Consider the following 55,851-nt stretch of genomic DNA (forward strand, 5'->3'; position numbering starts at 1 on the left):
AGTCCCACTGACGTGGGAAACGTTCGAGATCATCCTGCCCTATGCGGTCATCCTCGCGGCCATCGGGCTGATCGAGTCGTTGCTGACGCTCAACCTCGTCGGAGAGATGACGGGACAGCGCGGCGGCGCCTCCCAGGAATGCGTGGCGCAGGGGGCGGCCAACGTGCTGACCGGGTTCTTTGGCGGCATGGGCGGATGCGCCATGATCGGGCAGTCGATGATCAACGTGAAATCCGGCGGTCGGACACGGGTGGCGGGGATCGCGGCGGCGCTGCTGCTGCTGTGCTTCATCCTCTTCGCCTCGCCCCTGATCGAACAGATCCCGCTGGCGGCGCTGGTCGGGGTCATGTTCATGGTGGTGATCGGAACCTTCGCGTGGAATTCGCTGAAGATCCTCGCCAAGGTGCCGCTGACGGATGCCTTCGTGATCGTGCTGGTGACGGTGGTGACGGTCTATTCCGATCTCGCCGTCGCTGTTGTCGTAGGGGTCATCGTGTCGGCCCTCGCCTACGCCTGGAACAACGCGCGGCGCATCCACGCCACCACCTATCGCACGCCCGAGGGCGCCAAGGTCTACCGGGTGAACGGTCCGCTGTTCTTCGGCTCATCCGACGGGTTTGTGGAGATGTTCGACGTGAAAGGCGACCCCTCTCTCGTCATCGTGGATTTCGAGGGCAGCCGGGTGGTCGACCAGTCGGCCTTGCAGGCCATCGAGAACGTCGCGGGGAAATACGAGGCGGCGGGCAAGAAAATCCAGCTGCGCCACCTGTCGCGCGACTGTCACCGGCTGCTGAAAAAGGCCGGGCATCTGATGGTCGACAGCGCGGACGACCCGGATTACGCGCTGGCGGTGGATTACAACGTGCGGACGGGGATCCTGGGCGGGCACTGAGGCGGCAGACCCGGGAGCCGGTGCGACTTCGATTGCAGCGGCTCCTCGCAGCCCTTCACGCCGTTGCCGCGACCTCTCCGGTCTCCGCCAGATAGGCGTCGTACCAGCCCGTGTCCTGTTCGTAGCCGAGATCGACGACGATATCGTGCAGGGCCGGGAACCGGGTGAACTGATCGACGATGCGCGCCCGATGATGCGGCGCGCGCCATTTCTGCGGGCGTGCGATGTCCGGGCCGGTCGGAGCCATCAGGTCGTGGCCGTAGGATTCCAGTTCCCTCGGGTGGAAGTTGCCGAAATCGCCGTGGAACTCCAGCTCGAGGCAATCCGCGAGCAGGTTCTGAACCCGACGCGGCTCTGCCACCAGATGTTCGTACTTGAGGAATATCACCCCCTGCGGCAGGTGCTCTGACCGGCTGGCGCGGGCGATCTGTTCGTGGGTCTGGAGGATTCCCGGCAGGATCTGCTGCGGCGCGCCCTGGGCGGCGACGAAGTAGCTCTGATCGGCGGCGCAGACATAATCGTCCGGCAGGCGCGGGTCATAGGCGGTCAGGATATCGCGCGGGTCGCGCAGGGTGACGATCAGGTCCAGCCGCTTGCGCCCCTCGGCTGCCGCGACGATGCGGTCGAAATCAAAGATGTCATAGGCGCGACGGGAACAGGTGTTGCCCGGCATGTGCAGGACGGCGCGGGCGGGGAATTCCGGCCCAGGGATATTGAAGCCCGTCAGGGTCCTCTGCAACATGCTGTAAAACAGCGAACTTCCAGCACGGCTGTGCCCGGTTACCAAGATATGCCTGCTCATTCCCGCCACCCGTTTCTACGGTTATTGGGACTGAGATGGGGTTTTCAGGGTTTAAGCCGCGTTAAGGAATGGACGGAACCGTATGTCGTGCCGCCTCACGGGTCAGTCGTCGGGACGGGCCAGCGAAAACACCTCGCGCACCACCGAATAGTCGCGGTAGCCAAGCCGGGTCAGCGGGTTGAACTTCGTCACGTCGAAGATGCCGTCGACCAGACAGTCGTCGCGCATGTGCACGCCGACGACCTCTCCGATCACCAGACGGTTCTCCTTGCCGGCAAGCTGAACGATCTGCGTCACCCGGCATTCCAGCGATGCGGGCGCGTTGGCCACGCGGGAACAGGGGATGACTGTGCATTCGGCTCGCTCGATACCGGCCTTGGCAAATTCGTCGACCTCGGCCGGATAGGTGCCGGATGACACGTTCATCACGTCCCGCGCCGCGTATTCCACGATGTTCACGCAGAAAACGCCGGTGTCGCGGATGTTCGTGGCGCTGTCCTTGCCGAAGTCCCGGTCGTCCTTGGCGGAGGTGGAGGCGAACATGACCTGCGGCGGCACATAGGCCACCGCGTTGAAAAAGCTGTAGGGGGCGAGGTTCTCGCTCCCGTCCTTGCCGCGGGTCGAAATCCAGCCGATCGGGCGGGGGGTTACGATGGCGTTGAACGGGTTGTGGGGCAGACCATGGCCGTCTTTGGGTTCGTAGAACATGCGCACTCCTTCGGTTTGCCCTGCTGATAGCGTCATGATAACCGGGCCGAAAGCCCGAATGCGCAGAGGAGACCGCCGGCTTGTTCACCCTGACGGAGGAATCCCCCGCCGACTGGTGGGAGGTCGAGGCGCTGTACGACCTCTGTTTCGCGCCGGGGCGGGAGGCGCTTTCGTCCTACCGGCTGCGCGACGGCGTGGACAAGGTGGCGGAGCTGAGCCTTGTCGCACGCGACAGTGACGGCACCGTGGGCGGGGCGATCCGCTACTGGCCGGTGCGGATTTCAGGCCATCGCGCGCTGCTGCTTGGCCCCGTCGCGGTGCATCCGACGCATCAGGGTGAAGGGCTGGGCGCCCTGCTGATCGCAGAGTCGCTGAACAAGGCACAGGGCTCGGGATGGGACCGGGTGATGCTGGTCGGCGATCCGCCGTATTACAGCCGCTTCGGGTTCTGGAAGCTGGAGGGGGTGGAGATGCCGCCCCCCACCAACCCCGACCGGGTTCAGGGACTGGAACTGACCGAGGGCGCGTGGGACGGGATCACCGGCGCGGTTACGCGGGATATCGACGGCTGACCTTGATCTTGGTGCGTTGCGGCCAAATCTATTCTGCATGACCCGTGGAGAGCCCGCATGACCAAGCGCAAGGCCATTGCCGACAGCCAGATACTGGACGATGGCCCGACAGAGCCGATAGATGTTGGAGCCGAACTCGACGCGCTTGCAAAAAGGTATAGACGGGCCGGAGGGCTGGGTCTTCAGGTGCTCAACCTCGTCGGCGACAGCGCGGAAGGCCTGTTGAAGCGTCTCCCCTCCCCCGTGCGCGACCGGCTGGATTCGGTGACGGAGGCCGCGCTGACCACGGCCATGCGCACGGCTCAGGGGTCCCGCCGCATCGTCGGCGACCAGCCCGACTGGCTGAACCGCGTCGTGACGACGACCATGGGCGCAGCGGGCGGCTTTGGCGGGTTACCAAGCGCGCTGGCCGAACTGCCGGTGACCACCACTGTGTTGCTGCGCGCGATCCAGGGGGTTGCGGCGGAATACGGGTTCGATCCGGAAAGCGAAAGCGTGCAGTTCGACTGCATCCGCATCTTCGCCGCTGCCGGCCCGCTGGAGGAGGATGACGGTACGGACCTGTCCTTCTTCACCTCCCGCATGGCGATTTCCGGGGCGACAGTGCAGAGCCTGATCTCGCGCGTTGCGCCCCGGCTGGCTACTGTTCTGGGCCAGAAGCTTGCCGCGCAGACGGTTCCCGTTCTTGGCGCCGTGGCTGGGGCGGCCACGAACTTTGCCTATACGAGCTACTATCAGGAGATGGCGCATGTGCATTTCCGCCTGCGCCAACTGGCGGTGGAGGCTGACGTCCCGCACCGGGAGCTGGTGGCGGGACTGCAGGAGCGTGTGGCGAAGCCGAAGATCCGGAAGGTGTGAGGCTGTCGTTCAGGCGCCCGAAACCGAGATCCTCCGGTCAAGCCGGAGGATGACGGCGCTCCGAAGGATGACGGGTGCGAAAGGGCCGGCCTGCGACAAGGTCTCTGCGTCATCCTCGGACTTGATCCGAGGATCTCTCCCCATCCCCTCGCCGCCTCAGCCCCCCTTCAGCACCGCCCCCGGGTTCAGGATCCCCGCCGGGTCCAGCGCCGCCTTGACCGCCCGCATCATCTCCAGCTTCACCGGCTGGGCGTAGCGCTCCAGATCGTCGGTCTTGAGCCGTCCGATCCCGTGCTCCGCGCTGACGGAGCCCTCCATCTCGTGTACCAAGTCGTGCAGCGCCTGCTTGACCGCCTTCGTGTGCCCACGCCATTCCGCGACCGGCGCGCCCTTGGGCGGGAAGACGTTGAAATGCAGGTTGCCGTCGCCGAGATGACCGAAGCAGTTGATGCGGAACGGTCCCATGTCCGCGATCACCTCCGACGCCCGGGAGATGTAGTCCGGCACGTTGGACAGCGGCAGGCTGATATCGTGGCTGGAGACCGACCCGATCAGCCGGTTCGCCTCGGGGATCTGTTCGCGGACCTCCCAGAATTCGGCCGCCTGCGCGGTGTTCTGGGCGATCAGGGCATCGCTGACGAGATCACGCTCGAAAGTCTGTTCGAAAATCGCCTCGAAGGCGGCGGAGGGGTCAAGCCCGGACGGCAGGCCAAGGTCGATCAGCACCAGCCAGTCCGGGGCGGGATCGAAGGGGCGGCGGATCTGCGGCAGGGTTTCCTCGAGAAACCGCAGCCCCTCGCCTGACATCAGCTCAAAAGCCGACACGGCCTCGCCCACATGGTCCCGCGCCAGCGACAAAAGGTCCAGCGCCGCGCGCGGCGACGGAACCACCGCCAGCGCCGTCCCCTGCCCCGCAGGGATCGGGAACAGCTTCAGCGCGGCGGCGGTGATGACACCAAGCGTGCCTTCAGACCCGATCATCAGATTGCGTAGGTCGTAGCCGGTATTGTCCTTCCTGAGCCGCGTCAGCCCGTTCCAGATGCGCCCGTCCGCCAGCACGACCTCCAGACCGAGACAAAGGTCGCGCGCGTTGCCATAGCGCAGCACATTCACCCCGCCGGCGTTGGTCGCGAGATTGCCGCCGATACGCGCGGAACCCTTCGCGGCCAGTGACAGCGGGAACAGCCGGTGCGCGGCCTCCGCGGCGCGATGGATGTCCTCGAGTATGACGCCCGCCTCCACAACCGCCACGTTCTCTGCCGGGTCCACCCTGCGGACCGCGGTCATGCGTTCCAGCGAAAGAAGCAACGGGGCGGGACCGTCGGGCATGATCTGCCCGCCGACCAGCCCGGTGCCGCCGCCATAGGGCACGATTCCGACGCGGGCGGCATTGGCAGCCTGCATCACGGCCGACACCTCGGTCACATCCGCGGGTGCCACCACCGCCCCGGCAACACCGGACCATGTGCCGCGCGGCTCTTCCAGATAGCGCGGCGCGACCTCGCGAAAGGCACGCGGTCCGATCAGGCCGTGCAGATGGTCGATGAAGGCGGTGTCACAGGGATTGAGCGTCATGAACCGAGTGCTATCACCCCGCGCGGGCCGCGCCCAGATCAATCCTCGCGCAGGTACTCGGGCTGAAGCACTATCACCGTACGCCTCTGGGGCAGGTCGCGCAGCGACAGGGTCATTTCGCTTTCACGGCGGATGTCGATGTCGAACTCTCCCTCGACACCTTCCAGAAACCACTGCAGGGACGCGCCGGAGAACCAGTGCATCGGCAGGACGATGGAGGATTTCAGCCGCTCCACCACCCGCACCATGGAGGCGGTGTCCAGTGTCATCCCGCCGTCCACCGGTACCATCACCATGTCCAGCCGGCCGATGGCAGCATACTGTTCCTCGTTCGGTTCGTGGTGCAGGTGGCCGAGATGCCCGATACACAGCCCCTCCATCTCGAAGATGAAAATCGAATTTCCGTTGGTCTCCACCCCGCCCATGGAGCGGATGTCGGTGGAGACGTTGCGGATCAGCACCTCCTCCAGTTCCAGATGATGCGTGACGGCCTCGCCGAAGGTGTCTGACCAGCCGCGCAGGACATGCGGGATCGCCGGATCGGGGGCGCCGGTGAAATGGCTGGAATGGGCGTGGTTCATGGTGACGACATCGGGGACGAAGTCGACGTTGCCGTGAAATCCCGCATAGTCGGTGATGGCCGAAATCCCGCCCGCCCCCTGGATCAGGTAGGAACTGTGGGTGATATAGGAAATCCGCACCGAATAATCCGGCACCGGGTCGCGGAAAGACGCCTTCCGGATAAACTCGACGCCGGGGGCCGCATCCGCGATGGCGATGCAATGGCTCATCCGCTGCGCGGCGGCGGGGACCGGCAGGGCCAGCAGAATGGTCAGGATCACGGGTTTCATGGCGGCCTCCTCGGCAGAGCCTAGCACGGGTGCGTGACAGGCGGAGGATCACATTGCCGTAGGGTCGCCGGAACGTCACCGAACGCCCAAGACCGCGGCACCGACCTCCCCTCAGGCACCCGGGGCACCGGCCCCGGGACAGGACGACGCAGGACAACCGAGCCTGGCCACTCCCGGCTTTCATCTTGCCAGAAATATCCCCGCCGGAGGCATCCGCCCCAGACACGGGCGCGGCGGCTTATCCCGCGTCCGTCCGCCCCCGGCGATCCATTCTGAGCGCGGCATAAAGCACATGGGTCCGCCAGCGCCCGTCGATCTGCAGGTAGCTCTGCGCCACGCCTTCGTACTTGAACCCGCAGGTTTCCAGCAGCGCGCGGGAGGGCGTGTTTTCGGGCAGGCAGGCGGCCTCGATCCGGCTCAGGTCCATGCGGTGGAAGGCGTAATGCACCAGCGCATTGATCGCCTCGCGCATGTAGCCGTGGCGGGCATAGCGTTCGCCGGTCCAGTAGCCGATGGTGCCCGCCTGCGCAGGGCCGCGGCGGATGTTGTCCAGCGTGATCGCACCGACCAGCATCTCATCCTCGCGCCGCATCAGGAACAGCGGCACCGCCGATCCGTTGGCAATCGACCGCTGCGCCCAGTAGACGCGGTTGGTGAAGGAACGGCGGGTCAGGTGGTCGCTGGCCCAGGCCGGTTCCCATCTTGTCAGGTAGCCTTCGCTTTCCTTGCGAAGATCGGACCAGGCGCGGTGATCCCCGTGAACGGGCGGGCGGAGCGTCAGGCGCTCCGTCTCGATCTTCACCTTGCGCCGGCTCAGGATCATCAGGCCGCGCGTGCCAGGGACAGGGCGGCGTGGTCTGGCGCGTCCTTGACCGGACCGTAAAGCGCCAGGGCCATCGGCGCCCTTTCCGCCATCACCTCCGCATAGCGTCGGAGATCTGCGCGGGTCACCGCCTCGATCTTCTCGACCACCTGGTCGAGCGGCGGCACCTCTCCCCAGATCTGGATCATGCGGGCCATGCGTTCGGCGCGGGAGGACGGCCCCTCAAGCCCCATGAGCAGACCGGCCTTCATCTGGGCACGGGCGCGGGCGGTTTCCTCTTCGGTGAAATCATCGGCGGCGCGCTTCATCTCCTCGATCGTGATCCGGGCGAGGTCGGCGACCTGTTCCCCGGCGGTTCCGGCGTAGACCGTGGTCATACCGGTGTCGGTATAGGCCCCGGCCTGCGCGAAAATCGTGTAACACAGGCCCCGTTTCTCACGGATTTCCTGAAACAGTCGCGACGCCATGCCGCCGCCGAGGGCAGAGGCGTAGACCTGTGCGACGTAGGAATCCGGGTGCCGGTAGTCGGGACTTTCGAAGCCGAGCGCGATGTGGGCCTGTTCGAGTACCTTCTCGACCCGGCTTTCCCCGCCGACGAATTTGGCAACCCCCGCCACCTCTTGCGCGACGGGCTTCATGTCACCGAACAGCGTTTCGGCCAGCATGACGATCGCCTCGTGGTCCACATCCCCGGCGGCCGAAAGGATCATCTGGCCGGGGCCGTAGTTTTCCCGGACGAAACGGGCAAGATCGGCGCGCTGGAAGTTCTGGATCCGTTCGGCGGGGCCGAGGATCGTGCGGCCGAGCGGCTGTTCGGGGTAGGCCTTTTCCTGCAACCAGTCGAAGATAATGTCGTCCGGCGTGTCGAGCGCCTGACCGATTTCCGACAATATGACCCCTCGCTCGACCTCGAGCTCCCGCTCGTCGAGGGTGGAGTTGCGAAGGATGTCGGCGATCACCTCCATCGCCAGCGGCACATCGGCCCCCAGCACCCGCGCGTAATAAGCGGTCACCTCGCGCGAGGTATAGGCGTTCATGTAGCCGCCGACATCCTCGATCGCCTCCGCGATCTGGACCGGGGAGCGGGTCTTGGTGCCCTTGAAGGCCATATGCTCAAGGAAATGCGCGATGCCATTCTGCTCGGGGCGTTCGTCGCGGCCGCCAGCGGCAACCCAGACCCCGATGGAGGCGGACTGGAGGCCGGGCATGCGTTCGGTGACGACGCGGAATCCGTTGGAAAGGGTGTGCAGCTCAGGTTTCAATTCGTGATGTTTCCGCGAATGAATTGTTCGATTTCGGCGAGATCGTTTTCGACTCTGGTAACTCTTTCGTCCCGGTCGAAAAGGTCGGCCATGCGGGGCGGCAGCGCGGGGCGTATTCCGGTCGCGGCCTCGACCGCGTCGGGGAATTTCGCCGGATGCGCGGTCGCCAAGGTAATCATCGGCACGGCGGGATCAAGATGGTCTTCGGCCACCTTCGCGCCGACCGCCGAATGCGGGCAAAGCAGTTCGCCGGTCGTCTCGCGCAGGCGGGCGATCGTGGCGGAGGTCTCTTCTTCGGATGCGCGACCCGACAGGAAGAGCGCTTGCAAATGCTCCAGCGCGCCCTGCGAGACGGTGAAGCCGCCGCCCTTCAGTTCGTCCATCAGCTGCGAGACGGCGCTTCCGTCGCGCCCGTAGGCGTCGAAGAGGACACGTTCGAAATTCGACGACACCTGGATGTCCATCGACGGGCTGATCGAGGGGATGACCCCGTCGGGGATGTATCTGCCCGTGCTCAGGCAGCGGTGCAGGATGTCGTTCTGGTTGGTCGCCACGACCAGCTTGTCGATCGGCAAGCCCATCTTGCGCGCGATGTAGCCCGCGAAGATGTCCCCGAAGTTGCCGGTCGGGACGGTGAAGGACACCTTGCGATGCGGCGCGCCGAGCGCCACAGCGGATGTAAAGTAGTAGACGACCTGCGCCAGCACCCGCGCCCAGTTGATGGAGTTGACGCCGGCCAGCTTGACCTCGTCCCGGAAGGCGAAGTCGTTGAACATGTCCTTAACCTTGGCCTGGCAGTCGTCGAAGTGACCGGTCAGGGACAGGGCGTGGACATTGCCTTCGGACGGGGTTGTCATCTGGCGGCGCTGCACCTCGGACACCCGGCCATGGGGGAAGAGGATGAAGACATCGACGGCGTCGAGCCCTTTGAACGCCTCGATTGCCGCCGATCCGGTATCGCCGGATGTGGCGCCGACGATGGTGACCCGGTCGCCGGAGCGGGTGAGCGAGGTCTGGAACAGCTGACCGATCAGCTGCATGGCAAAGTCCTTGAAGGCCAGCGTGGGGCCGTGGAACAGTTCCAGCAGGAAGTGTCCGGCGCCAAGCTGGACCAGCGGCGCGCGGGCGGCATGGCCAAAACCAGCGTAGGCTTTCGCGATGATCTCGCGGAATTCGTCGTCGGTGAAGGTGTCGCCAAGGTAGGGGCGCATGATGCGGAAGGCGACTTCTTCGTAAGGCAGGTTGGCCAGCGCGGCGATCTCTCCGGTCGACATCGCAGGGACCTCGGACGGGACGTAGAGACCGCCGTCGCGGGCCAGCCCGGTCAGCATCGCCTGTTCGAAGGTCAGATCGGGGGCCACGCCCCTTGTCGAGATGTAGTTCACGCTGCGTCGCCCTTCTTCGGTCTTAGCGTGCGATAAATCAGATAGCCCGTCATGGCCAGCCAGATTGCCGCCAGAGAGAACCAGGTGCGCGCATAATTCAGGTGATCGTTTGGTATGCCGGCCGTCGTGACCGGCATCGGATCGACCGGCCCGGCGTCGTAAGACATTTCGCGCGCCACGACCAGCACGGGTTCGGTGCCAAGCGCGGCGGCCATGGCAGGCACGTCGCGGGCGAACCAGAGCCCGCCGGTGATGTCCGGCGCGGGGGTGAAGCCGTCGGTTTCGTCGGGCCAGGCGAGGTTGCCGGTGATGGTGACGTCACCTGTCGGCAACTGCGGTGCGTCTTCTCCGTCAGGCAGGAAACCACGGTCGACGAGGATGGACCGGTCGCCGGTTTCGAAGCGTCGGATCAGGCGGTGCCCGGCCCCGTCATTCTTGCGGCTCGTGAGAACGCGCAGACCGGTTTCCGCGAAGTGGCCGGTAACGGCGACGGGCATGTATTCATCCGTCTGTTCAAGCGGCACTTCGGGGAGGGCAAGCGGGGCGGCGGCGATGCGGGTCTCGATGGCGGAGAGCCTGCCCTCCTTCCAGTCCAGCCGCCTCAGCTGCCAGGCACCAAGCGACAGGAGGATGGCCGTGCCGCCGATCCCGAAGATCACGGGGCCGATCAGTTTCTTCAGCATCGTCATTCCTTGTACCGCCGGTCACGTCCCCCGGCGGGGTCCTTCAACACCGAAGGCGCGAAGCCCTGCCCCGCGCCTTCCCGTATCCCGTGGGCCGGGGCCTTGCCCCCGGCGTCCCCGCAGGGTGGGGTTTCACCCCACCACGCCTCAGCCGCCCCAGATGTAGACCGCGGCGAACAGGAAGAGCCACACGACGTCGACGAAGTGCCAGTACCAGGCGGCGGCCTCGAACCCGACATGGTTGGTCGGGGTGAAGTGGCCCGCGTAGACGCGCATCAGGCAGACGAAGAGGAAGATCGTCCCCACGAGAACGTGGAAGCCGTGGAATCCCGTCGCCATGAAGAAGGTCGCGCCGTAGATGTTGCCCGAGAAGCCGAAGGCCGCGTGGCTGTATTCGTAGATCTGGAACACCGTGAACAGCGCGCCGAGCAGGATGGAGATCAGCAGCCCGCTCTTCACGTCCTGGCGGTTGTTCTCGTGCACGAGCGCGTGGTGGGCCCAGGTACAGGCGGCACCGGAGCACAGCAGGATCAGCGTGTTGATCAGCGGCAGGTGCCAGGGGTCGAAGGTTTCGATCCCCTCGGGCGGCCAGACGCCGTCGCGCATCGGGGACATTTCCCCCATGGGGTACATGGCGTGTTTGAAGAAGGTCCAGAACCAGGCCGAGAAGAACATCACCTCGGACATGATGAACAGGATCACGCCGTAACGCAGGCCGATCAGCACGACGGGGGTGTGATCCCCGATCTTGTTTTCCTTGATGGTCTCTGCCCACCACCCGAACATGGTGTAAAGCACGGCGACAAAGCCGATCAGGAACATCCAGGGGCCGCTGTCGTGCATCCACTGGACCGCGCCGAACAGCATGATGAACGCCGCAACCGCCCCGATGAAGGGATACAGCGAAGGTGCTAGGATGTGATAGTCGTGGTTCTTTTCATGCGCCATCTTGGTGCCCTCGTTCCCTCGGCTGAGGTCTTCAGTTTATGTCTTTTGCTTCGCCGGTCGCAAGCTGCGCCTGCTTCTCGGGAAGCTCCGTCTGGTAGAACGTGTAGCCGAGCGTGATCGTCTCCACGTATTTGGCATCGCGGTCCTCGACCATCTCGGGGTCCACGTAGAAGGTGACCGGCATCTGCACGGTCTCACCGGGTTCAAGAACCTGTTCGGTGAAGCAGAAGCATTCGATCTTGGTGAAATAGTAGCCCGCTTCGTAGGGGAAGACGTTGTAGCTGGCGGTGCCGGCGACCGGCTTGTCGGTCGGATTGTGCGCCTCGTAAAAGGCGAGGCCGGTTTCGCCGATCTTCAGCGTCATTTCCTTCTGCACCGGCTTGAAGGTCCAGGGCATGCCGGGGTCCGTGGTCGCGTCGAAGCGGACCTTCACGGTGCGGTCGAGCACGGTGTCGGAACCTGCGTCGGCTTCCTGCGTCACCCCGCCAAAGCCGGTCACGCGGCAGAACAGATTGTAGAGCGGGGCGGAGGCAAAGCCGAGTGAGCCCATGAAGAGCACGACGCCCGCCGTCATCAGCACCGTCTTTTTCGGTCCGCTCATCGCCATCAGTTGCCCTCCGCCGTTCCGGCCTGCGGTGTCACAGTGATCGGGTTCTGCGACACCTTCACGATGGTCAGCCCGAAGACCAGCGACACGAAGATCGCCAGCACGAGGCCGAGCCCGAGGTTGCGGCCAAAACGCCGCTTGTGCAGTTCGTGAGGTTCGCGGAACGAGGTCATCACCATCCTCCCATGCCCCAGGGACGCAGGGCCGCTTCGGCCAGGATCGCGCCGAAGTGCAGGAACAGATAGAGCAGGGAGAAGGCAAAGAAACGCTTCTCCGTCCGGTATTTGTCGGCGCGGGCGTCGCCTTCGTCACGGTTGGCGATGATCCAGGCGCCGCGCAGGAACAGCGCGTTCGTGACCAGCGCCACCGCCAGGTAGACAGGGCCGCCGATGCCGGTGAAGGCAGCAGCCACCGCGAAGACGGCCAGCAGGACCGTGTAGCCAAGGATGTGGCGGCGGGTCGTCTTGCGGCCGTGGGTCACCGTCAGCATCGGCACTCCGGCCTTTTCGTAATCGGCGTTCATGAACAGGGCGAGCGCCCAGAAATGCGGCGGGGTCCACAGGAAGGTGAGCGCGAACATCAGCACGGATTCGACCGACACGCCGCCGGTTACCGCGGCCCATCCGATCATCGGGGGGAAGGCACCCGCAGCGCCACCGATCACGATGTTCTGCGGCGTCCAGCGCTTCAGCCACATGGTGTAGATTACCGCGTAGAAGAAGATGGTGAAGGCCAGCAGGGCGGCGGCAACCCAGTTGGTCGCCAGCCCAAGCATGATGACGGAGAAGCCGGAAAGGGTGAGACCGATCGCGAGCGCCTCTTGCGGGGCGACACGGCCCGAGGGGATGGGTCGCGAGGCGGTTCGCTTCATCACCCGGTCGATATCGGCGTCGTACCACATGTTCAGCGCGCCCGATGCGCCGCCGCCGATGGCGATGCAGAGCACGGCGAAGAAGGCGATGAACGGGTGGACGCCGCCGGGCGCGGCCAGCAGGCCGACGGCCGCCGTGAAGACGACCAGCGACATGACACGGGGTTTGAGCAGGGCGACATAGTCGCCGAACTGCGCCTCTCCCGTGGCGGTCTGCGTGTCAAAGCTCGCGTCGGTCATTCCGTTTCCGTTCGTGGAGCGGGCCGGATGCGGCCCGCGATCTGCGTATGCCCGGCGAACCGGGCCGGTCGGATCAGCTGTTCAGTTCTTCAGGATCCACATATTCGCCCGCTTCCTCACAGGCGGCGAGCCATGCGTCGTAGACCTCCGGGCTGACGGCCTTGACGGTGATCGGCATATAGGCGTGGTCCTTGCCGCACAGTTCCGAGCACTGGCCGAAGTAGATGCCTTCCTTTTCGGCAGTGAACCAGATCTGCGCCAGACGGCCCGGCACGGCGTCCTGCTTCACCCCGAAGGCCGGCATCGCCCAGGAGTGGATCACGTCCGCCCCGGTCACGGTCAGCACGACGATCTTGCCGACGGGCACGACCACTGCGGTGTCGGTGGCGAGGAGGAACTCGTCCTCGTTGTAGCCGGCAGCGGTCAGCTTTGCCTTCATCGCGTCGGAGTTGACATAGGCCTTGGCACCGGCGGCCTCGTCTTCCGAGGTCATCGTGGCGGGCTGGCCGATCATGTAGGCGTCGTAGGCGAGGCCGGATTCGGTGTCGGTGTATTCGTAACCCCAGTACCACTGGTACCCTGTCACCTTGATGTTGACCTCACCGTCCGGGAAGGTCTGCTGCTTGAACAGGATCGGCAGGGAGAAGGCGCCGATGAACACCAGGATCAGCACCGGCACGATGGTCCAGGCGATTTCCAGCGGAGAATTGTGGGTGAAGGTGCCCGGCGTCGGGTTGGCCTTGCGGGAATAGCGGATGGCAGAGATCGCCAGCAGCGCAACCACCAGCAGCACGATCGGCGTGATGATGATGAGAAGCATGTGGTCGAGCCAGTGGATGTCGCGCGCGACCTCGGTCACGGCCTCCTGGAACGCGATGCCGCCGGGGTGCGGCTTGCCGATGGTCTCCAGCCCCTGCGCGACGGCGGGCAGTGCGGCGACGGACGCCAATAGGGCAGAAAGGCTGATGATTTTACGCATATGGCACCCTGATCGGTTTGAGGCTCTTCATCGTCGCGGGGGGCGGGGACGGAATCCCGCCTGCCACCCGTTGTTTGCGGTCGTTTAAAACCATATTCTTGCTGACACCACAACAATCACGCTTGCGGCAAACGGACGCTTTTTTGATTTGGATCAGGAAAACCGTCCCCGCCGGCCCGTTCAGGAAGGCTCCCGCCCATGTCCGATGCCCCGTTCCGCCCTTTCGAGACCCTGCTGGACGAGGGCCGCGCGCTCTCCATCCTGCGCGAGGCTGTGGCGGGCGGCGATGACGGGGAGCTGTTTCTGGAACGCCGCCGGTCGGAAATGCTGCATTTCGATGACGGGCGGGTGAAGACGGCAAGCTACGACGCGTCCGAAGGGTTCGGGCTGCGGGCTGTCTGCGGCGAGGTGACGGGCTATGCGCACGGCACGGACGTATCGGAAGGCGCGCTGAAGCGGGCGGCCGAAACGGCGCGGCTGGCGGTCGGCGCCGGTGGCGGGGTCATGGCCCCTGCCCCGCGCGCGACGAACCGGCGGCTTTATACGGATGCCGACCCGATCGCAGGGGCGGAGTTCCCGGTGAAGGTGGAAACCCTGCGCGAGATCGACGCCTATGCCCGCGACCTGGACCCCCGGGTGGTGCAGGTGTCGGCGACGATCATGGCCTCGCTTCAGGAGGTCGAGATCCTGCGCCCCGAAGGTGGCATCGTGCGGGATGCGCGGCCGATGGTGCGGGTCAACGTGTCGGTCATCGTGGAACAGGGCGGACGGCGCGAATCCGGCACGGCGGGCGGCGGCGGCCGGGTCGGACTGGACGGGCTGCTCGATCCTGCCGACTGGCAGGCGAAGGCGCAAGAGGCGCTGCGGATCGCGCTGGTGAACCTCGACGCCGTGCCCGCGCCTGCCGGGGTGATGGACATTGTGCTTGGCCCCGGCTGGCCGGGGATCTTGCTGCACGAGGCGATCGGTCACGGACTTGAGGGCGACTTCAACCGCAAGGGATCGTCGGCTTTTGCCGGCCTCATGGGGCAGCAGGTGGCGGCGAAGGGGGTCACGGTGCTGGACGACGGCACGATCCCCGACCGGCGCGGGTCGATCTCCGTCGACGACGAGGGTACGCCCTCGGGCAAGAACGTCCTGATCGAGGACGGAATCCTCGTCGGCTACATGCAGGACCGGCAGAATGCCCGGCTCATGGGAGTGGAACCGACCGGCAACGGGCGGCGGGAAAGCCACGCCCATGCCCCGATGCCCCGCATGACGAACACCTACATGCTGGGCGGCGAGGCAACTCCGGACGAGATCGTGGCCGAGATGGGCGATGGCATCCACGCAGTCGGCTTCGGTGGCGGCCAGGTGGACATCACCTCCGGCAAGTTCGTGTTCTCCTGCACGGAGGCCTATCTGGTCAAGGACGGCAAGCGTGGCGCGCCAGTCAAGGGCGCGACCCTGATCGGTGACGGGCCGGAGGCGCTGAAACGCATCCGTGCGCTTGGCAACGACATGGCACTGGACCCCGGCATGGGCAATTGTGGCAAGGCCGGACAATGGGTGCCGGTTGGCGTCGGCCAGCCGACCGTGCTGATCGGCGGGCTGACCGTGGGCGGATCGGCCTAGACCCTGCGGCGGCGCGCGGCAAGCCCCGCAAGCGCGCCAAGCAGAAGCAGCGCGGACGCGGGCAGCGGTACGGCGGACATGCTGCCAACAGTAAAGTCGTCTATCGCGATCGACTGGAAATTACCGAAGGCACCGATCCCCGGTCCGGCGGCGAGCCGGATTTCATCGAAGCCGCCTGCATCCGCAAACCCGACGACGTCCCCGACCCGGCCGTTGACGATACCGGAGCCGATCACCGACCCGCCAAGCCGCAGTTCGTAGACGAGGTTGGACAGGGTATGCCCTCCGGCCCGCGGCACGCCGTAGCCGACGTTTCCGTCGCCGAACATGAACTCGACCGCCGTGAATGTGCCTCCGGTTACGCTCAGGAACCCTTGGTTGCCCCCGGCGTAGAGAAGATCGGCCTGCACGCCGAAGCCGAAGGCGTCGAACCCGCCCAGGACGCGGGTCGTGGTGGGATTGACAAAAGTCAGCCCCGCCTCCGAGTAGGACAGGACGCTATCGGGCACCGCGTCGAAGGTCGCCTTGGCCGATATGCTCAGCACCGCCGACCCGGAACCGGAGGTTACGGTCAGCGCGTTCGCCGCGGCCGATGTGAGAAGAAGCGCCGCGAGGGCGGCAGGGGCAATTCGTTTCATGAAACTCTCCGCAACAACCGATCCGCCTGCAATCCGGGACCGGGACCAAGATATGACCTTCAAATACTCCGCGGGCACCATAACACAGTGTGACAACTGGCCAAACACCGAAGTCCGGACAGCCTCCCGGCCGCGATCAATCGATTAACTTTCAAATTCACGCTTAATTAACCCGGCCCCCATTATACCTGATTCCGCAAGTAGGCGGAGTCATGACGGACGTGGACTATCATCCTTCCACTCACCCCCCACTCCCACCCACCACGGAAGATGAGCGTCTGTCATGGCTTCGTCTCTTGCGCTCCCGCCGGGTCGGCATCGCGACCTTCTACCGGCTGCTCGCCGATCACGGCACCGGCTCCGCCGCACTCGAAGCGCTGCCGGAGATCGCCGCCGAGGCGGGGGTCACGAATTACGAACCCTTCCCTGAAAAAGCCGCCCTGGCGGAACTGCGAGCGGGCCGGAAAGCCGGGGCGCAGCTGATCTGCCTGGGCGCAAGCGCCTATCCGGCGGCACTTCTGGATGCGGACGACCCGCCGCCGATGCTCTGGATCCACGGCGACCCTGCGGTGCTGGCGCGCCCGATGATCGGAATGGTCGGGGCGCGCAACGCCTCCTCCCTCGGGCTCAGGATGGCGCGGGTCATGGCGGGCGAACTGGCGGAGGCGGGGTTCGTCGTCGTCTCCGGCCTGGCCCGCGGGATCGACGCGGCGGCGCATCGCGGGGCCGTCGGGACGGGCACCGTGGCGGTGATGGCTGGGGGGACGGATGTGCTCTACCCGGCCGAAAACGCCGACCTGGCGGCGGACATTGCAAAGACCGGGGTGCGCCTGTCGGAAATGCCCATGGGACAGCAGCCGCAGGCGCGGCATTTCCCCCGGCGCAACCGCATCATCTCTGCCCTCGGGCAGGCGCTGGTGGTGGTGGAAGCGGCGGCGCGGTCGGGCAGCCTGATCACCGCGCGCACGGCGCTGGACCAGGGGCGTGAGGTACTGGCGGTGCCGGGGCATCCGTTCGACGCACGCGCGTCTGGCTGCAACATGCTGAACCGTGACGGCGCCGGGCTGGTGCGATCAGCCGCCGACGTGATCGAGGCGCTGCCAACGTCGACCCCCGCCAAGGTTCTACAGTGCGAATTCGATCTGCCTGCCAGCCCCCCGGCCGACCAGCGCGCCTTCCGCGAAACCGCCCGCCTGCACAGCGAAATCCTGAACCGGCTCAGCCCCGTGCCGCTGGCCGAGGACCAGCTGATCCGGGACCTGTCGCGCGACAGCACCCGCGTGTCCCCCGCCATCACCCGGCTCGAGCTTCTCGGTCGCATCCGCCGTCACGCGGGCGGCCTGCTGGCGCGGGCGGGCGGCGACTGACCGCGAAACACGCATTGCGCTGCGGTCCGCGCACTGCCACGGAAGCTTGCATTGACATTCGCCCCTTGCGGGTCACATGGTCCGCCGCCATATAGCTCGCCCAGAGTTGGAGAGGATCATTCATGCCAGTCGTTGTTGTCGAATCCCCGGCCAAGGCCAAGACAATCAACAAGTATCTGGGATCCGACTACACCGTTCTCGCCTCTTACGGGCATGTCCGCGACCTGCCTCCGAAGGACGGTTCGGTCGATCCCGAGCACGAATTCGACATGAAATGGGAGATCGCGTCGGACTCCAAAAAGCACGTGAAGGCGATTGCCGACGCGCTGAAGGACGACAACGCGCTGATCCTCGCCACCGACCCCGACCGCGAGGGGGAGGCGATCTCCTGGCACCTGGAAGAGGCGCTGCGCGGGCGCAAGGCGATCAAGGCCGACACGCCGGTCAGCCGCGTCGTGTTCAACGCGATCACCAAGACCGCCGTGACCGAGGCGATGAAGAACCCCCGGCAGGTCGACGGCGATCTGGTGGAGGCCTATCTGGCGCGCCGCGCGCTCGACTACCTTGTCGGGTTCAACCTGTCCCCCGTGCTCTGGCGCAAGCTGCCAGGCGCGAAATCCGCGGGGCGGGTGCAGTCCGTCTGCCTGCGCCTGATCGTCGAGCGGGAGATGGAGATCGAGGCGTTCCGCGCCCGCGAATACTGGTCCGTCACCGCCCTGCTCAAGACCCCGCGCGGTCAGGAGTTCGAGGCGCGGCTCACGGTTCTGGGCGGCAAAAAGCTCGACCGCTACGACATCAAGGACTCCACCGCGGCGGAGATGGCGGTGCAGGCCGTGACCTCGCGCGATCTTACCGTGCAGTCGGTTGAGGCGAAACCGGCGACGCGCAACCCCTCCCCGCCCTTCATGACCTCGACCCTTCAGCAGGAGGCGTCGCGCAAGTTCGGCATGGGCGCGCGGCAGGCAATGCAGGCGGCGCAGCGGCTCTACGAGGCGGGGCACATCACCTACATGCGGACCGACGGGATCGACATGGCGCCGGAGGCCGTGAGCGCCTGCCGCGATGCCATCGGCGGACGGTTCGGCAAGGACTATGTGCCGGCGGAACCGCGCGTCTACAAGAACAAGGCGAAGAACGCGCAGGAAGCCCACGAATGCATCCGCCCGACCGAGATGACGGCGGACGCGGACAGCCTGCGGCTGACCGATGCGGACCAGAAGAAGCTCTACGATCTGATCTGGAAACGCACGCTCGCCTGCCAGATGGAAAGTGCGCGGCTTGAGCGGACGACGGTCGAGATCGGATCGCGCGACGGCCAGGTCGGCCTGCGCGCCAACGGTCAGGTCGTCCTGTTCGACGGCTTTCTCAAGGTCTACGAAGAGGGGCGCGACGACGTCGAGGAGGATGACGACAAGCGTCTGCCGCAGATCGCGCAGGGCGACCCGCTGGCCAAGCAGTCGATCACGCCGGAGCAGCATTTCACCCAGCCCCCGCCGCGCTACACCGAGGCAACGCTGGTCAAGCGCATGGAAGAGCTCGGCATCGGGCGGCCGTCCACCTACGCCTCCATCGTCACGACGATCCAGGACCGCGGCTATGTGCGCAAGGACAAGAACCGCCTGCTGCCCGAGGACAAGGGCCGGCTGGTGACGGCGTTCCTCGAGAACTACTTCCGACGCTACGTCGAATACGACTTTACCGCCGACCTTGAGGACGAGCTTGACGATGTCTCCGCCGGATCGCGCGACTACAAGGATGTGCTCGGCCGGTTCTGGCGGGATTTCTCCGCCGCGATTGCGGAAACGTCGGAGCTGCGCATCACCGAGGTGCTGGACAAGATCAACGAGGTGCTCGAACCCCATCTCTTCCCGCCGACCGAGGACGGCAGCGATCCGCGTGTTTGCCCGAACTGCGGCGCGGGGCGGTTGTCGATGCGCACCGCGCGTTCCGGCGGGGCGTTCATCGGCTGCTCCAATTACCCCGAATGCCGCTACACCCGCCCCTTCGGTCCGCCCGACGCAGAGGCGGAGGCAAGCGCGATCCCGCCCGAGGGCAAGCTTCTGGGTGAGGACAACGGAGACGAAATCCGCGTCTTCAAAGGGCGGTTCGGTCCCTATGTCCAGCGCGGCGAGGCAACTGCGGATGTGCCGAAACCCCCGCGCCAGACCGTCCCCAAGGACTGGGTGCCCGAGGATCTGACGCTGGAACAGGGCGTCATGCTGCTGACCCTGCCTCGCCTGATCGGGACGCACCCCGAAGACGGCGTGAACGTCTGGGCCAATATCGGGCGCTACGGTCCTTATATCAAACATGCCGACACGACCTCGGACCGGGGCGGTACCAATGCCAATCTCGAAGGGCTGGACGAGGTCTGGACCGTCGGCATGAACCGCGCCGTGCAGCTGCTGGCCGAAAAGGTGGCGAGCCGGGGCGGACGGGGCCGTGCGGCGAAGGTGCTGAAATCGCTTGGCGATCACCCGGACGGTGGCGGCGTGGACATCATGGAGGGCAAGTACGGACCTTACGTGAAGTGGGAAAAGGTCAACGCAACCCTTCCCAAGGATCAGGACCCCGAGACGCTGACCATGGATCAGGCGGTCGCACTGATTTCCGAGAAGGCCGGCAAGAAGGGCACCAAGAAGAAAGCCGCGCCAAAGAAAAAGGCACCCGCGAAGAAGGCTGCCAAGAAAAGCGACGACTGATCCCGCGCGTGAAAGCTGCGCCCACAGGGGCAACGCCGGGCTTGCATGCATACATGCGATGTAAAGAATATGTGATTGGCAACGCCTGCCCCGCTTTGACAGTTTCCGGCCAGAGCAGCAGAGCGGAGCCCGCATGTCCCACCCCCTTCTTACCCGTCGCCACCTGATCCTGTCCGGCATTGCCGCGACGGTCGTCACCCCGGCCATGGCGCAGTCCCTGCCCGAACCCGAAGCCGAGGCGCCGGTTCGCCACAACCTGTCGAGCTTTTCCGCGCAGGACTGGCGCGACCACTTCGAAGACCTGGGCAAGGCGGCGATCGTGGCCGACACGACCTCGCGCGCGCTGCATTTCTGGGCCGGGGACGGGTCGGACTACCGGATCTATCCGACCTCCGTGCCGCGCAGCGACGAACTGACCAAGCGGGGTTACACCAAGATCGTGCGCAAGCGGGTCGGGCCGGACTGGACGCCGACCGCCAGCCAGAAGGAACGCTTCGGCTGGACCTACATGCCGCCGGGGCCGGACAATCCGCTTGGGACCCACGCCATGTACCTCGACTGGCCCGCTTACCTGATCCACGGCACACACGACACGCGCAAGATCGGACGGCAGAGCTCGGACGGCTGTATCGGGCTGTTCAACGCGGCAATTGCCGAGCTGTTCGAAATCACGCCAGTCGGGACCCAGGTCCGGGTGATCTGATTTACCGGGAGGTATTCCGCGATGCGGCAATTCGTTGACTCTCATGTGACAGGGCGTCATCACAGGGGAAATTGCTGACGGAGGTTCCCCCATGAAGAAAGTCTACGGTTCCGCCGCCGAAGCACTGGACGGCGTGCTGTTCGACGGCATGTTGATCGCTGCGGGCGGCTTCGGGCTCTGCGGTATTCCCGAGCTGCTGATCGCGGGGATCCGGGACGCGGGCACGCAGAACCTGACCGTGGCGTCCAACAACGCCGGGGTGGATGATTTCGGGCTCGGCATCCTTCTGCAGACGCGGCAGATCAAGAAGATGATGGCCTCCTACGTGGGGGAGAACGCGGAATTCATGCGGCAGTACCTCTCTGGCGAACTGGAGCTTGAATTCAACCCGCAGGGCACGCTGGCGGAACGGATGCGCGCGGGCGGCTGCGGCATCCCCGGCTTCTACACCAAAACCGGCGTCGGCACCGTGATCGCCGAGGGCAAGGACGTGAAATCCTGGAACGGCCAGGATTACATCCTCGAGGAAGGCATTTTTGCCGACCTTTCCATCGTCAAGGCGTGGAAGGCGGACGAGACCGGGAACCTCGTGTTCCGCAAGGCGGCGCGCAACTTTAACCCGCCGGCGGCGATGTGCGGCAAGGTGTGCATCGTCGAGGTGGAGGAGATCGTACCGGTCGGATCGCTCGATCCCGACAAGATCCACCTGCCGGGCGTCTATGTCCACCGAATCATTCAGGGCGACCACGAAAAGCGCATCGAACAGCGTACCGTGCGCAAGCGCGAGGAGGCCTGAGACGACAGGGGCGGGCTCTACAATGACCAAGATGGCACCCGGCGGCTTTACGGAGCGCATGACCGACGAGATGGCGATGCAGGTTCTGGCCCGCTCGCCCTTCTCGCTCGTGCTTTCGGATCCGCATCAGCCCGACATGCCGATCGTCTTCATCAACGAGGCCTTCACCGCCGCCACCGGCTACGCGGAGGAGGACTGCCTGGGCCAGAACTGCCGTTTTCTCCAGGGCCCGAAGACCGACCAGGCGGCCGTGCGCAAGATCCGCGCCGCGCTGGAGGCGGGCGTCGAAACGACGGTGGATATCCTGAATTACAGGAAAGACGGCGCACCTTTCTGGAACCGGCTCCTGCTGGCCCCGGTGCACGGACCGGACGGCAATATCGAATTCTTCAGCGGCGTTCAGAAGGTGCTGACGCCGGAAGAGGTCCGCAAGAGCGACGGGCTGCGGGTGAGCGAGCTTCAGCACCGGGTGAAAAACCACCTTTCCATGGTCGTGTCGCTTTTGCGCATGCACGGGCGCGGGGCGGACAAGGCGGTGTCGGACAGCCTCGCGACCGTGTCGCGGCGGGTGAACGGTCTGGCGCTGCTCTACGATCAGCTCACCTACCGCGACGGAGAGCATGAGGATGCCGTGGTGCTGGGCGACTACCTTGGCAGGATCGCGGATTCGATCGGCGAGTTGACGGGGCGCACCGACCTGGCGCTCAAGCTGACGGCGGACCGGTTTATCGTGCCGCTGGCCACCGCCGTGCCTCTCGGCCTGATCTATTCGGAAATCGTGACCAACGCGATGCAGCACGCCTTTGACGACGCCGCCTCGGGCACCCTGACCACCACGGTGGCGGAAAAGCCCGACGGCGGCTTTGTCATCTCCGTCGCCGACGACGGCCGCGGCATGCCGCCGGGCACGCACTGGCCGCAGGATTCCAACCTCGGCGGGACGCTGGTCCTGCAGATGTGCCAGACGCTCGACGCCGACCTCAAGGTCGCCGGTGCGACCCGTGGCACCACCGTAACGCTTACCCTTCCCGCCGCTGCGCGGGAGATGCACTGACACCGATCAAGGAGACCCCTGCAATGCCCTGGGACCGCAATCAGATGGCCGCGCGCGCCGCGGAGGAGCTTGAAGACGGGATGTACGTGAACCTCGGGATCGGCATCCCGACCCTCGTTGCCAACTACTGCGGCGACAAGGACATCACGCTTCAGTCGGAAAACGGCATGCTCGGCATGGGCCCCTTCCCCTTTGAGGGCGACGAAGATCCGGACCTCATCAATGCCGGCAAGCAGACGATCACCGAACTGCCGCGCACGGCCTATTTCGACAGCGCGACCTCCTTCGGGATGATCCGCGGTGGCAAGATCGCCGCGGCGATCCTCGGCGCGATGGAAGTGGCGCAGAACGGCGACCTCGCGAACTGGATGATCCCGGGCAAACTGGTCAAGGGCATGGGTGGCGCGATGGACCTCGTCGCCGGTGTCGGCCGGGTCATCGTCGTGATGGACCACCAGAACAAGGCGGGCGAATCCAAGGTTCTCAAGGAATGCACCCTGCCGCTGACCGGTGCGGGTGTGGTCGACCGCATCATCACCAACCTCGGCGTGCTGGACGTGGTCGAGGGCGGGCTGAAGATCGTGGAACTCGCCGACGGGGTGAGCGAGGCGGACATGCGCGCCGCGACAGAGGCGACCCTCGTCTGAGGGGGCGGGCCCCCTTCATCCTGCCAGAAATACTCGCGCCGGAGGCACGCCCGATGCGCAGCACCCGCCCGGACAGTTGTTGTCAGGGCTGGCGGAAGGCGCAGGCGTCGGAAATGAGCTCCGGCGGAGTCTGACACAGGCCGCGCGCGACGCCGAAGGCGGCGAGGACCTTGGGCACGTAGTCCCGCGTTTCGGCATAGGGGGGCACGCCGCCGTGGTTGCGCACAGCGTTTTCCCCGGCGTTGTAGCCTGCCAGAACCAGCACCGGATCGCCGCCGAAGTCCTTCATCAGCTGGTCCAGGTATTTCACCCCGCCACGGATGTTTTCACCGGCGTTCAGGCGGTCGGTGACCCCGAACCGTTCGGCGGCAGCGGGCATCAGCTGCATGATCCCGGCCGCGCCTGCCTTGCTTACCGCATCGGCCCGGCCACCGGATTCCACCGCGATCACCGCCAGCGCCAGAGCGGGCGAGACGCGGGTGCCGATGGTGGACATCAGGATGTCCGCCCCGTGGCGCTGCGTGATGCCCAGAAGCGTGTCCAGCCGGGGCTGGCTGACGCTGGCACCCGCGGGCGGGTTGGCAAGGCGCTGCAGGGCGGGCTCAAGCCGGTTCGGGGCGGAAGCGGTCAGATCGGGCGAAATTTCGTCCCAGAACCAGCCAAGGGCCGAGGGCGGGACCACACCGGCCGCTGCGGCCAGAACCGGTTCTGCCTCCGCATCGGCGGTCTTCTTTTTCTTCGGCACGGGAAGCGGGTCGGTGATCTGCACCTTGATGCGTTTCTGGGTACCCGATCCCGGCGGCGAGACGCGCTTGAAGGTGAAGTCCTGAAAGGCGGGCGCCTCGGCCGTCAGCGGCAGGGCGGGCCCGATGGCAATAACGAACGCACCCGCAAGGGCACGGAGGGGTCTGGTCCGGCGCATGTGGTGCTGCCTGTTCTGTTGCCTGCTCTTTTTCTTGCCGGAAGTGTCGCAGGTTCCGGCCTTTCGGGCCAGTCCGGCGAGATCCGGCGTTGCATTTTGGCACCTAGCGGCGGACAGCGGGCGCAAGTTACCCACGCCGCCAAAAATTTAACTCAGTCTTTTCAATTGCTTAATGAACTGCGCGACAAAATTCCGGGAAATTCCGACTTCGCTCCAATCATGCCAAAATGATGCCCTATTCGAATGGCTATATGTCCCCGTGCCGCAGAGGTGGTGCCCGGGAATGAGAGAGCCGGGGCATCGGATAGTCCGAAGCGGAACGCTGAAACATCCATGTGATCCTCTGGAGGGACGACCAATGCTTAACTTCTTCAAGAACTTCAAGAATGACGAACTCGGCGCCGTTACGGTTGACTGGGTTGTGCTGACCGCCGCCGTCGTCGGCCTGGGCGTTGCCGCCTACGGTTCGATCAAGACCGGCGCAACCACGCTGACCGGCAACATCGGTTCCTACATGTCGACCATCGACCCGTCCAAGTAAGCCGCGGCTTCACTTGAATGACGCAAACAGGCCGCGCCCGCGCTCCGGGCGCGGCCTTTTCCACACCCCCGTCCGACCCGGCCAAATGAGGAGACACCCCGGATGACCAAGTTCCTGACCCGTTTCCGCAAGAACGACGCCGGTGCCGTGACCGTCGACTGGGTAGTGCTGACCGCAGGTGTGACCACCGCGATCTTCCTGATCTTCGTCGCCGTGAAGGACGACGCCGTCAGCCTGTCGGGCGGCATCCAGGACTACATGTCCTCTCAGAAGATGCCGTGACGCCACGGGCGCCCTCACCGGGACGCCGCGTCAAGGAAGGACCCTCCCCGGTCCCTCATTTCGCCACAATCCGCTGTCATTCCTGTGAAAAGACCCCTGCGGCGTAACCGCGGGCCCATAACAGGGCGGAGCCATCCGGCCCGGAACAAAGGACAAGAGCAATGCGAGCAGTATTCGGAATCGTACTCGTCGTCGGGCTGGCACTTGCCGGTTTCGCCGTCATCATGGTCAAGGACTTCCTGGCGCAGCAGGCCATGATGGCCGAAGCCTCCGCCGCCAAGCCGGTGACCGTGCCGACCAAGATGGTCTACGTGGCCACCCGCCAGCTGAAATTCGGTGAGGAACTGACCCGCGCCGACGTGCGCCAGGTCGAATGGCCCGAGGCCGCGATGCCGGCAGGCGTGTTCTCCGACGAGGCCGCACTGTTCCCGGAAAACGACCCCCGTCCGCGCTACATCCTGCGGATGATGGACCCGAACGAAGCTGTCATGGAGGTCAAGATCACCAAGCCGGGTGAAGATGCCGGCCTGACCTCGCGGCTTGAAAAGGGCATGCGCGCCTACGCTATCAAGGTCGACGTGGCTTCGGGCGTGTCGGGCTTCCTGCGCCCCGGCGACCGCGTTGACGTTTACTGGACAGGCCGGGTGGAGGATTTCGACCGCGGTGCAGCCGGTGACGTCACCAAGCTGATCGAGACCGGCATCCAGCTGATCGCCGTAGACCAGATGTCCAACGGAGACTCTGCCGAGGCGACCATCGCCCGCACCGTCACCGTCGCGATCAACCCGCAGCAGGTCGCATCGCTGGCGCAGGCCCAGTCCACCGGACGCCTGTCCCTGTCGCTGGTCGGCAACCTCGACGACACGATTGCCGAGGCGATCGAAGTTGACCAGCGGTCGCTGCTTGGCCTGTCCGAAGCCCCCAAGATCCAGGAGGTGCGCGAGAAGCCGCAGCAGGAAGTCTGCACCATCCGCACCCGCCGCGGAGCGGAAGTGGTGGAAACGCCGATCGCCTGCAACTGAGCTGACGCAGAGTCATGATTTGCAAGGCCGCGGGCATCGTCCTGCGGCTTTGCTGCATCAGGAACAGGCCGAAAGGCATTGAATCTTGCATGAAAATGTAAACTGGCGCAGTATGTCCGCAATTCGCGGGCGAAAAGACCCGGACAGAGGCGTGATCCGAGAGGCAGGTCACATGACACATTGCAGATTCCTTGGGGCTGCCCTTCTCGGGCTGACCCTGACACTTGGCAGCTACGGCGTGCCGGCACAGGCAGAGCGGCTGACCGTGATCAACCGCAACTCCGAATCCTCGCTGAAGGTCGCGATCAACCGCGCCGTGGTGGTGGAAAGCGACGTCGCCTTCGCAGAGCTGTCGATCGCCAACCCGCAGATTGCCGACATCTCCTCGCTTTCAGACCGGTCGATCTATGTGCTGGGCAAGCAGCCGGGCATCACGACGCTGACCCTGCTCGACGGCGAGGGGCGGCTGATTTCCAACGTGGATGTCGTGGTTTCGGCCGACATCTCGGAATTCAAGGAACGGCTGCGCCAGATCCTCCCGAACGAGAAGATCGAGGTGCGCACCGCCAACGACGGCATCGTGCTGTCGGGCATCGTATCCTCCTCTCAGCGGCTGCAGCGCGCGCTGGACCTGGCGGAGCGCTACGCGCCCGAGCGGGTGTCCAACCTGATGAGCGTCGGCGGCGTGCAGCAGGTCATGCTCAAGGTCCGGTTCGCAGAGATGCAGCGATCCGTGGCCAAGAACCTCTCGGCCTCGCTCGCCGTGGACGGGTCGGCCTTCGGCAACAACCTCGGCGTGTCCTCCGGCGCGGGACGGTATGCGAACTCCGCCAGCCAGGCGTCGGGCCTGACGGGCGCCCTGCCCGGCACCAACACCAACGCGGGCGCGACGCTGCTTGGCTTCAATGCCGGAGCGCTGCAGGTCGGCGTGCTGCTCGAGGCGCTGGAATCCAAAGGCGTCGTGCGGACGCTGGCCGAACCCAACCTGACCGCCCTTTCGGGACAGGAGGCGAAATTCCTCGCCGGTGGCGAATACCCGGTTCCGGTGGCGCAGGACGGCGGATCGGTGACGGTAGAATTCAAACCGTTCGGGGTTGAGCTGAACTTCATCCCGCGCGTGGTCGACGACAACATCATCAACCTCGAACTCAAGGCCGCCGTGTCCGCACTGGACCCGAACAACGGCTTCCAGCTGGACGCGTTCAAGATCGACGCCTTCACCCGGCGTGAGACCTCGACCACCGTCGAAATGCGCGACGGCGACAGTTTTGCCATCGCCGGCCTGCTGCAGGACGAATTCCGCGACAACAACAGCCAGGTGCCGTGGCTTGGCGACATCCCGGTACTGGGCACGCTGTTCCGCAGCGCCGAGTATCAGCGCAACCAGTCCGAACTGGTCATCATCATCACCGCGCATCTCGTGTCCCCGACACGGGGCGAGGCGCTGGCGCTGCCGACCGACCGGATCAAGCCGCCGTCTGAGAAGGACCTGTTCCTCTTCGGGAAGGTCGCCAAGGACGGCACCAAGCTGCGTGGCGCGGCGAAGGAAGTGGCGACACAGGACTTCACCGGGTCCTACGGCTACGTGATGGAGTGATCGCCATGGCGCATGTTTCCAGACTGATCCTTGCCGCGGCCGCCGGGATTTCCCTTGTGGCCAGCTGCACGACAGAGTCCGCCACCGAATTCCACGGAGAGGCCGGGGCCAGCATCGACGGCGGTTTCGGCAATTCGACGATGAACAACACGCTGGTGATGACCGGTCAGGGGGGCTACGTGCTCGACCTGGCGAACCGCTTCGCCGCCGAGGTCGACTCCACTGTGAACTTCGCCTTCAACTCTGCCACGCTGGACGGCGAGGCGCAGGCGGTGCTGCTGCGGCAGGCCAACTGGATCCGCCAGTTCCCCGAAGTCCGCTTCCGGGTCTACGGCCATACCGACCTCGTCGGGTCGAGCGCCTACAACCAGCGGCTTGGCCTGCGGCGGGCGCAGGCGGTGGTGCATTTCCTCGTTTCCCACGGGATCAGCCGCACGCGGCTCGAGGCCGTGGTGTCGAAGGGCGAAACGCAGCCGCTGATCGTCACCCAGGGCCGCGAGCGTCAGAACCGCCGCACGGTTACCGAGGTGACGGGCTTCGTTGCCAACAGCAAGCTGATCCTCGACGGGAAATACGCGCAGGTCGTATACCGCAATTATGTCGACAGTGCGATCCCGGCGACCGGGCTCAGCGGGACCGAACTGACGGCTTCGGGCAGCAGCGGTGGATAATTCCACCCTGCCGGGCCGAGTGTTCACCGACACCGCACAATTATATGGTTTCGGCCCCACTATTGCCCAGATTGCAGTGCAGGTTGATGGGGAAATCAAAGTGTCCGGTTGAGTCGGACAGGCGTGACGGCTCCGGAAAAATCCGGGCACTACAGGCGAATAATGGCCGGACGTCGAAGAGTTGGGACTTGAGGCAATGACGACGACAGATTCAGACTATGCTGATGACGATCCGATCGTGGCCTGCACCATCCGGCGGGACCCGGATGGATTCGAACTGCTTATCGAAGACATGGAAAGCGTGCTTGGCGACAAGTGGGGCGACCTCGGGTTTGCCGAAGCGCTCATGTTCTTCAACCAGCCCGACGCACAGCACCTGGAATTCGTGGCCATGGCCATCGACGACCAGGATGAAGACAACATCGCCATGCTGGGCGAGGTCATCAGCCAGGCCCGCCACCACGCCATCAAGGTCATCCTGATCGCGGAAGAGGTCAGTCCCTCTGCCCTGCACCAGCTGCTGCGCAAGGGCGCGGACGAATTCGTGCCCTATCCGCTTCCCGAAGGGGAACTCGCGGCGGCCATCGAACGCATCCAGACCCCTGCTCCCGAGGCGGTCGCAACCGCTCCGGCCCGCAAGTCGGCCGCCGGAACCAAGGAAGGCGCCGTCATCGTCTGCCACGGCCTTGCCGGCGGCACCGGGTCCAGCACCTTTGCCGTGAATTTCGCCTGGGAACTGGCCAATTCCGCCCTGACCAAGAAGGGCGAGACAGAGCCGAAGGTCTGCCTTATCGACCTGGATCTGCAGTTCGGCGCGATCGGCACCTATCTCGACCTGCCGCGGCGCGAGGCGATCTACGAGCTTCTGTCGGACACGGAGTCGATGGACGACGACGCCTTCAAGCAGGCGCTGCTGGATTTCGAGGGCAAGCTGCAGGTGCTGACCTCTCCGGCGGAGATGCTGCCGCTGGACATCATCACCTCGGACGACGTGCAGCGGCTGATCGCGATGGCGCGGTCGCATTTCGATTTTGTGGTGATCGACATGCCCTCCACCCTGGTGGCGTGGTCCGAAAGCATCCTGAACACCGCGCACGTCTATTTCGCCCTGATGGAGCTGGACATGCGGTCGGCCCAGAACACGCAGCGGCTGAAGCGCGCACTGCAGGCAGAGGACCTGCCGGTCGAAAAGCTGCGCTACGTCCTGAACCGGGCCCCCAAGTCGCTGGATCTGAACGGCAAGAGCCGGGTCAAGCGGCTGGCGGAAAGCCTGGACATCCGCATCGAGGTGCTGCTGCCGGACGGCGGTCGCCAGGTGCTGCACAGCTGCGACCACGGTCAGCCGCTGGCCATGACGGCGGGCAAGAACCCGCTGCGCAAGGAAATTGCCAAGCTGGCCCGGTCGATCTTCGAACTGGGCGAACAGAATGTTGACGAAGAGGCGGCATAAGGGGGCACGGGGGTAGACAGATGTTTTCACGCTACAAGAAAGACAGCTCAGGGTCCGTTCCCGCGGGCGCCGCGCCGCGTCCCAAGCCCGCCATGGCACCCCGCCCCGCGTCGGCCATGCCCTCCGGGCAGCCGGTGCGCGAACCGTCGAACCTGAAACCGGTCGGTGCCGCCGCGCCGCAGGCCGCGCCCATGCCCTCGGGCACGGGATCGATGCGCAAGCCGATGCCGAAGTCGGCCGCCGTGCCGCTGGCCGCGGACAAGAACCGCAAGCGCAAGGAACGGCTTGGCGAGATCAAGCTGGAACTGCACCGCGCCCTTCTCGACAACCTGAACCTCGCCGCGCTCGACAACGCGACGGAGCAGGAACTGCGGTCGGAGATCAACTCCATCGCGACGGAAGTGCTGCAGGAAAAGGGCATTGTGCTGAACCGGGAGGAACGCACGACGCTCAACCAGGAGCTCTACGACGAGGTGAAGGGTCTCGGCCCGCTGGAAAGCCTGCTCAAGGATGACACCGTCTCCGATATTCTCGTGAACGGGCCGCAGCAGATCTTCGTCGAACGCAATGGCAAGCTCCAGCTGTCGGACGTGACCTTCAAGGACGAAAAGCACCTGCTGCGGATCATCGACAAGATCGTGTCCGCCGTCGGCCGCCGCGTCGACGAGATGAACCCCTATGTCGACGCCCGGCTGCAGGACGGGTCGCGTTTCAACGCCATGGTTCCTCCGATCGCGGTGGACGGGTCGCTGGTGTCCATCCGGAAATTCAAGAAGGACAAGCTGGGGATCGACGACCTGGTCCAGTTCGGCGCGTTTACCGAGGAAATGGCCGCCTACCTGCAGGCCGCCGTCGCCACCCGGCTGAACGTGATCGTTTCGGGCGGTACGGGTTCGGGCAAGACGACGACGCTCAACGCGCTTTCATCCTTCATTGACGACTCCGAGCGTATCCTGACGATCGAGGATACGGCGGAACTCCAGTTGCAGCAGACCCACGTGGGCCGGATGGAAAGCCGTCCGCCGAACGTGGAAGGCAAAGGGGCTGTGTCTCCGCGCGACTGTCTCAAAAACGCGCTGCGGATGCGCCCGGACCGGATCATCGTCGGGGAAACCCGCGGCGAGGAGGTCATCGACATGCTTCAGGCGATGAACACCGGCCACGACGGGTCGATGACCACGATCCACGCGAACTCCGCCCGCGACGGGGTCAGCCGGCTTGAGAACATGATCGCCATGTCGGGGATCGAAATGCCGCTCAAGGCGATGCGCTCGCAGATCGCCTCGGCCGTGCATCTGATCGTACAGGCCTCCCGCCTGCAGGACGGGACGCGGCGCATGACCTCGATCACCGAGATCACGGGCATGGAAGGCGACGTCATCTCCATGCAGGAAATCTTCCGCTTCCAGCGCACCGGCCTGACGCCGGAGAACAAGATCGTGGGCCATTTCACGGCGACCGGCGTGCGCTCCAACTTCTCGGAGCGGTTCAAGATGTGGGGCTACGACCTGCCCGCGCATATCTTCGAACCCGCCCGGATGGAGTGAGCAGATGACCGTCAGCCCGGAACCGATTATCTATATCGCGATCTTCATCGGCGTTCTCGCGCTGGTCGAAGGCATCTACCTGATGGCCTTCGGCAAGTCGATCAGCATGAACAAGCGGGTGAACCGCCGTCTGGAAATGCTCGACAAGACCGGCAGCCGCGAGGAAGTGCTGGAAAAGCTGCGCAAGGAAATGCAGCAGCACATGACAGCACAGCGCGTGCCGCTGTATTCCCTGCTTGCCGACAAGGCGCAGAAGGCGGCCATCGCGTTTTCGCCCAGGCAGCTGATGCTGCTGATGGCGGGGCTCAGCGTCGTGGCCTTCTTCGTGATGACGATCTTCACGCAGACCTCCCTGCCCCTGCGGGCGGTGATGTCCGTCGCGACCGGCGTCGGCGCGATCTACTTCTGGGTCAACAAGAAGGCCAAGAAGCGGATGAGCATGATCGAGGAACAGCTTCCCGACGCCGTCGAACTGATGGTGCGGTCGCTGAAGGTCGGGCACCCGTTTTCCTCCGCCGTGCAGATCGTCAGCCGGGAGGTCGCGGATCCGCTCGGTTCCGAATTCGGGATCATCGCGGACGAAACAGCCTACGGGCGCGACATGGGCGAGAGCCTCAAGGAACTGGCCGAACGGATCGGGCTTCAGGATCTCCGCTTCCTTGCCGTGGCCGTGACGATCCAGCAGCAGTCGGGCGGCAACCTGGCCGAGATCCTCGCCGGTCTGGCGGGCGTGATCCGGTCGCGCTTCCGCCTGTTCCGCCGCGTCAAGGCGATCACGGCAGAGGCGCAGTGGTCCGGCATGTTCCTGTCCGGCTTCCCGATTGCCGCGCTGATCGCGATCAACGTCATGGACCCGCACTACTACGACGAGGTCATGGATCACCCCTTCTTCATCCCGGCCTGCTTCGCGGTCGCGGGGTTCCTGGGCGTGAACCTGTTCGTCATGAAGAAGCTGGTCGACATCAAGGTGTAAGGGGGAGACACCATGGAAGCCGTCACGAAACTGCTGACCGACATGCTGGGCCCCATGGGCCCGCTGATCGTTGTCGGGGGCCTTGGGGTCCTGCTGATCCTCGGCACCCTGCCCTTCCTGCTGCGCAAGGAGGTCGATCCGCTCGACAAGCTGAAGAAGAATGCGCAGGCGGATGCACCGGCGCACAAGGACAAGCTGCGGACCGCGAAGACCAACAAGAAGCTGGAGCGGTATTCCAGCTTTCTCGAACCGCAGAACGAAAAAGAATATTCGGCGATGCGGATCAAGCTGCTGCAGGCCGGATACCGCTCCAAGGACGCGGTGCGTTATTTCCATTTCGCGCAGTTCGCGCTCGGCATCTTCGGCCTGCTGGCCGGTGTTCTGTATTTCCTCGCCACCAAGGCCGGCGACAACCCCGACACCCAGACCACGCTGATCTACATCCTCGGCCCCGGCGGCGTCGGGTATCTGCTGCCGAAGTACTGGATCAACAAGCGCCAGGCGCAGCGGCAGGAGGAAATCACCAACGGCTTCCCCGACGCGCTCGACATGCTTCTCGTCTGCGTGGAAGCCGGGCAGTCCATCGACCAGGCCATCCTGCGGGTGAGCCACGAGATCCGCGCCTCCTACGGGTCGCTGGCGGATGAATTCGAACTGGTCAGCCATGAGGTCAAGGCGGGCAAGGACAAGGCTTCCGTCCTGGGCGACATGGCCGAACGCTGCGGCGTGTCCGACATCTCCTCCTTCGTGACGGTGCTGGTGCAGTCGGCGACCTTCGGGACGTCCATTGCCGACGCGCTCCGGGTCTATGCGTCGGAAATGCGCGACAAGCGGGTGATGCGGGCCGAGGAGAAGGCCAACAAGCTGCCGACCAAGATGACGCTGGCCACGATGATGCTGACGGTTCCGCCGCTGCTCATCATCCTGATCGGGCCGTCGATCCTCGGTATCACCAAGATGGGCGACATGGCCGCCCTGCCCTCCGGCGAGGAGAGCACGGAGTGAGCCGGGCGGCGCGCGCCGCCCTCGTCTGTCTGCTGATGGCCGGGTGCGCCGCGCCCGGTGCGCCGAAAATCGACAAGTCCAGCCCCTTCGCGCCCGGTGTCGACCGCCGGAAAGAGGCTGTCGACGGCACCGTGGTCGGCAACCGCCTGCTCGCCGCGAAGCAATATGAACTGGCGCTTGACGCCTATACCCGCGCCGCCGCCGAACAGGGCGTGACGCCGGAAATCCTTGCGGGACTGGGTGCGGCGAACCTCGGGCTCGGCCGGCTTGGCCAGGCGGAGAGCCAGCTGCGCAAGGCCGTGGCCGACGAAAACGCCGCGCCGGAGACCTGGAACAACCTCGGCATGCTGCTGATCGACAAGGGCGAGGTGCCCGAAGGCGTCGAGACGCTGCGGCGCGCCTTTGCCCTGTCGAATGGCCAAAATGACGAAATCCGGGACAATCTTCGCATGGCACTCGCCATGCAGGGAGAAACAGGCTATGATCCCGAATTACAACAAGACCTCGACCTGGTTCAGAGTGAGAAGGGCCGCTACCGGCTGACCACCCAGTTCCCGTGATCGAGACGACGAGCAGTAAAGGACGCAGGCAAATGCGCCACCCTGGTATCGTGATATCCTGTCTGGCGGGGGCGCTGGCCCTGTCCGCCTGCGCCAAGACGTCGACGTCCGAGGTCAACCGGGCCTTCCGGGACGTGAACGTCGTGGACGAAAGCAACCTCAACGACATTATGCTGACGGTCGGCGACCCGAACGAGGCGGTGGCCTATTTCCAGCGCACCGCCGCGGACAACCCCGGACGGATCGACGTGCAGCGCAACCTCGCCACCAGCCTGATCCGCGCCAAGCGCCCGACCGAAGGCGTCGCCGCCTGGAGCAAGGTCGTCGCCAACAAGGAGTCGAACCTCGAGGACAAGGTCGACTACGCGGACGCACTGATCCGGGACGGGCAATGGGACAAGGCGGACAAGGTGCTCGACACCATTCCGCCGACGCACGAGACCTACAAGCGTTACCGGCTGGAGGCGATGATCGCTGACAGCAACAAGGAATGGACCAAGTCCGACAGCTTCTATGAAACCGCCGTCGGCCTGACGACCAAGCCGGGCGGCGTGCTGAACAACTGGGGCTATTCCAAGCTGACGCGCGGCGATTTCTCCGAGGCGGAGAAGCTGTTCGCCCAGTCCATCCAGCACGATCCGGGGCTGTTCACCGCGAAGAACAACCTCGTGCTCGCCCGCGGGGCGCAGCGCAACTACACCCTGCCCGTCATCCCGATGAGCCAGATCGAACGGGCGCAGCTGCTCCAGACGCTCGGGCTGAGTGCGGTGAAGCAGGGTGACGTGGAGACCGGCAAGGCGCTGCTGCGCGAAGCCATCGACACCCATCCCCAGCACTTCGAAGAAGCCGTGCGGTCGCTGCGCGCGCTGGAAAGCTGACAACCCCGTGGTGCCGGACCTGGTTACGTCCGGGCTTCCCCTGCCCCCGATCGCACTGGACCCGGTCGCTGCGATTGTCTTCCTGCCCTTCGCCGCGTTGATCGGCCTTTACGTCGCGTGGAGCGATCTGCGCGGCATGCGGATCCCGAACGGCAGCGTGGTTCTTCTGGCCCTCGTCTACGTGCTGCTCGGCCCTCTGGTCCTGCCGCTTGATGTCTATGGCGGGCGGCTGGTGCATCTGGTCGTCATGCTGATCGCCGGCATGGTCCTGACCGCACTGCGGGTGATGGGGGCGGGGGACGCGAAATTCATCGCCGCCGCCGCGCCCTTCGTCGCAATGGCAGACCTGATGCTGGTCATGGTGCTGTTCACGGCCACGCTGGTCGCCGCCTTCGTGACGCACCGGGCAGCACGGCGTACGGCGCTGCGCCGGCTGGCGCCGGACTGGGAAAGCTGGTCGCGCACCAAGGAATTCCCCATGGGTACGGCGCTGACAATCACGCTGACGATCTACCTCGCCCTCGCCGCGCTCGACTAACGCCGGATGGCGTAAAGCCGGAAGTCCGGCGTCTCTCCCGCCGGTTCCAGCTCGATTCCCGCCTTCTCGACCAGCGCCAGCACCCGGGCGCGCGCCCGCAGGTCCGCCGGGCAGGCCGGGACCAGCAGATGCGTCGCGTTTTCGATCCCCGGCAGGCCGCTGTAATACCACGGCGTTCCCCCCGGCAGCGGAGCAAGCGGGCCGAACATCCAGTGCGCGGCAAAGACCCCGGCGACAAAGGGCTGAACGGTCATCTCCGGTGCGATCCCGGTCAGCGCCGCCGCGTCCCGCTCCATCGCCGGGACGATCCCTGTGGTGAGCTCGCAATCAGGCAGCGTCTCTCCCCGGAAGACCGTCGGTTCCGCGTCCGGGGCGGGGATCGAGGCGGACTTCGTCCAGGCCGTCTCTCCGCGTTTGGTGACCATGAGCAGGCCCGGCTCCCCGGCGAACATGGGGCGGAAGGCATCGCGCGGGGCGGTGGCGGCGCGCAGCGGGCTGTAGAGGATGTTGAGCATTACCGGCAGGATCAGCACCCCGGCGGCGAGCGCGATCAGCCGTGCCGCCCCCTGCCCCGTCGCCGTCCAGACCTGCCAGGCCAGCAGCGCGACGACGCAGAGCCAGATCAGGTCATTGCCGAAGTTCTGCCAGCTGATGAAGACGAAGGCCGGGTAGAAGAGCATCAGCGCCGCCGCCCGTCCGCTGTCCCCGCCCCGGCGCAGCAACCAGATCAGCGCGGCCACGCACAGCGTTGCCGGGGTGGCGACGGGTGACAGGATCAGCGCCTGCCAATGGTCAGACGGCATGGCGCGCGTCTCCGACCCGGTGACGGTCAGCAGATCGCCCGCATAGGCGGTCCAGTAGCCGAAACCTTCGGCCAGGGTGACGGCAAGCAGCAGGGCCAGGGCGCTGACAAGAGCGACAATCAGGGTGCGGCTGCGGCCCGAACGCAACAGTGCGAAGACGACCGGCAGGGCCAAAGAAAGCGGAAATGTGACCTTCACCATCGCCATGGCCGCCATGAGCAGACCCGTGGCGGCACCGTCCGCGACCTCTCCGCCCGCTTTCGGGGGAACGAGTGCGATCATGACGACGATCAGTGACGCGGCCCAGCACCAGCGATTGTAATGCATGGAGAAGGACAGCAGCGGTTCCGTCCCGCCCGAGACGTGGCCCGCCGCAAGCCCGGCGACGGCAAGGCCGAGAGCTACGGATTGACCCAGAGTCAGGCGACTGAACGCAACCCAGAGGAGAGCAGGAAAAAGTACAAGCAGTACAATAATTTGCGACCAGACCATCGCCTCACCCAGACCGAGACCGGCCCGCATCAGCAATGCCATCGGCAACATGGCCCAGCCCCCGATCGGAGTGGCGAAATCCATATGCGCCACCGCGCCGGAGGCCATGCGAAGGACCATGTCCGACAGGTGGATCATGTCCGCTTCATGACTGTTAAACAACAGCTTGCCGCCAATCAGCGTCAGCATGACCTGAATCGCCAATACCACAGACAATACAATTAGAATGCGATGTTTATTGCCCGTCACACTGCTGCCTCTATTTGCTTTTTATCTAGGGTAGCAAGGTAAACTCTGCTGCGCATGCAAAATTCGTGGCGGGGGACGCCAAAACACGTTAAGATTGATCTAACAAGAAGAATGAGCAGATCAAGATGAACATGCAGGTGTCGACAGCCGTCGTTGCGCCACCGCCTCCGCGGTCGCTCGAGGAACTCGAGCTGCCGATCGTCATGGCGCGCGACATCCTGATCAAGACCATGTTCCGCAAGAGCGTGGACAAGATTTCCAAGATCGCCAACGCGATCTGCCTGCCCCCGAACGTGGCGCAGGAACTGGTGGACCTTGCCCGCGAGCAACTGCTTCTGGAAGCGACAGGCACGATGAAGGCCACCGCCGACCGGGAGATGGGCTATCAGCTGACCGACAACGGCAAGGCGCGCGCGCTCGACGCGCTGGCGCAGTCGGAATATTTCGGCGCGATGCCGGTGCCGCTGCACATCTACCAGCAGCAGATCAAGCGGCAGTCGATCCGTGACATCCAGATCACGCGCGAACAGCTCACCACCTCCATGGGGCATCTGGTGCTTCCGGACGACCTGATCTCGAACCTCGGGCCGGCGGTCAGTTCCGGGCGGTCGATCCTGATGTACGGGCCGCCGGGGAACGGGAAGTCCTCGATTTCCAACGGGATCCGCGACGCACTTGGCGACAAGATCTACGTGCCGCGCGCGGTGGAATACTCCGGGCAGGTCATCACCGTCTACGACCCGATCGTGCACTCTGCCGCAGAGGAACAGTTTGACGACCCGAACGCCCTGCGCCGCACCGGCAACCGCTTTGACAGCCGCTACATCCGCTGCGAACGCCCGACGGTGATAACCGGGGGCGAACTGACGCTCAACATGCTCGACCTGAACTACAACGCCGTGGCGCGGACCTACCAGGCCCCGCTGCAGATGAAGGCGACGGGCGGGGTGTTCATCGTCGACGACCTTGGACGGCAGGCGGAACCGCCGCAGGCGCTCATCAACCGCTGGATCGTACCGCTGGAAGAGGGCAAGGACATCCTGTCCCTCCAGTCCGGCGAAAAGTTCGAGGTGCCGTTCGACACGCTGGTCATCTTCTCGACCAACTACCATCCGAACGAACTGTTCGACCAGGCGGCGCTGCGGCGGATCTTCTTCAAGATTAAGATCGACGGCCCGACGCAGGAGAACTTCCTCAAGATCTTCGCGCTGGTGGCGCGCAAGAAGAAGATGCCGCTGGACGAAGGCGCGCTGGTGCATCTGCTGAAGAAGAAATACCCGACGATCAACAATCTCTTCGCCAACTACCAGCCGGTCTTCCTGATCGACCAGATGATCTCCATCTGCGAATTCGAGGGCATCCCCTACCAGATGACTCCCGAACTGATCGACAGGGCCTGGGGCAACATGTTCGTCCGGCACGAGGAAATCGTGAAGTAGGGCGCAGCCGCGCTCCGCGTCCGCCCGCATCGTCGTCCCTGCGCATCGTCATCCTCGGACCGGATCCGAGGATCTCCAGTCGCGGGCTCAGGTGGCGGGAGGTCCCCGGACCAACTCCGCGGATGAGCACCCGAAAGGCCCGGCGCCGCCCTATTCCGCCGGTGTCGCCTGCGGCTCCGGTGCGGAGCGGCGGGTTTCCGGCCCAAGCGGCAGTTCCACCAGCCGCGTCGAGGCGAGGCAGGCCACCGCCGCGACCGTCGCGCCGACCACGTAGATCGGCATCAGTGCGTCGGAAATGGCCAGCAGGACCTCGGCCTTGGTCACCGGGTCGAGCGCATCGACAAGATCACTGGTCAGGCCGCGGATATTCTCGACCCCCGGCATCAGCGGCTTGACGTGCCGGTCCAGCCCGAGGGTGAAGATCGCGCCGAAGACCGAGGTGCCGATCGCCCCGCCGATCAGGCGGAACATGTTGGCGGAGGCGGTGCCGACGCCAAGGTGTTCGCGCGGGATCGCCGTCTGGATCGACACGATGCCCACGCTCATGGTCGGACCGATGCCGATGCCGACGATGAGCAGGTAGACCGGGATCAGCCAGAGCGGCGTGTCCGGGCCGATCGTCGTCAGCAGCAGCATCCCTACGCAGAGCACGGCGGTCGATACGGTCGGCAGGATCTTGTAGCGCCCCGTCGCCCGCATGAAACGCCCGGAAAAGAACGACATGCCGATCAGCCCGGCCATCATCGCGACGAGGTAGAGGCCCGAGCGGATCGGATCGACATGCTTCACGATCTGCAGGAACATCGGCATGAAGGCGATGGTTCCGAACATGGTCATCCCGACAAGGAAGTTGACGCTGTTGGCGGCCTGGAAGTTGCGGATGCGGAACAGGTCAAGCGGCAGGACAGGTTCGCGCGCCCGCCGCTCGGCCGAGATGAAGCCGACCACCGCCATGGGGACCAGCACCAGCAGGAACAGGACCGGAAGGGAGCTCCAGGAATAGACCGTTCCGGCGAGGTTTGCGACCAGCACCACGCTCGACAGCAGGATCATCAGCAGGGCGGAGCCGACGAAATCCATCTTGTGCGGCGTGTTCTCAGTCCGCGACGGCAGGGTGCGGTTCAGGATTATGAAGGCCAGCACACCGATCGGGAAGTTCACGAAGAAAATCCAGTGCCAGCTGACCGTCTGCACCAGCAGCCCCCCGATCAGCGGCCCGACCACCGTGGAAAAACCGAAGACCGACGACAGCGTGCCCTGCGCCCGTCCCCGTTCGCGCGGCGGCAGCACGTCGGCGACCACGGCCATGGAGACCACGATCAGCGCGCCCCCGCCCATGCCCTGCACGAAGCGTCCGGCGATCAGCACCTCCATGTTGCCCGCGACGCCGCAGATCAAGCCGCCAAGCAGGAAGACCCCGATGGCACATTGCAGCACGATCTTGCGGCCGTACATATCCCCCAGCTTGCCCGCGATCGGTGCGCCGACGGTGGAGGCCAGCAGGAAGGCCGTGACGACCCAGGAGATATAGGCCAGCCCGCCAAGGTCACTGACGATGCGCGGCAGGGCAGTGGTGACGATGGTGTTGCCGGTGGAGGCCAGGAACAGCGTCGTGGCCACGGTGATGAGGATCAGGCGGAGCGTGGCCGAATCGGGGCTCGGCATCTCGGCCAGATCCGGATTGGGTTGCGGCGGCGTGGATTGCATGGTTTTCCCTGCGGGCGGTCGCGGTGCACGGGGTGCGAAGACCCGGGTGCGGCAAGGGGCCCGGCGAAAAGTCTGATGTTGTATGCGTGTCGTTTGCTATCATATATGTGCCAGAGGCAATTACATGTCAACAGCACGCATTCCGGGGAGGGCTGGTCATAGGGCGCCGTGATGACGAGATGAAGGAGGTTCTGGCCGGGTTCGGCGTGGACCGGGGCGTGACGGATCACGCTCTGGAACTCGACGCGATCCTGCAGGCCTGGCGGCGGCGGATGCAGAAGCGGGAACTTGGCACGATGGCGCTGCAGGAGCTTGGCCTGCCGCTCGACCTGCCCAAGCTGGACGTGATGATCGCGATCTGGGCGCCCTCGAACGAATTCGGCGCGACCGGGGAAGAAGAGACCATGGTGGCGACCATCGCCGCCCGGCTCGGCATCGACCCCTCGCGCGCCTCGCGGCTGGTGACGGAACTGATCGCGGAGGGATATGCCGCGCGCGCCGTCAGCCAGCAGGACGCCCGGCGGACCATCGTGACCCTGACCGACAAGGGCAATGCCGTCGTGACCGCGGTGCGCAACATCAAGTACCTCGTGCTCGGCACCTACCTGTCCGACTGGACGGAGGAGGAGATGGCGACCCTGACCCCCCTGCTCCAGCGGCTGACCACCTGGGCGGACGAGGTGGGCACGGTCGCGCCGGATCGTTTCCGCGACGAGATCGCGGCGCTGCGGGCGGAACTGAACCGGCATCTCGGCTAGCGGGCGCGCCGCCCCTCGCCAAGTGATGCGGGGCGGACTATATTCCCGTTATGTTCTCCCCCGCCCTGCCCCCCGCCTTCGAAGACTGGTTCGCCTCGCGCGGATGGCAGGTGCATCCGCATCAGGCAGAGATGCTGGCGCGGGCCGATGACCCGTCGCTTCTGCTGATAGCGCCGACCGGGGGCGGCAAGACGCTTGCCGGGTTCCTGCCGACGCTGGTCGATCTGGCCGAGGGCGGGCATCACGGGCTGCACACGCTCTATATCTCGCCGCTCAAGGCGCTGGCGGCGGATATTCGACGCAACCTGTCGACGCCGGTAGAGGAAATGGGGCTGCCGATCCGGGTGGAGGACCGGACGGGTGATACGCCGTCCTCGCGCAAGAGGCGGCAGCGCGCGGATCCGCCGCACATCCTGCTGACGACGCCGGAAAGCCTCGCGCTGATGCTGACGTTCGAGGATGCGGCGCGCACCTTTGCCGGGCTGAAGCGGGTGGTGGTGGACGAGATCCACGCGCTCGCCGACAGCAAACGGGGCGATCAGTTGTGGCTCGCGCTGGCGCGGCTGCAACGGCTGTGCCCCGACATGCGGCGCGTCGGCCTCTCTGCGACGGTGGAAGACCCGGGCGCGATTGCAGCGCTGCTCGCCCGCCACCCCGACCCCTGCGACATCCTTTATGCCGATCCCGGACCCGATCCCGACATCCGCATGCTGGAGACGGAGGAGCGCCCGCCCTGGTCCGGTGGCGGGGGAAGCTTTGCGATCCCCGCGATCCTCGACGAAATCCGGCGGCACCGGATCACGCTGATCTTTCACAACACCCGAGCGCAGGCTGAGATCTTCTTTCACCGGCTCTGGATGGCGAACGAGGAGGGTCTGCCGATCGGCATCCATCACGGATCGCTGGACAAGGTGCAGCGGGATCGGGTGGAGAAGGCCATGGTGCAGGGTCGGCTGCGGGCGGTGGTCTGCACCGGGTCTCTGGACCTCGGAATCGACTGGGGGGACGTCGATCTGGTGATCCAGGTCGGCGCGCCGAAGAACGTGAAACGGCTGGTGCAGCGGATTGGGCGGGCGAACCACCGCTACAATGCGCCATCCAAGGCGCTGCTGGTGCCGGCCAACAGGTTCGAGGTTGTGGAATGCGTCGCCGCGCTCGAGGCGGTTCTTGAGCGCGATCTGGACGGAGAGCCGCGCGGGCCAGGGCCACGCGACGTGCTCTGCCAGCATATCCTCGCCACAGCCTGCGCGGGTCCGTTCGACGCGGACGCGCTGTATGCTGAGGTGACGACCGCGGGGGCCTATGCGGGGCTGACGCGGGCGGGGTTCGACCAATGCCTCGACTATTGCGCGACGGGGGGCTATGCGCTGCGCGCCTATGACCGCTGGCAGCGGCTGGTGCAGGACGGCTCCGGCGCCTGGTCGCTGCGCGATCCGCGGGCAGCACAGCTGATCCGCATGAACCTCGGCACGATCCACGACAGCGACAAGGTGAAGGTGCGGATGCGTTTCGGAGGGGGCAGGCCCCTGGGCGAGATCGAGGAGCATTTCGCGGCGCAGCTGGTGCGCGGCGACACCTTCCTGATCGGCGGGCGGATCGTGCGCTACGAAAGCCTGAAGGAAACGGCGATCGAGGTGACGCGGGCGAGCGTGAAAAAACCCAAGATCGCGACCTATGCGGGGACCAAGTTCGCGACATCGACCCAGTTGTCGCACCGCATCCTGCGCATGTTCGAACAGGACAGCTGGCCCGAACTGCCCCGCCACACCGCCGAATGGCTGGCGCTTCAGCGCGAAATGTCTTCCCTGCCGCAGGAGGGGCGGCTGCTGGTCGAAAGCTTTCCCTTCGACGGGTGCGAACAGCTCTGCGTCTACGGGTTCGCCGGGCGCAACGCGATGCAGACGCTTGGCCTGATCCTGACCAAGCGGATGGAGGAGATGGGGCTCGACCCGCTCGGCTTTGTCGCATCAGATTACGCGGTGCTGATCTGGGGGCTTGAGGCGGTGCTCGATCCGGTGCCATTGCTCGACCGGGCGGCGCTGCATGAGGGGCTGGAGCGGTGGCTGGCCGGGAACGCGGTGATGAAGCGCACCTTCCGGAGTTCGGCACATATCGCGCAGCTCCTGCAGCGCAACGCCCCGCAGGCACGCAAGACCGGGCGGCAGGCGACGTTTTCGTCAGACATCCTTTACGATACCCTGATGAAATACGACCCTGACCACCTGCTGCTGGACATTACGCGGGAAGAGGCGATGCGCGGACTGGTCGATTTCGGCCGGATCGAGGAGATGCTGGCCCGGGTCGGCGACCGGATCGACGTGGTGCGGCTGGACCGGGTCACGCCGCTTGCCGCGCCGCTTTTCCTTGAGGTCGGCAAGGTTCCGGTGGAGGGCGCGGCGCGGGAACGGATGGTGGAGGAAGAGACGGAGCGGCTTATGGCAGAGGCAGGGCTCGGCTCATGAGCGCAGCAAGGGGCGCTGCCCCTCGGCCTTCGGCCTCACCCCGGGATATTTCCGGCAACGTGAAGATGACGGGCGGCTACGGGTTCACGCTGGCAGGCGAAACGCTGGTGGCGCTGGCGTCGGGCGCGCTATGGTGGCCGGAGCGGGAGATGCTGGTGGTGTCGGACCTGCATCTGGGAAAGTCTGAGCGGATCGCGCGGCTTGGCGGTGCGGCGCTGCCGCCTTACGAGACCTACGACACTCTGGAGCGGCTGGAGGCGGATCTGGGCCGTGTCTCGGCACGTGCGGTTGTCTGCCTGGGCGATTCTTTCGACGACAGGGCGGCGGCGGAGGGGTTGCCGGAGGGCGTGGTGGACTGGCTGGTGCGGCTGCAGGCCGGGAGGCGGTGGAGCTGGATCGAGGGCAATCACGATCCGGGTCCGGTCGCGCTTGGCGGGGCGCATCTGGCGGACATGGTGGCGGGCGGGCTGGTGTTCCGCCATATCGCGACTCCCGGCGGGGCCGGAGAGGTGTCGGGGCATTACCACCCCAAGGCGCGAGTGGCCGGGGTGTCGCGGCGGTGCTTCCTGCTGGACAGGTCCCGTCTGATCCTTCCGGCCTACGGAACCTATACGGGCGGGCTCTGGTCACATGATCCGGCGCTGTCGGGGCTGATGGCCGACGGCGCGCTGGCGATCGTGACGGGCCGGGTGGCACGGGCGATGCCGATGCCGCGCTGAGGGTTGCGCAGCCCGCTCCGGTCCGGAACAGTGGCGCGACCAGCAGGGGGACGGCAATGGACGGGATCGAGGCGCGGATCCGGGAGAGTTTCGCAAAACAGACGATGATGGCGACCTTCGGGGCGGAGGTTGTGTCGGTCGCACCCGGCGAGGTGGTGCTGCGCGCCCCGATCATGGACCTTGCGAAACAGCAGATGGGATTTGCCCACGCGGCGCTGAGCTTTGCGCTTGGCGACACGGCGGCGGGCTATGCCGCGCTGACCACCCTGCCCGAGGGGCAGGAGGTGGTGACGGCGGAGATCAAGATCAACCTGCTCTCGCCCGCCACCGGCGACTGGCTGGTCGCGACGGGCCGGGTGGTGAAGCCGGGGAAGCGGCTGGCGGTGGTAAGCGCCGTGGTGGAGGCCGTCACCGGCGACAGCCGCAAGGACGTGGCGCTGCTGCAGGGGTCGATGATGCCGATCTAGCGCGTCAGGCGGTCAGCCCCTCGGGTTCGTCGAGCCCGTGAATGCGGCAGCAGGCCGTCACCGTATTGGCCAGCAGGCAGGCGATGGTCAGGGGGCCGACGCCGCCGGGGACCGGGGTGATGTGGCCCGCGACTTCCCGGGCCGAGGCGAAGTCGACGTCCCCGACGAGCCGGGTCTTGCCTTCGCCCTTTTCCGGCGCGGGAATGCGGTTGATGCCGACGTCGATGACACAGGCACCCGGCTTGATCCAGTCGCCCGGTACCATCTGTGCCCGGCCCACGGCGGCGACCACGATGTCGGCGCGGCGCACGGTTTCGGCCAGGTCCTTCGTGCGGGAATGGGCGATGGTCACGGTGCAGCTGTCGCGCAGCAGGAGCTGGGCCATCGGCTTGCCGACAAGGTTCGAGCGGCCGATGACCACGGCGTCCTTGCCGGTCAGGTCGCCAAGCGTTTCACGCAGCAGCATGAGGCAGCCGAGCGGGGTGCAGGAGGCCATGGCATTCTGACCCGAGGCCAGCAGACCGGCGTTGATGACCGAAAGCCCGTCGACGTCCTTTTCCGGCGCAATGCGGGCGACGATGTCGCGCTCCGACAGATGCGCCGGCACCGGGAACTGGACGAGGATGCCATGCACGGCCGGGTCGGCGTTCAGGCGGTCGATCAGGGCATAGAGATCGGCCTCGGGTGTTTCGGCGGGCAGCTTGTGCTCAAAACTGTTCATCCCCGTCTCGACCGTGGCGATGCCCTTGTTGCGCACATAGACCTCGGAGGCCGGGTCCTCTCCGACCAGCACGACGGCGAGTCCGGGGGTGATGCCGTGGCTGTCCTTCAGGCGGGTTACGTGACCGGCGACACGGGCGCGGATCGTTGCGGCAAAGGCCTTTCCATCAAGGATGTCTGCGCTCATCTCAAGGGCTCCGTGCTGGTCGCTGTCCTGCCTGTTCGATAGATCACGCGGGCGCGGAGGGGAACGCCGATTACGACATTTTTCCGCGAATTGCGCCGATGCAAACGATTCGGAAACAGTTTTGTGAGATCGAAAAAATCAAGTCCGGGAACCAACCGTGGTATGCTGCGGTTATTCAAGCAAGAAAGTAACGGGACGCGGCGGTCTGCCCTGCCGTGCCTCCGCTATTAAGGAGACTCATTATGAAAGCTGCCGCAGTTGTATTCCACGCAAGTTTTGCCGTGACCCTGGCGCTCGCCGTCGGTGTCATCAGCCTGTTCTGACCACGCGCGGAACGGACAGATCAAGGACAGGTCGTTTACGACCTTCTGCGGCGTCGGGGGTTTCCCTCCCCCCGGCGCCGCAGGTCATTTCCGGGGGCGTGTTCCTCAGGACCGGGCCTTTTCCAGATGTGGCCAGGCGGGCTGATCCGGGATTGCCAGTCGCAGTGTATCCCCGACGTTTAGTACCCCTTCCCTCTCCACCCAGGCAGTGACACCGCGTCGCCCTCTGGCGGCGGATTTGAACCGTTTGCCGGTGCCGGGAAGCGCCTCCTCGATCACCTTCGCGGGCAACTGGCAGGGGCGGTTCTCCATGTCGATGACCAGCGTGACGCCGTCGGGCCCCTGCAGGCGGGACGAGGGCGGCACAAGGGTGAAATCCGGCAGGCCCTTCACAACCATCGTCGCGCCGAGCCAGCGCGGATCAAGGTGGTCGATTTCCATCTTCGCGGCGATGGCAGCGAGGTCCTCCTCCGACACGACAGAGAACTGGCGGACATTGCGGATCGTGGTGCCACGCGGATGCAGGTCGATCACGCGGCTGTCGGAAGGGCGGTTGATGCCGCCATGGGCCTCCCCCTCCGGGCCGTCAAAGCGGGCGGCAAGCTGGTCCACGGGATCGGAGGCCAGCGCGGTGTCGCGGTCGGCGACACGGCCCAGCCACGTGACGGTGCAGGTAAAGTCGGTCGGTTTCAGGGCGGGCATGGGATCCTCGGTTCACGGCTCCCGGCGAAGGGTAAAGAACAGCCGCCGGAAAGGAAACAGCACGGAGCCGTCGGCGCGGCGCGGATAGGCCGCCTCCATCGCCTGATCGTAAAGCGTGGTAATGAGCGTCTGCTCATCCGGGTCCAGCACGTCCAGTACCGGCCGCGCGAAGGTCGACGACGTGAACAGACGCACCGGGTGGCCATCGTCGGCCGGGTCGAGGCGCTGCATGTACTCGGTTTCCCAGAGGGAGAGGTCCCCCAATCCGTCGAGGATGTCCCAGGTGCGTCTGGCGTCGTTGATACCGGGCGCGGTCGCGGGATCGAAGCGGCCGGGAAAATTTTGCTCGACCAGATCATGCCATAGCCGGTGCGACGGCGCGTTGTTCTGATGCGGAACCTGCACGGCAAGCGTGCCGCCGGGCGCGGGCATCCGGGCCAGCGCAGGCAGCAGGCGGTCGTGATCGGGCAGCCAGTGCAGCGTGGCGTTCGAATAGATCAGCGCGGGCGGCGTGTCGGGGTGCCAGGTGGCGATGTCGGCCTCGGTCAATGTGGTGTAGCTGCCGGTTTCCCGCGCCTTGGCCAGCATGGCAGGAGAATTGTCGACTCCGATGATCCGGATGTCGGGGTAGCGCGCACGCAGCAACGGTCCCACGGGGCCGTTGCCGCAGCCGAGGTCGACGATGTCCCCCTCCGGCAGGGCGGGGACGTGCAGCAGCAGGTCGAGCGCGGGCTTCAGGCGCAGCCCGGCGAAACGGGCGTAGAGGGCGGGGTTCCAGTCAGTCGTAGGGGCGGTCATGGGTGGCTCCGATACGGTATACATTTGCATACCGTATCATTCTGCGCTTTTCAGGAACCGTTGTACAGCCTTCGCAATTGCGATCTAGTCTCGTGCCATGGCGATCAAGGTGCGATATCTCACCCACCCCCAGGTGGCGGTCGATCCGGCGGTTCCGGTGCCGCTCTGGTCGCTGTCGGCGATCGGGGCGGCGCGGGTGCGGGCGCTGGCGGGGTCCGGCGCGCTGCGCGGCACCCGCCACGTCATCAGCAGCGCCGAGGTCAAGGCGGTGGAGACGGCAGAGCCGCTGGCACGGGCGCTCGGCCTGCCGGTGGTCCAGCGGGAGGCCATGCACGAGAATGACCGCAGCGCGACCGGTTTCCTGCCCCCGGCGGAGTTCGAGGCGATGGCGGACGCGTTCTTCGGCAGTCCGGACATGAGCGTCCGGGGCTGGGAAACCGCGCGCGCAGCGCAGGCCCGGATCGTCGCAGAGGTGGAAGCGGTGCTCTCCGGCCCGCTCGATGGCGACGTGCTGCTGGTCGGGCATGGCGCGGTCGGAACGCTCTTGTGGTGCGCGCTCTCTGGGCAGCCGATCAGCCGGTCGCATGACCAGTTGCCGGGCGGCGGGTGCTGGTATGGTTTCCCGCTGCAGGGACGGATACCGGAATCAGGATGGCAGGCGATGGAGACGCTCTCGCCGCCCGGCAAGACGGGCTAATACGGGGGCCGTCTGGGTGCCCCCCTCCCGGCACGGAATCATGGTGGTATCAGCCCCGCCGGGCCATTGCCGGACCGGCCCCGAAGGCCCGCGCTTTTTCGACATAAGTGCCTGTTCCCGGAGGAAGACGTACCTGTCCGCCATAAAGCGCATCACTCTCCGGACAGCAGCGCCGCCCCCGGTCCGGCGCCTGCACGGCTTTCCACTGGCTTTACCTCAGACGAAAAACCCGGGCCGCCATTCCGCGATCCGGGTTTCCTGTCTTCCTGCCGGTGGCGGGCTACGCCGTCGGTTCAGGCTCCATCCCGCCCGAGGGCTTGGCGCGCGGCTTGGTCTTGGGGATCGAGGTCACCGAAGGCGCGGAGCCGGTGTCGGAGCCTGAGTCCTCGTCCTGGCTCTGCGGCGGCTCGCCGTTCATGACGCGCTTGATCTCGTCGCCGGTCAGGGTCTCATACTCGAGAAGGCCCTGTGCCAGACGCTCCCACTCCTCCTTGTGGTCGGTGAGGATCTGGTAGGCGTGCTTGTAGGCGTCGTCGATCATGCGCTTCACCTCTTCCTCGATCAGCTCCTTGGTGTGAGCGGAGATCGAGAAGCCGCCGGCGCCGTTGCCGTTGTAGCCCTCATGCGCCTGTTCGTAATCGACGTTGCCGACCTTGTCGGACATGCCCCATCTCAGCACCATGGCGCGCGCGAGAGCGGAGGCCTGCTGGATGTCGCCGGCGGGGCCGTTGGAGACCTCACCGTCGCCGTACTTCATGATCTCGGCCGCCTTGCCCGCCATGGTCATGGCCAGCTTCTGTTCGCATTCCGACTTGTGCCAGTTCAGGCGGTCGATCTCGGGCAGGGAGACGACCATGCCAAGCGCGCCGCCGCGCGGGATGATCGTCGCCTTGTACACGGGATCGCACTTCGGCAGCGTCAGACCGACAACGGCGTGTCCGGCCTCGTGATAGGCGGTCTTTTCCTTCTGATCGGGGGTGAGGACCATGGAGCGGCGCTCCGCCCCCATCATCACCTTGTCCTTGGCGCTTTCGAAATCGACCATCGTCACGAAGCGGCGGCCGACGCGGGCAGCCATCAGCGCGGCCTCGTTCACGAGGTTCGCCAGGTCCGCACCCGAGAATCCGGGGGTGCCGCGCGCGATGATGCGGAGATCGACGTCCGGACCAAGCGGGGTCTTGCGGGCGTGGACGGAAAGGATCTTCTCGCGCCCCTTGATGTCCGGGTTCGGCACCGTGACCTGACGGTCGAAACGACCGGGGCGCAGCAGCGCGGGGTCGAGAACGTCGCGGCGGTTGGTGGCGGCGAGGATGATGACGCCCTCGTTCGCTTCGAACCCGTCCATCTCGACCAGCAGCTGGTTGAGGGTCTGTTCGCGTTCGTCGTTGCCGCCGCCATAGCCTGCGCCACGGTGGCGTCCGACGGCGTCGATTTCGTCGATGAAGACGATACAAGGCGCGTTCTTCTTGGCCTGTTCGAACATGTCACGCACGCGGGACGCGCCGACACCGACGAACATTTCCACGAAGTCGGAACCGGAGATGGTGAAGAAGGGCACGCCCGCCTCACCCGCGATGGCGCGGGCCAGCAGCGTCTTACCGGTGCCCGGAGGGCCGACCAGCAGCGCGCCTTTCGGGATCTTGCCGCCAAGGCGCGAGAATTTCTGCGGGTTGCGCAGGAATTCGACGATCTCCTCCAGCTCTTCCTTGGCCTCGTCGATGCCCGCGACGTCGTCGAAGGTCACGCGGCCGTGCTTTTCGGTCAGCAGCTTGGCGCGGGACTTGCCAAAGCCCATGGCCCCGCCCTTCCCGCCGCCCTGCATGCGGTTCATGAAATAGATCCAGACGCCGATCAGCAGCAGGATGGGCAGGAGTGAGATCACGAAGGACTGGAAGCCCGACTCCTCCTGGCTTTTCGCGCTGACGGGGATGTCGTTGCGGATCAGCATGTCGGTGATTTCCGCGTCGTCGGGGCGGATGGTCACGTAGTCCTTGCCGTCCTTGCCGCGATAACGCACCTGCTCACCGTCAAGGGTGACGGTGCTCACATCGCCGGCTTCGACGCTGCGGACGAATTCGGAATAGGGGATTTCCCGGCTTTGCAGGGTGTTGCCGGACCCACTGAACAGGTTGAACAGTGCCACGATCAGCAGCAGCAGAACGACCCAGAAGGCGAATTGTCTCGCGTTGCCCAAGGAAATCTCCTCCAGATTGGGGATAGGGCGGGCCTATCACACCGCTTCGGAAACTAAAATAAGGTTCATGGCCGCGCGTTCAATGAGCACTGAAGCATGACAGGTATTGTTTAACGTTTCGTAAACACGTGGCGGACCAGCCTTCGGGGCGTCCGGCGAGCGGGGCGGCGACCAGAGTGTCCCCCTTCCAGACGGCGGGCGCGGCGAGAAGCGTGGTCCTCGGCAGGCTCGTCTCTCGCCAGTCAGTGCAGAGCGCGAGGCCGGATTCGCCGGTGGCGCGGATGCTCAGGCCTTTGATTTCCGGTCCTTCCAGACGCCACCGGTCATCCCAGTCCGTTCCCGGCGGGCAGACAAGCCCAGCCACGGCGGCGGGTTCGCGGCCGATCCGCAGCTCTCCGCGCGCGGTGGCGAACAGGCAACCGGAGAGCGCCATGGGCTTCCCCGCCGCCACTGCGTCCATCAGGCGCAGCATGGCGGCACCGCGCGGCGGGTAGTCGCCGCCCGCAACCCATCTGATCGCGGCCAGAAGGGCGCGGCGGCGGGTTTCGGCGGGCAGGGCCGCGAATTGGTCTGCCGGGATGACCAGATCTCCGGCCTCCGCGCGGACCATTCCGGCGACCTGCGCGGCGGCGGCGGCAGACAGCGTATCGCGGGCGCGGGCGAGGTTGCGGGCGGAGGTGGCCAGCGACTCCACCGTCAGGCCAAGCGGCTCCAGCGCCGTAAGCGCAGCACGGGCACGGGCGCGGTCATACTGCGGGTCGTCGTTGCTGGGGTCGTCGGCCCAGGTCACGCCGCGCCGGGTCAGCAGGGCGCGCAGGTCCGGGCGGCGCAGCGACAGCAGGGGGCGGAGGAACGTCACCTGCCCCTGCCTGCGCCGCGCATTCATCGCGGCAAGCCCATCCACCCCCGCCCCGCGCGCCAGCCGCATCAGCAGGGTTTCGGCCAGGTCGTCGGCGGTGTGGCCGAGGGCGATTTCGGGGATGTCACCGGCGGCGGCCCAGTCGGCCATCAGCGCATAGCGGGCGCGGCGGGCGCGATCGGGCAGGTTGCCGGTGCCGTCCCAGTGCCAGGTCAGAATGGTATGGTCGTGACCCAGATCATTGGCGACCCGGCGGACCATTTCCGCCTCTTCCGCCGCTTCGGGGCGCAGACCGTGGTTCACGGTGACGACATACAGCGCAGTGCCGGTGCCGGTGGCCCAGTCATGCAGGATGTGCAGAAGCGCAAGGCTGTCGCTGCCGCCCGAGACCGCGACGCCAAGGCGCGCGGGCGGGGCGGCAAGGGCCGAAGCCACCGCATCACGCGCGGCGGCGTCGGTGAGGGTCATGAGCAGCCCAGACGGGAGAGTTCGGCGTTTGCTTCACCCACGACGGCGGCGGTCGGGAAACGGACGGAGACCTCTTTCAGCGTCGTGCAGGCTTCGGGCCCCTGCCCCAGCTGGCCGAGCCCGCGACCCAGTCGGAACAGCGCGTCCGGAGCGGCGGGACCTTCCGGCGCGGTCGAGAAGGCGGAGAGATAGGCACGGGCGGCCTGGGTGATCTCCCCCTGCGCCTCCAGCGCCTTGCCCTTGCCGAGTTCGGCCTGCGCCTGCATCGGGGAGCCGGGGTAGGTCAGCAGGAACTTCTCGTAGGCGGCCAAGGCCTCCGCATGGGTTCCCGCGGCCAGCTTGGCCTCTGCCGCGTCGAAGTCGGCCTTTTCGGCCATCGCCATTTCCGCCCCCGCAGGCGCGGTGTCGGTCGTGGTGCCGATGGCGCCGGCAGGCGCGGGGGTGGTCCCGGCGGCGGGCATTTCGCCGCCGCCGAGGGTGGAGGTCTGACCCAGCTTGGAAACGTCGCCGCCCTCAAGCTCCACCAGCCGGAACTCAAGGTCCCCGATCCGGTTGGTGCCGTCCTTGACGACGGAGTTGATGCGGAATTCCAGCTCCTCGGTCTTGGAGGTGAGGCGCACGGCCTCGGCCTCCAGCTGGTCCATGCGTTCCAGAACCGACCCGCCGATGGTCGCGCCCGAGGCGGTGCGGGTGGTCGACAGCTCGCGCTTGAGCTTCTGGATTTCGACGTTCAGCACGGTCAGCTCCTGCCGGATGTCGGCAAGGGTCTGTTCACGCGACTGCGCGTTGGCCCCGAAGGGCAGCAGGGCAATCAGGGCCGAGGCGATGAGGATCCGCATCAGGAGACTCCGTTCAGCTGATGGCGCCTGCGGCCAGCACGGTCACGGCGCGGCGGTTCTTGGCATAGCAGGATTCGACCGAGCAGATCTCGATCGGGCGTTCCTTGCCGTAGGTCACGGTCTTGAGCCGCGCGCCCGACACGCCCTGCGTGATCAGGAATTCGCGGACCGCGTTGGCACGGCGGGCGCCGAGCGCGAGGTTGTATTCGCGCGTGCCCTGTTCGTCGGCGTGGCCTTCGATCACAGCGGTGTAGTCGGCGTTGGTGTTCAGCCACTGCGCCTGACCGGCCAGCACGACGCGGGCCTCGTCCGACAGGGTGGACTGGTCGACGGCAAAGAGCACGCGGTCGCCGACGCTCTGCTGGAAGTACAGCGGAGAGGTCGGGTCGCTGGCGGAACCGGGCTGGATCGACCCGTTCAGGCCGCCGTTGGCGCCACCGAGCGCGACGTCGTTGTCGAACTTTTCCTTCTGCGAGCAGGCGGAGAGGGCCAGAATGGCCATCAGCGTCAGCGCCGCGCGTTTCGTGTGTTTCATCTCGTGCCTCGTGGTCTTTGGTTAGCTGCACAATATCATGTGTCAGACGTGGGGGGAACTGGCCCTAATGGGGGCCGGATTTGGCAGGCGGTTATTTCTGGAGCGGCGACCACGACGGGTCGGATGCCGATCCCTCGGTCCGCACCTTCTTGAGGTTGCGGCCAGAAATATCGACGGAATAAAGCGACGCCGCCCCCTGTTCGCCCTGGCTTTCGCGGGTGAACATGATGACGCGGCCGTTCGGCGCCCAGGTCGGCCCTTCGTCGAGGAAGGAGGCGGTGAGAAGCCGCTCCTCGGACCCGTCCAGACGCATGACGCCGATGTGGAAGCGGCCCTTGCTTTGTTTGGTGAAGGCGACGAGGTCGCCGCGCGGGGACCAGACGGGGGTGCCGTAGCGGCCCTGGCCAAAGCTGATGCGGGTCGGTTCGCCCCCGCCCGCGGGCATCACGTAGAGCTGCTGCGTGCCGGAGCGGTCGGATTCGAAGACGATGCGCGATCCGTCCGGGGAGAAGCTTGGCGCGGTTTCGATCGACGGCGTATTGGTCAGGCGCACCGACTGGCCGGAGTTGATGTCCATCGAGTAGATGTCGGTGTTGCCGCCCTGTTCGAGCGAATAGACCACCGTCTGCCCGTTCGGCGCGAAGCGGGGCGCGAAGGACATGGTGCCCTGCGGCGTCGCCAGCGTGCGCCGCCCGACCGAAGCGACGTCGAGCACGTAGATCTTCGGGAACCCGGTCTCGTAACTGGTGTAGAGCACCCGGTCGCCGGTCGGGGAGAAGCGCGGTGCCAGAACGATGGAAGAACTGTCGGTCAGGTACTGCGTGTTCGCTCCGTCGTAATCCATGATGGCGAGACGTTTCTTGCGGTCGTTCTTCGGCCCGTTTTCGGACACGTAGACGACGCGGCTGTCGAAATACGGTCCTTCGCCGGTGATGCGGGAATAGACCGCGTCGGCGACCTTGTGCGCCATGCGCCGCCAGCCCGCCGTGGTGCCAGAGAACTGGAGCCCGTCGCCCATCTCGGCCCCCGAGAAGACGTCGTAGAGGCGGAACTTCACGGTGATCTGCTGGCCGTTGACCGACACCGCGCCGGTAATCAGCGCCTGCGCGTTGATCGCCTTCCAGTCGGCATACTGCACCGGAGAGGAGAAGCTGGTGATCTTCGCGATATGGGCAGAGGCCGGGATTTCACGGAACAGGCCGGTGCCGGTCAGGTCCTCGGACACGACGCGGGTGATCTGGTTGGCCATGTCGGCGGCCGCGCCGCCTTCGGGCACGAAAGTGGGGACCGCGAACGGCAGGGGTTCTATCACGCCTTCGGTAATCTCGATCCGCAGGGGTTCGGCCCGCGCCTCTTCGGGGAGGGTGGCGGAGAGCACCGGCAGGGCGGCAAGCAGGGTCAGCAGTCTGGTCAGATGTGTCGTCATTTGATGCGCATCTTCTCCGGGTTGAACGTCATCTCAATTTCGCGCCATGTGTCGTACTTGTCGACCGGCAGGCCGAAGCCGTTGGCGCCGCAGCGGATAATGGCCCGGCGCGCAGCTTCGAACGCCTGGCGGGCGGCCTCGCCGGAGCCGCCGGACGATCCGACCATCTCGATCGTCTCGTTTTTCGGGCGGCCGTCCTCCGACATTGCCACGGACACCACGACAGTAGTGCGAAGCGCGTCGGTGGACAGGCTGCCGGTGTTCCAGCAGGCGGAGACGGCGACGCGCAGCGCCTCCTTCTCTCCGCTGGTCATGGGCGGGCCCTCGACGCCGGCGGGCGGTTCGGTGGTCTGCGAAGACCCCCCGGCCAGCGCCTTCGCCAGCGCGTCGGCGACGGCATCCTTCTGGTCGGCCGGCTTGGGCGCAGGCTTCTCTGCGGGCTTCTCTGCCGGCTTCTCTGCGGACTTCGGTTCGGGTTTGGGTTCCGGCTTCGGCTCGACCGCCGCCGTCTGGACCGGGCGGGCGGAGGGCGGGCGCTTGGATGATTTCGGCGGACCATCGCCCTTGTCGTCGGCCTCGGTCACGATACGGGTGGTCGCTTCCTCGGGGGCCTTCTCCTCCTCGGCCGGTTTCACTTCTTCCGCCTGTTCGGCGGGGGCGGTCGGGGCCTGCGGGGTTTCGGCAACCGACGTGTCCGGGTTCGGGCGCATCACCGGGCGGGGCGCAACGCGCGGGATATTGCGCGGCGCCTCGGCGGGCGTGTCGGGAAGGAGGACGGCTGTGTCCTCGGTCGTGTTCTCGGCCGGCGGCGTGATTTCGGGCGCGGCATCGGCGACCTCGGCCTGTGGCGTGGTCAGGTCGGGCGCTTCGGGCGCGGGTTCGGTGGCCGGGGCCTCCGTCACCTCGGGCTGCGCCTGTTCGGGGGGCGTGTCGGCGGCGGGGGTTTCGGGCGTGGCTTCGGCAGGCGCGGGCTGCGGCAGATCCGAGACCTCGGTCGTGGCTCCCGGCGGTACCTCGGCCGGGGTCAGCGCGGCGAATTCCTCGGGCGAGACGAGGGCGACGTCGGTGACTTCGACCGTCGGTTCGTCGGGCATGGAGAAACTGCCGAACAGCGCCCAGAGGAAGAAGGCCGCGTGACCTGCCCCCGATATGATGTGCCCCGTGTGCATCGCTAAACGGTCAGTTCCCGCCGCCCAGAGAGGGTCCGCCGGGGTCCGTCACCAGCCCGATGTTCTTGAACCCGCCCTTGTTGAGCGCGCCCATGACGTGCATGACCTGATCGTAGGGGACGGAGCCGTCGGCGCGCAGATAGATGCGGTCGCCCTCACGCTCGGCGGCTATGGCCTGAAGCTTGGGGATCAGGTCGTCACGGGCGGTTTCGGTGGTCTGGATCATGATGCCGCCATCCGCGGTAACGGTAACGGTCAGCGGTTCCTGCTGT

General features: G+C 65.7%; 55 protein-coding genes (2 of these 55 only partly in view). 28 read left to right on the top strand and 27 right to left on the bottom strand.

Annotation, left to right across the window (positions count from 1 at the left end):
- A protein-coding gene (locus tag IEV87_RS10930) for a SulP family inorganic anion transporter (RefSeq protein WP_188477708.1) crosses the window boundary here: on the top strand, positions 1–892 show its 3' portion. 737 nt of this gene lie to the left of the window's left edge; only the last 892 of its 1,629 coding nucleotides appear in the window; the start codon falls outside the window, past its left edge; the stop codon is at positions 890–892.
- A 55-nt stretch (positions 893–947) separates the two neighbouring features.
- On the opposite strand, the gene IEV87_RS10935 is transcribed toward IEV87_RS10930, so the two are convergent.
- Both IEV87_RS10935 and IEV87_RS10940 read right to left on the bottom strand, forming a co-directional pair.
- Positions 948–1,634, bottom strand: coding sequence for a hypothetical protein (locus tag IEV87_RS10935; RefSeq protein WP_188477709.1), 687 nt, complete (start codon positions 1,632–1,634; stop codon positions 948–950).
- A 162-nt stretch (positions 1,635–1,796) separates the two neighbouring features.
- Positions 1,797–2,402, bottom strand: a complete 606-nt coding sequence (locus IEV87_RS10940; RefSeq protein ID WP_188477710.1) for a flavin reductase family protein — start codon at positions 2,400–2,402, stop codon at positions 1,797–1,799.
- Between the two features lie 80 nt (positions 2,403–2,482).
- Here IEV87_RS10940 and IEV87_RS10945 point away from each other — a divergent pair, with 80 nt between their 5' ends.
- Both IEV87_RS10945 and IEV87_RS10950 read left to right on the top strand, forming a co-directional pair.
- Complete coding sequence (locus IEV87_RS10945; protein WP_188477711.1) at positions 2,483–2,974, top strand: GNAT family N-acetyltransferase; 492 nt, start codon at positions 2,483–2,485, stop codon at positions 2,972–2,974.
- Between the two features lie 57 nt (positions 2,975–3,031).
- Positions 3,032–3,832 carry an EcsC family protein gene (locus tag IEV87_RS10950; RefSeq protein ID WP_188477712.1) on the top strand — a complete coding sequence of 267 codons (801 nt, stop codon included), beginning with the start codon at positions 3,032–3,034 and terminating at the stop codon, positions 3,830–3,832.
- A gap of 156 nt (positions 3,833–3,988) precedes the next feature.
- Here the strand turns inward: IEV87_RS10950 and IEV87_RS10955 are convergent, their stop codons facing one another.
- From IEV87_RS10955 to coxB, 11 genes are all read right to left on the bottom strand, one after another.
- Positions 3,989–5,407, bottom strand: a complete 1,419-nt coding sequence (locus tag IEV87_RS10955; RefSeq protein WP_188477713.1) for an FAD-binding oxidoreductase — start codon at positions 5,405–5,407, stop codon at positions 3,989–3,991.
- A gap of 38 nt (positions 5,408–5,445) precedes the next feature.
- Positions 5,446–6,258 carry an MBL fold metallo-hydrolase gene (locus IEV87_RS10960; RefSeq protein ID WP_188477714.1) on the bottom strand — a complete coding sequence of 271 codons (813 nt, stop codon included), beginning with the start codon at positions 6,256–6,258 and terminating at the stop codon, positions 5,446–5,448.
- A gap of 238 nt (positions 6,259–6,496) precedes the next feature.
- The gene (locus IEV87_RS10965) at positions 6,497–7,081 is read right to left on the bottom strand and encodes a GNAT family N-acetyltransferase (protein ID WP_188477715.1); all 585 of its coding nucleotides are present in this window, start codon (positions 7,079–7,081) and stop codon (positions 6,497–6,499) included.
- Positions 7,081–8,343: a M16 family metallopeptidase gene (locus IEV87_RS10970; protein WP_188477716.1), complete on the bottom strand. Its 1,263-nt coding sequence runs from the start codon at positions 8,341–8,343 to the stop codon at positions 7,081–7,083. The genes IEV87_RS10965 and IEV87_RS10970 overlap by 1 nt, the downstream gene beginning before the upstream one ends.
- A complete protein-coding gene (thrC, locus tag IEV87_RS10975) occupies positions 8,340–9,728 on the bottom strand; it encodes a threonine synthase (RefSeq protein WP_188477717.1) in 1,389 nt (462 codons plus the stop codon). The genes IEV87_RS10970 and thrC overlap by 4 nt, the downstream gene beginning before the upstream one ends.
- Positions 9,725–10,411 (bottom strand): SURF1 family protein, encoded by a 687-nt coding sequence (locus IEV87_RS10980; RefSeq protein ID WP_188477718.1) that lies wholly within the window; start codon positions 10,409–10,411, stop codon positions 9,725–9,727. Before IEV87_RS10980 ends, thrC begins: the two co-directional genes overlap by 4 nt.
- A gap of 147 nt (positions 10,412–10,558) precedes the next feature.
- Positions 10,559–11,359 carry a cytochrome c oxidase subunit 3 gene (locus IEV87_RS10985; protein ID WP_188477719.1) on the bottom strand — a complete coding sequence of 267 codons (801 nt, stop codon included), beginning with the start codon at positions 11,357–11,359 and terminating at the stop codon, positions 10,559–10,561.
- A 31-nt stretch (positions 11,360–11,390) separates the two neighbouring features.
- A complete protein-coding gene (locus IEV87_RS10990; protein ID WP_188477720.1) occupies positions 11,391–11,966 on the bottom strand; it encodes a cytochrome c oxidase assembly protein in 576 nt (191 codons plus the stop codon).
- Entirely contained in the window at positions 11,966–12,139 is a 174-nt protein-coding gene (locus tag IEV87_RS10995) for a hypothetical protein (RefSeq protein ID WP_229737533.1), read from the bottom strand. Before IEV87_RS10995 ends, IEV87_RS10990 begins: the two co-directional genes overlap by 1 nt.
- Positions 12,139–13,077 carry a heme o synthase gene (cyoE, locus tag IEV87_RS11000; protein WP_188477722.1) on the bottom strand — a complete coding sequence of 313 codons (939 nt, stop codon included), beginning with the start codon at positions 13,075–13,077 and terminating at the stop codon, positions 12,139–12,141. Before cyoE ends, IEV87_RS10995 begins: the two co-directional genes overlap by 1 nt.
- Positions 13,078–13,150: 73 nt before the next feature.
- Positions 13,151–14,056: a cytochrome c oxidase subunit II gene (coxB, locus tag IEV87_RS11005; RefSeq protein ID WP_188477723.1), complete on the bottom strand. Its 906-nt coding sequence runs from the start codon at positions 14,054–14,056 to the stop codon at positions 13,151–13,153.
- Positions 14,057–14,254: 198 nt separating this feature from the next.
- On the opposite strand from coxB, the gene tldD reads away from it, so the two are divergent.
- A complete protein-coding gene (gene tldD / locus IEV87_RS11010; protein WP_188477724.1) occupies positions 14,255–15,673 on the top strand; it encodes a metalloprotease TldD in 1,419 nt (472 codons plus the stop codon).
- Here tldD and IEV87_RS11015 read toward each other — a convergent pair.
- A complete protein-coding gene (locus IEV87_RS11015; RefSeq protein ID WP_188477725.1) occupies positions 15,670–16,311 on the bottom strand; it encodes a VPLPA-CTERM sorting domain-containing protein in 642 nt (213 codons plus the stop codon). The genes tldD and IEV87_RS11015 overlap by 4 nt on opposite strands.
- Positions 16,312–16,523: 212 nt before the next feature.
- On the opposite strand from IEV87_RS11015, the gene dprA reads away from it, so the two are divergent.
- The 6 genes from dprA (at position 16,524) to IEV87_RS11045 (ending at position 23,580) form a co-directional block, all read left to right on the top strand.
- Positions 16,524–17,678: a DNA-processing protein DprA gene (dprA, locus tag IEV87_RS11020; RefSeq protein WP_188477726.1), complete on the top strand. Its 1,155-nt coding sequence runs from the start codon at positions 16,524–16,526 to the stop codon at positions 17,676–17,678.
- Positions 17,679–17,800: 122 nt separating this feature from the next.
- Positions 17,801–20,380 carry a type I DNA topoisomerase gene (gene topA, locus IEV87_RS11025; RefSeq protein ID WP_188477727.1) on the top strand — a complete coding sequence of 860 codons (2,580 nt, stop codon included), beginning with the start codon at positions 17,801–17,803 and terminating at the stop codon, positions 20,378–20,380.
- 133 nt (positions 20,381–20,513) lie between these two features.
- Positions 20,514–21,083 carry a L,D-transpeptidase gene (locus IEV87_RS11030; RefSeq protein ID WP_188477728.1) on the top strand — a complete coding sequence of 190 codons (570 nt, stop codon included), beginning with the start codon at positions 20,514–20,516 and terminating at the stop codon, positions 21,081–21,083.
- Between the two features lie 91 nt (positions 21,084–21,174).
- Complete coding sequence (locus tag IEV87_RS11035) at positions 21,175–21,879, top strand: CoA transferase subunit A (RefSeq protein WP_188477729.1); 705 nt, start codon at positions 21,175–21,177, stop codon at positions 21,877–21,879.
- Positions 21,880–21,901: 22 nt separating this feature from the next.
- A complete protein-coding gene (locus IEV87_RS11040; RefSeq protein ID WP_188477730.1) occupies positions 21,902–22,933 on the top strand; it encodes a PAS domain-containing protein in 1,032 nt (343 codons plus the stop codon).
- A 23-nt stretch (positions 22,934–22,956) separates the two neighbouring features.
- Entirely contained in the window at positions 22,957–23,580 is a 624-nt protein-coding gene (locus IEV87_RS11045) for a 3-oxoacid CoA-transferase subunit B (protein WP_188477731.1), read from the top strand.
- Between the two features lie 82 nt (positions 23,581–23,662).
- Here IEV87_RS11045 and IEV87_RS11050 read toward each other — a convergent pair whose 3' ends face one another.
- Complete coding sequence (locus tag IEV87_RS11050; RefSeq protein WP_188477732.1) at positions 23,663–24,502, bottom strand: lytic transglycosylase domain-containing protein; 840 nt, start codon at positions 24,500–24,502, stop codon at positions 23,663–23,665.
- Positions 24,503–24,860: 358 nt separating this feature from the next.
- On the opposite strand from IEV87_RS11050, the gene IEV87_RS11055 reads away from it, so the two are divergent.
- The 12 genes from IEV87_RS11055 (at position 24,861) to IEV87_RS11110 (ending at position 35,566) form a co-directional block, all read left to right on the top strand.
- Positions 24,861–25,043: a hypothetical protein gene (locus IEV87_RS11055; protein ID WP_188477733.1), complete on the top strand. Its 183-nt coding sequence runs from the start codon at positions 24,861–24,863 to the stop codon at positions 25,041–25,043.
- Positions 25,044–25,145: 102 nt separating this feature from the next.
- Positions 25,146–25,325, top strand: coding sequence for a hypothetical protein (locus IEV87_RS11060; protein WP_188477734.1), 180 nt, complete (start codon positions 25,146–25,148; stop codon positions 25,323–25,325).
- Between the two features lie 161 nt (positions 25,326–25,486).
- Complete coding sequence (gene cpaB / locus IEV87_RS11065; RefSeq protein WP_188477735.1) at positions 25,487–26,347, top strand: Flp pilus assembly protein CpaB; 861 nt, start codon at positions 25,487–25,489, stop codon at positions 26,345–26,347.
- Positions 26,348–26,519: 172 nt separating this feature from the next.
- Positions 26,520–27,944, top strand: a complete 1,425-nt coding sequence (locus tag IEV87_RS11070; protein ID WP_188477736.1) for a type II and III secretion system protein family protein — start codon at positions 26,520–26,522, stop codon at positions 27,942–27,944.
- 5 nt (positions 27,945–27,949) lie between these two features.
- Positions 27,950–28,615 (top strand): OmpA family protein, encoded by a 666-nt coding sequence (locus tag IEV87_RS11075; protein ID WP_188477737.1) that lies wholly within the window; start codon positions 27,950–27,952, stop codon positions 28,613–28,615.
- Between the two features lie 196 nt (positions 28,616–28,811).
- The gene (locus tag IEV87_RS11080; RefSeq protein WP_188477738.1) at positions 28,812–30,065 is read left to right on the top strand and encodes an AAA family ATPase; all 1,254 of its coding nucleotides are present in this window, start codon (positions 28,812–28,814) and stop codon (positions 30,063–30,065) included.
- A gap of 20 nt (positions 30,066–30,085) precedes the next feature.
- Complete coding sequence (locus IEV87_RS11085) at positions 30,086–31,612, top strand: CpaF family protein (RefSeq protein ID WP_188477739.1); 1,527 nt, start codon at positions 30,086–30,088, stop codon at positions 31,610–31,612.
- A gap of 4 nt (positions 31,613–31,616) precedes the next feature.
- The gene (locus IEV87_RS11090; RefSeq protein ID WP_188477740.1) at positions 31,617–32,585 is read left to right on the top strand and encodes a type II secretion system F family protein; all 969 of its coding nucleotides are present in this window, start codon (positions 31,617–31,619) and stop codon (positions 32,583–32,585) included.
- A gap of 12 nt (positions 32,586–32,597) precedes the next feature.
- Positions 32,598–33,590: a type II secretion system F family protein gene (locus IEV87_RS11095; RefSeq protein WP_188477741.1), complete on the top strand. Its 993-nt coding sequence runs from the start codon at positions 32,598–32,600 to the stop codon at positions 33,588–33,590.
- Positions 33,587–34,150 carry a tetratricopeptide repeat protein gene (locus IEV87_RS11100; RefSeq protein WP_188477742.1) on the top strand — a complete coding sequence of 188 codons (564 nt, stop codon included), beginning with the start codon at positions 33,587–33,589 and terminating at the stop codon, positions 34,148–34,150. The genes IEV87_RS11095 and IEV87_RS11100 overlap by 4 nt, the downstream gene beginning before the upstream one ends.
- A 32-nt stretch (positions 34,151–34,182) precedes the next feature.
- The gene (locus IEV87_RS11105; protein WP_188477743.1) at positions 34,183–35,028 is read left to right on the top strand and encodes a tetratricopeptide repeat protein; all 846 of its coding nucleotides are present in this window, start codon (positions 34,183–34,185) and stop codon (positions 35,026–35,028) included.
- Positions 35,029–35,038: 10 nt separating this feature from the next.
- On the top strand, positions 35,039–35,566 hold the full coding sequence (locus tag IEV87_RS11110) for a prepilin peptidase (protein ID WP_308419898.1): 528 nt from the start codon (positions 35,039–35,041) through the stop codon (positions 35,564–35,566).
- On the opposite strand, the gene IEV87_RS11115 is transcribed toward IEV87_RS11110, so the two are convergent.
- Complete coding sequence (locus IEV87_RS11115) at positions 35,563–37,050, bottom strand: hypothetical protein (protein ID WP_188477744.1); 1,488 nt, start codon at positions 37,048–37,050, stop codon at positions 35,563–35,565. The two genes, IEV87_RS11110 and IEV87_RS11115, sit on opposite strands and share 4 nt — an antisense overlap.
- A 185-nt stretch (positions 37,051–37,235) precedes the next feature.
- On the opposite strand from IEV87_RS11115, the gene IEV87_RS11120 reads away from it, so the two are divergent.
- On the top strand, positions 37,236–38,549 hold the full coding sequence (locus IEV87_RS11120) for an ATPase (protein WP_188477745.1): 1,314 nt from the start codon (positions 37,236–37,238) through the stop codon (positions 38,547–38,549).
- 150 nt (positions 38,550–38,699) lie between these two features.
- Here the strand turns inward: IEV87_RS11120 and IEV87_RS11125 are convergent, their stop codons facing one another.
- Complete coding sequence (locus IEV87_RS11125; protein ID WP_188477746.1) at positions 38,700–40,256, bottom strand: MDR family MFS transporter; 1,557 nt, start codon at positions 40,254–40,256, stop codon at positions 38,700–38,702.
- A 179-nt stretch (positions 40,257–40,435) separates the two neighbouring features.
- Here IEV87_RS11125 and IEV87_RS11130 point away from each other — a divergent pair, with 179 nt between their 5' ends.
- The 4 genes from IEV87_RS11130 to IEV87_RS11145 all read left to right on the top strand — a co-directional run bounded on the left by IEV87_RS11130 (position 40,436) and on the right by IEV87_RS11145 (position 44,662).
- Complete coding sequence (locus tag IEV87_RS11130; RefSeq protein ID WP_188477747.1) at positions 40,436–41,014, top strand: MarR family winged helix-turn-helix transcriptional regulator; 579 nt, start codon at positions 40,436–40,438, stop codon at positions 41,012–41,014.
- 50 nt (positions 41,015–41,064) lie between these two features.
- On the top strand, positions 41,065–43,476 hold the full coding sequence (locus tag IEV87_RS11135) for a ligase-associated DNA damage response DEXH box helicase (RefSeq protein ID WP_188477748.1): 2,412 nt from the start codon (positions 41,065–41,067) through the stop codon (positions 43,474–43,476).
- 65 nt (positions 43,477–43,541) lie between these two features.
- A complete protein-coding gene (gene pdeM, locus IEV87_RS11140) occupies positions 43,542–44,195 on the top strand; it encodes a ligase-associated DNA damage response endonuclease PdeM (protein ID WP_188478414.1) in 654 nt (217 codons plus the stop codon).
- Between the two features lie 56 nt (positions 44,196–44,251).
- Positions 44,252–44,662, top strand: coding sequence for a PaaI family thioesterase (locus tag IEV87_RS11145; protein WP_188477749.1), 411 nt, complete (start codon positions 44,252–44,254; stop codon positions 44,660–44,662).
- Between the two features lie 4 nt (positions 44,663–44,666).
- Here the strand turns inward: IEV87_RS11145 and folD are convergent, their stop codons facing one another.
- The 3 genes from folD to IEV87_RS11160 form a co-directional block, all read right to left on the bottom strand.
- Positions 44,667–45,569 carry a bifunctional methylenetetrahydrofolate dehydrogenase/methenyltetrahydrofolate cyclohydrolase FolD gene (gene folD, locus IEV87_RS11150; protein ID WP_188477750.1) on the bottom strand — a complete coding sequence of 301 codons (903 nt, stop codon included), beginning with the start codon at positions 45,567–45,569 and terminating at the stop codon, positions 44,667–44,669.
- A 428-nt stretch (positions 45,570–45,997) separates the two neighbouring features.
- Positions 45,998–46,594, bottom strand: a complete 597-nt coding sequence (locus tag IEV87_RS11155; RefSeq protein ID WP_188477751.1) for an MOSC domain-containing protein — start codon at positions 46,592–46,594, stop codon at positions 45,998–46,000.
- 12 nt (positions 46,595–46,606) lie between these two features.
- Complete coding sequence (locus tag IEV87_RS11160; RefSeq protein WP_188477752.1) at positions 46,607–47,392, bottom strand: methyltransferase domain-containing protein; 786 nt, start codon at positions 47,390–47,392, stop codon at positions 46,607–46,609.
- A gap of 97 nt (positions 47,393–47,489) precedes the next feature.
- Between IEV87_RS11160 and IEV87_RS11165 the strand changes: the two genes are divergently transcribed.
- Complete coding sequence (locus tag IEV87_RS11165; RefSeq protein ID WP_188477753.1) at positions 47,490–48,089, top strand: histidine phosphatase family protein; 600 nt, start codon at positions 47,490–47,492, stop codon at positions 48,087–48,089.
- A gap of 280 nt (positions 48,090–48,369) precedes the next feature.
- On the opposite strand, the gene ftsH is transcribed toward IEV87_RS11165, so the two are convergent.
- From ftsH to tolR, 7 genes are all read right to left on the bottom strand, one after another.
- On the bottom strand, positions 48,370–50,283 hold the full coding sequence (gene ftsH, locus IEV87_RS11170) for an ATP-dependent zinc metalloprotease FtsH (RefSeq protein ID WP_188477754.1): 1,914 nt from the start codon (positions 50,281–50,283) through the stop codon (positions 48,370–48,372).
- Positions 50,284–50,362: 79 nt separating this feature from the next.
- A complete protein-coding gene (tilS, locus tag IEV87_RS11175) occupies positions 50,363–51,610 on the bottom strand; it encodes a tRNA lysidine(34) synthetase TilS (RefSeq protein WP_188477755.1) in 1,248 nt (415 codons plus the stop codon).
- Positions 51,607–52,449: a tetratricopeptide repeat protein gene (locus IEV87_RS11180; RefSeq protein ID WP_188477756.1), complete on the bottom strand. Its 843-nt coding sequence runs from the start codon at positions 52,447–52,449 to the stop codon at positions 51,607–51,609. Before IEV87_RS11180 ends, tilS begins: the two co-directional genes overlap by 4 nt.
- 13 nt (positions 52,450–52,462) lie before the next feature.
- Positions 52,463–52,984, bottom strand: coding sequence for a peptidoglycan-associated lipoprotein Pal (gene pal / locus IEV87_RS11185; RefSeq protein WP_188477757.1), 522 nt, complete (start codon positions 52,982–52,984; stop codon positions 52,463–52,465).
- Between the two features lie 91 nt (positions 52,985–53,075).
- Positions 53,076–54,410 (bottom strand): Tol-Pal system beta propeller repeat protein TolB, encoded by a 1,335-nt coding sequence (gene tolB, locus IEV87_RS11190; protein WP_188477758.1) that lies wholly within the window; start codon positions 54,408–54,410, stop codon positions 53,076–53,078.
- Positions 54,407–55,579 (bottom strand): energy transducer TonB, encoded by a 1,173-nt coding sequence (locus IEV87_RS11195; RefSeq protein ID WP_188477759.1) that lies wholly within the window; start codon positions 55,577–55,579, stop codon positions 54,407–54,409. Before IEV87_RS11195 ends, tolB begins: the two co-directional genes overlap by 4 nt.
- 10 nt (positions 55,580–55,589) lie before the next feature.
- Positions 55,590–55,851, bottom strand: partial view of a protein TolR gene (gene tolR / locus IEV87_RS11200; protein WP_188477760.1) — the 3' portion only. Its footprint extends 212 nt past the window's final position; only the last 262 of its 474 coding nucleotides appear in the window; its start codon lies off the right edge, out of view — the gene reads right to left on this strand; the stop codon is at positions 55,590–55,592.

Source organism: Primorskyibacter flagellatus, assembly GCF_014638275.1.
GTDB classification, from domain to species: Bacteria; Pseudomonadota; Alphaproteobacteria; order Rhodobacterales; family Rhodobacteraceae; genus Pseudooceanicola; species Pseudooceanicola flagellatus_A.

What these genes read in the sequence shown, in the direction of transcription:
- IEV87_RS11155 (WP_188477751.1), bottom strand. Translation starts at nt 46,594, where the DNA reads ATGCCCGCCCTGAAACCGACCGACTTTACCTGCACCGTCACGTGGCTG.
- IEV87_RS11095 (WP_188477741.1), top strand. Translation starts at nt 32,598, where the DNA reads ATGGAAGCCGTCACGAAACTGCTGACCGACATGCTGGGCCCCATGGGC.
- IEV87_RS10985 (WP_188477719.1), bottom strand. Translation starts at nt 11,359, where the DNA reads ATGGCGCATGAAAAGAACCACGACTATCACATCCTAGCACCTTCGCTG.
- IEV87_RS11045 (WP_188477731.1), top strand. Translation starts at nt 22,957, where the DNA reads ATGCCCTGGGACCGCAATCAGATGGCCGCGCGCGCCGCGGAGGAGCTT.
- IEV87_RS11030 (WP_188477728.1), top strand. Translation starts at nt 20,514, where the DNA reads ATGTCCCACCCCCTTCTTACCCGTCGCCACCTGATCCTGTCCGGCATT.
- IEV87_RS10960 (WP_188477714.1), bottom strand. Translation starts at nt 6,258, where the DNA reads ATGAAACCCGTGATCCTGACCATTCTGCTGGCCCTGCCGGTCCCCGCC.
- IEV87_RS11165 (WP_188477753.1), top strand. Translation starts at nt 47,490, where the DNA reads ATGGCGATCAAGGTGCGATATCTCACCCACCCCCAGGTGGCGGTCGAT.
- IEV87_RS11180 (WP_188477756.1), bottom strand. Translation starts at nt 52,449, where the DNA reads ATGCGGATCCTCATCGCCTCGGCCCTGATTGCCCTGCTGCCCTTCGGG.
- IEV87_RS11115 (WP_188477744.1), bottom strand. Translation starts at nt 37,050, where the DNA reads ATGCTGACGCTGATTGGCGGCAAGCTGTTGTTTAACAGTCATGAAGCG.
- IEV87_RS11015 (WP_188477725.1), bottom strand. Translation starts at nt 16,311, where the DNA reads ATGAAACGAATTGCCCCTGCCGCCCTCGCGGCGCTTCTTCTCACATCG.
- IEV87_RS10940 (WP_188477710.1), bottom strand. Translation starts at nt 2,402, where the DNA reads ATGTTCTACGAACCCAAAGACGGCCATGGTCTGCCCCACAACCCGTTC.
- IEV87_RS11120 (WP_188477745.1), top strand. Translation starts at nt 37,236, where the DNA reads ATGAACATGCAGGTGTCGACAGCCGTCGTTGCGCCACCGCCTCCGCGG.
- tldD (WP_188477724.1), top strand. Translation starts at nt 14,255, where the DNA reads ATGTCCGATGCCCCGTTCCGCCCTTTCGAGACCCTGCTGGACGAGGGC.
- IEV87_RS11035 (WP_188477729.1), top strand. Translation starts at nt 21,175, where the DNA reads ATGAAGAAAGTCTACGGTTCCGCCGCCGAAGCACTGGACGGCGTGCTG.
- IEV87_RS11040 (WP_188477730.1), top strand. Translation starts at nt 21,902, where the DNA reads ATGACCAAGATGGCACCCGGCGGCTTTACGGAGCGCATGACCGACGAG.
- IEV87_RS11090 (WP_188477740.1), top strand. Translation starts at nt 31,617, where the DNA reads ATGACCGTCAGCCCGGAACCGATTATCTATATCGCGATCTTCATCGGC.
- IEV87_RS11070 (WP_188477736.1), top strand. Translation starts at nt 26,520, where the DNA reads ATGACACATTGCAGATTCCTTGGGGCTGCCCTTCTCGGGCTGACCCTG.
- cyoE (WP_188477722.1), bottom strand. Translation starts at nt 13,077, where the DNA reads ATGACCGACGCGAGCTTTGACACGCAGACCGCCACGGGAGAGGCGCAG.
- IEV87_RS10955 (WP_188477713.1), bottom strand. Translation starts at nt 5,407, where the DNA reads ATGACGCTCAATCCCTGTGACACCGCCTTCATCGACCATCTGCACGGC.
- tolB (WP_188477758.1), bottom strand. Translation starts at nt 54,410, where the DNA reads ATGACGACACATCTGACCAGACTGCTGACCCTGCTTGCCGCCCTGCCG.
- IEV87_RS10980 (WP_188477718.1), bottom strand. Translation starts at nt 10,411, where the DNA reads ATGCTGAAGAAACTGATCGGCCCCGTGATCTTCGGGATCGGCGGCACG.
- IEV87_RS10950 (WP_188477712.1), top strand. Translation starts at nt 3,032, where the DNA reads ATGACCAAGCGCAAGGCCATTGCCGACAGCCAGATACTGGACGATGGC.
- IEV87_RS11105 (WP_188477743.1), top strand. Translation starts at nt 34,183, where the DNA reads ATGCGCCACCCTGGTATCGTGATATCCTGTCTGGCGGGGGCGCTGGCC.
- IEV87_RS10965 (WP_188477715.1), bottom strand. Translation starts at nt 7,081, where the DNA reads ATGATCCTGAGCCGGCGCAAGGTGAAGATCGAGACGGAGCGCCTGACG.
- IEV87_RS11055 (WP_188477733.1), top strand. Translation starts at nt 24,861, where the DNA reads ATGCTTAACTTCTTCAAGAACTTCAAGAATGACGAACTCGGCGCCGTT.
- tilS (WP_188477755.1), bottom strand. Translation starts at nt 51,610, where the DNA reads ATGACCCTCACCGACGCCGCCGCGCGTGATGCGGTGGCTTCGGCCCTT.
- IEV87_RS11130 (WP_188477747.1), top strand. Translation starts at nt 40,436, where the DNA reads ATGAAGGAGGTTCTGGCCGGGTTCGGCGTGGACCGGGGCGTGACGGAT.
- dprA (WP_188477726.1), top strand. Translation starts at nt 16,524, where the DNA reads ATGACGGACGTGGACTATCATCCTTCCACTCACCCCCCACTCCCACCC.
- IEV87_RS10990 (WP_188477720.1), bottom strand. Translation starts at nt 11,966, where the DNA reads ATGGCGATGAGCGGACCGAAAAAGACGGTGCTGATGACGGCGGGCGTC.
- IEV87_RS11160 (WP_188477752.1), bottom strand. Translation starts at nt 47,392, where the DNA reads ATGACCGCCCCTACGACTGACTGGAACCCCGCCCTCTACGCCCGTTTC.
- IEV87_RS11145 (WP_188477749.1), top strand. Translation starts at nt 44,252, where the DNA reads ATGGACGGGATCGAGGCGCGGATCCGGGAGAGTTTCGCAAAACAGACG.
- coxB (WP_188477723.1), bottom strand. Translation starts at nt 14,056, where the DNA reads ATGCGTAAAATCATCAGCCTTTCTGCCCTATTGGCGTCCGTCGCCGCA.
- IEV87_RS11125 (WP_188477746.1), bottom strand. Translation starts at nt 40,256, where the DNA reads ATGCAATCCACGCCGCCGCAACCCAATCCGGATCTGGCCGAGATGCCG.
- IEV87_RS11085 (WP_188477739.1), top strand. Translation starts at nt 30,086, where the DNA reads ATGTTTTCACGCTACAAGAAAGACAGCTCAGGGTCCGTTCCCGCGGGC.
- pal (WP_188477757.1), bottom strand. Translation starts at nt 52,984, where the DNA reads ATGAAACACACGAAACGCGCGGCGCTGACGCTGATGGCCATTCTGGCC.
- IEV87_RS10995 (WP_229737533.1), bottom strand. Translation starts at nt 12,139, where the DNA reads ATGACCTCGTTCCGCGAACCTCACGAACTGCACAAGCGGCGTTTTGGC.
- IEV87_RS11195 (WP_188477759.1), bottom strand. Translation starts at nt 55,579, where the DNA reads ATGCACACGGGGCACATCATATCGGGGGCAGGTCACGCGGCCTTCTTC.
- folD (WP_188477750.1), bottom strand. Translation starts at nt 45,569, where the DNA reads ATGAGCGCAGACATCCTTGATGGAAAGGCCTTTGCCGCAACGATCCGC.
- IEV87_RS10935 (WP_188477709.1), bottom strand. Translation starts at nt 1,634, where the DNA reads ATGTTGCAGAGGACCCTGACGGGCTTCAATATCCCTGGGCCGGAATTC.
- IEV87_RS11080 (WP_188477738.1), top strand. Translation starts at nt 28,812, where the DNA reads ATGACGACGACAGATTCAGACTATGCTGATGACGATCCGATCGTGGCC.
- IEV87_RS11135 (WP_188477748.1), top strand. Translation starts at nt 41,065, where the DNA reads ATGTTCTCCCCCGCCCTGCCCCCCGCCTTCGAAGACTGGTTCGCCTCG.
- pdeM (WP_188478414.1), top strand. Translation starts at nt 43,542, where the DNA reads ATGACGGGCGGCTACGGGTTCACGCTGGCAGGCGAAACGCTGGTGGCG.
- cpaB (WP_188477735.1), top strand. Translation starts at nt 25,487, where the DNA reads ATGCGAGCAGTATTCGGAATCGTACTCGTCGTCGGGCTGGCACTTGCC.
- IEV87_RS11075 (WP_188477737.1), top strand. Translation starts at nt 27,950, where the DNA reads ATGGCGCATGTTTCCAGACTGATCCTTGCCGCGGCCGCCGGGATTTCC.
- IEV87_RS11060 (WP_188477734.1), top strand. Translation starts at nt 25,146, where the DNA reads ATGACCAAGTTCCTGACCCGTTTCCGCAAGAACGACGCCGGTGCCGTG.
- IEV87_RS11050 (WP_188477732.1), bottom strand. Translation starts at nt 24,502, where the DNA reads ATGCGCCGGACCAGACCCCTCCGTGCCCTTGCGGGTGCGTTCGTTATT.
- topA (WP_188477727.1), top strand. Translation starts at nt 17,801, where the DNA reads ATGCCAGTCGTTGTTGTCGAATCCCCGGCCAAGGCCAAGACAATCAAC.